Source organism: Tsuneonella sp. CC-YZS046, assembly GCF_035581365.1.
Classification (GTDB): Bacteria; Pseudomonadota; Alphaproteobacteria; order Sphingomonadales; family Sphingomonadaceae; genus JAWKXU01.
This window is the reverse complement of sequence record NZ_CP141590.1, coordinates 1-56225: the sequence shown is the minus strand read 5'-3', so window position 1 is coordinate 56225 and position 56225 is coordinate 1. Positions and strand designations below refer to the sequence as shown.

The following is a 56225-nucleotide window of genomic DNA, read 5'->3' as shown; positions in this document are numbered from 1 at the left end:
GTTACTCTCCATGCACCAGCCGCCAAGGTTCGGCGTGGCAATACAACCCGGCTCGTACTCGGTTATGATGCCAACATAGAGAGCGCATCGAACGGAAAGCTCCGCACGCTGCTTCGCGAGGCACAAGCTGCACGGGGAGTCCTGCTTTCCAATCCTTCCAGAACCATCAATCAGATCGCAACCGAGCGGAAGCTCTGCCGGCATCGCTTCGCCAAGCTGGTTCGCCTGTCCTGGCTGGCACCGGATATCATCACCGCCATTATCAAGGGCAGCCATCCGCCTTCACTCACCCCGCGCCAGCTTCTCGATGCCAATCTTCCGATCAACTGGTCCGATCAGAAGGCATTGCTCGGATTCGACTGATCGTTAGGCCACCACGGACCGACTCCGGGGTATGCGGATATTTCGTTATGCTGGACCATGTTCAAGTAGACGGGGCACCTCCGATGGCATTAGTCTCGGATTCCCATGGGCAAATATGCAGTCAACCAAACACGCCGTTTGAGACGCTGAGGCAAAAACCTCGTTCCATCCCACTAGCAGAGACCCAAGCGTCTGCACTCCCCAAAACGGGGCCCACAAAAGCCGCAGAACTGCGCCAGTTTTACGCAGTCCCAAAAAAGCATGAATTAAATCAATAATATAAAGGGAGACTGGTGCCGCTTACGTGACTCGAACACGTGACCCCATCATTACGAATGATGTGCTCTACCAACTGAGCTAAAGCGGCACTCGGGCGGCTCTCTAGTCACCTTCGGCGCGCGCCGCAATCGCTTTTGGACAGGAAATCGGGTTTGCCACCACCGGCCGCTCGCACCGCGCGGTCAGGCTGGCCGCTCCGCATGGAGCACCAGCAGGAAAGCGCCGATCTCACGCCAGATCGCCATGCCCGGAACCCTGGCGCAGGCTTCGGGCGACGGGCGCGGCTCGTCCATCCGCACGATCCGGAAACCCGCCTGCGCCACGGCGTTGCAATAGGCGCCGATTGTGCGGGGATAGCGCAGGACCAGCATTTCCGTTTCCTCGCCGCCGCCATGCCGCCAGCGCAGCCCGGGCAAAGGCTCACGATAAGGCGTGTCGTCGAAATAGCCCGCCACGCGCAAGGCGCTGACCTGTCCCTCACGATCTTTCAGCAGCTTCATGCCGCGCGTGAAAAAGCAGGGGTGCAGCACGCTGAAGGCCAGGAAGCCGCCGGGGCGGACCAGCCGGTAGGCCTCGCGCATGGCCTCCTCGATGCCCGGTCCGTCCATCAGCGCCATGGTGGAGACCACGCCGTCGAAGCTGGCCGCCGGCAAGCCGGTATCCTCGCAATAGGAGGCGACGCGATAATCCACGCCGAGCGGCTCCGCCTGCTCCGCATCGCTTGCGATCCGGATCATCTCCGGCGACAGGTCGATGCCGGTCATCCTCGCGCCCATGCGGGCGAAGCGCCGGGTGTTGCTCCCCTCCCCGCAACCGAAGTCGACCAGTTCCCTGCCCGCCAGCGGCGGAAGGATCGCCTGCAAGGCCGGGAAGGTGAAGAAGTCGCGATAAAGATCGTGCCCGCCGCGCACGAAGACCGACCACGGCCTGGCATTTTCATCCCATTGCGAGGCGACGCGTTCGGCATTCCTGTCAGGCATGACCCTGCATAGATCGTTATGCCGGGCTTGAGAACCATGGGCGGCCGCGATCCATCGCATTCCGGCAGAGGAACGCCGACCAGTGCGGACAATCGCCCCAGACAATCGCCCCAGACAATCGCCATTGTCGCGAATCCCTATTGAGGCTAGCGGGGGACCGGCCGGGTCGAGCCGGCCGCATGAGGGGACAGCCGGATGCGCATTCTGATTACCGGGGCGGCAGGCTTCATCGGAGCCGCTCTTGCTAGGCAATTGCTGGCGCGCGGCGATCAGGTGATCGGCATCGACAATCTGAACGATTATTATCAGGTCTCGCTCAAGCAGACGCGGCGCGCCCGGCTCACCGAAGCGGGCGGCAACAGGTTCTCCTTCATCCAGCAGGACTTCGCCGATCCGCAGGGGCTGGAAACGGCCCTGGCCGGGCTGGAGTTCGACCGCATCGTCCATCTTGGGGCGCAGGCGGGGGTGCGCTATTCGATCGAGAATCCGCACAGCTATGTGCAGTCGAACCTCGTCGGCCATCTCAACATGCTCGAACTGGCGCGCCACCGGCAGATCGGGCACATGGTCTATGCCAGCTCCAGCTCGGTCTATGGCGGCAACCGCAAGCTGCCCTTCGCGGTGGACGACCGCGTCGACCATCCGCTCTCGCTCTATGCCGCGACCAAAAAGGCCGACGAGCTGATGAGCGAAACCTATGCCCATCTCTATCGCCTGCCGCTGACGGGCCTGCGCTTCTTCACCGTGTATGGGCCATGGGGGCGCCCGGACATGATGATGTGGATCTTCACCAGGAAGATCCTCGCGGGCGAGCCGATCCCCCTGTTCAACCACGGTGACATGTATCGCGATTTCACCTTCATCGACGACATCGTTTCGGGCGTGATCGCCTGCCTCAACAATCCTCCGCCCGATGACGGCGCGGAAAAGGCCGGGGGCAGCACCAAGCCGCACCGCCTCTATAATATCGGCAACAACCGCTCCGAGCATCTGATGAAGGTGGTGGGCCTGCTGGAAGAGGCGTGCGGCCGCAAGGCGGAGCTTGAACTGCTGCCGATGCAGCCGGGCGACGTGCAGCGCACCTATGCCGATATCGAGGCGATCCGGGGCGAGCTCGGCTATGAACCGGCCACCAATATCGAGGATGGCGTGCCGCGCTTCGTGGAATGGTTCCACCAATATCACGGCAGCTGAACAACCGGCCGAAGCTGGAGCGGAAGCTGAAGGCTGGCGCAGGCCGCGCCGCAGCTATATCCCTCCACAGATAGATGCTTGCCGAGATTCGCCTGTCCGCCGCCCTGAGGCATTGCGCCGCCATCCTGGTTCTCGCTGCGCTCTGCCTTGCCCTGCTGTCCGCGCCGGCCCTGGCCCAGGGCAAGGGGAGAGGGCCGCTGGTCCTCGCCGCCGCAAGCCTCCAGGAATCCCTGGGGGAAGCCGCCGATAGCTGGGCAAGGCGGGGCCACCCCCGGCCGGTCATATCCTTTGCCGCATCCTCCGCCCTCGCCCGGCAGATCGCTTCGGGCGCACCGGCGGATCTCTTCATCTCGGCTGACGAGCCATGGATGGACCATGTCGAGAAGGCCGGCCTGATCGCACCGAAAACCCGCGTGTCCTTCCTCGCCAACCGCCTCGTGCTGGTGGCGCCGGCAGGCAGCAAGGCGCGGCTTGCCATCGGCCCGCGCTTCCCCCTCGCCCGCGCATTGGGTGAGGGCCGGCTCGCCATGGCCGACCCCGATTCCGTCCCCGCCGGCAAGTATGGCAAGGCCTCGCTCGAAAAGCTGGGGGTGTGGAAGGCCGTCTCCCCCAAGATCGCCCGTGCGGAGAATGTCCGTGCCGCTCTGGCGCTGGTGGAGCGCGGCGAGGCGCCGTTCGGTATCGTTTATGCCACCGATGCGAAGGCATCCGCCAAGGTTCGCGTGATCGGGCAGTTTCCGGCCAGCAGCCATCCGCCCATCACCTATCCGCTTGCCCGCCTGAAGAGTTCCACCAACCCGGAGGCCGAGGCTTTCCGCCGTTTCCTGGTATCGCCTGCGGGAAAAGCGATATTCGTCCGCCATGGCTTTGCGGCAAGATAGGAAGGCCATCCCATGCTGAGCGCGGAGGAATGGGACATCGTCGCGCTCTCGCTCAAGGTCAGCACAACGGCGGTGCTGTGCACTATGCCGATCGCGTTCCTGCTTGCCTGGCTGCTTGCCCGGGGGCGCTTTCCCGGCCGCATCCTGCTGGACGCGCTGGTCTATCTGCCGCTGGTCCTGCCGCCGGTCGTCACCGGATGGCTGCTGCTGCTGGCCTTCGGCAACAACGGCCCGGCCGGCCGGTGGATGGCGGAATGGCTCGGGATCACCTTCATGTTCCGCTGGACCGGCGCGGCATTGGCCGCGGCGGTGATGGCCCTGCCTCTCATGGTGCGCGCCATCCGGCTTTCGATCGAGGCAGTCGACCGCCGGCTGGAAGCGGCCGCGCGAACGCTGGGCGCGTCTCCGGCGCGGGTCTTCGCCACCATCACCCTGCCGCTCAGCCTGCCCGGCATTCTGGCCGGCGCGGTCCTCGGCTTTGCCCGATCCATCGGGGAATTCGGAGCGACGATCACGTTCGTCTCCAACATTCCGGGCGAAACGCGCACCTTGCCGATCGCGATCTATTCAGCCCTGCAGACTCCGGGGGGCGAAAACATCGTCACCCGCCTCGCCCTGATCTCGGTCGCGCTTTCGCTGGGCGCCCTGATCCTTTCCGAATATCTGGCGCGCAGGGCCGGCAGCGGAACGCAGGGCATCCATGGGATTTGAAGTCGATGTCGAACGCCGCCTGGGCGACACGCTGATAAAGCAGCATTTCGTCGCGGACCGGGGCCTGACGGCGCTGTTCGGCCCATCGGGCGCGGGCAAGACCTCGATCCTCAACATGATCGCCGGGCTGCTCAGGCCGGATCGGGGTCGCATCGCCGTCGATGGGCAGGTGTTGTTCGACAGCGAGGCGAGGATCGACATTCCGCCGGAAAAGCGCAGGCTGGGTTACGTGTTCCAGGACGCGCGGCTGTTCCCGCATCAGCGCGTGCAGGCCAACTTGCTCTATGGTTATCGGCTGATCCCGCCCGCCGAACGCTGGATGACGCTGGATGAAGCGATGGGCTTCCTCGGCATTGCCCATTTGCTGGATCGTTGGCCGCGCACCCTGTCCGGGGGCGAAGCCCAGCGCGTCGCGATCGGCCGCGCCTTGCTGAGCGGCGCCAGGTTCCTGCTGATGGACGAACCGCTTTCCTCGCTCGATGGCCCGCGCCGCGAAGAGATCATGCTGGTGATCGAACGGATCAGGGACGAGATGAAGCTGCCCATTCTCTACGTCACGCATGACCGCGACGAAGTGAGCAGGCTAGTCAATGCGACGGTCCTCCTGGGGCGATCAGGCTGACCGGATCGTCCTTCGCCCGGCGCAGAGGGAAATATCCATGAAGTGAACGGGTTGCGGTGCTGGCCGCTCCCTCATCTCCGGCTTCTTGAAACCGGCAAAGGGCAAACTAATTCTACTCTGCCTGCCGGATGTCCGGAGGCACTTGCATGGTCAACTTTTGCATGGAGTAGACGATGTCTGACCACCTTCTGAACTATCTGTATCGCGAACATGCGCGCCTTGAGGGCGATCTCGCGAAGGAAGCGCGCAGAGTGCTTCCCGATCAAATCCAGATAGTCAGGCTGAAAAAGCTCAAGCTGGCTGTGAAAGACCAGATCGCACAGGCAGAGAAGGCAAGCAGGCAGGTCGAAAAGGCAGCCTGACTGGGCGGCGGGGCGTTCACCGCCCCGCCAATCTTCAGGGCCGACCATCACCACAGCGACAGAGAAAGGAGGATATCATGTCGCAACCGGTCTCCCGCATTCTTCACCCTTTCGCCGTCGCCAATCACCCCCAGATGGAGCCGGAAGTGAAACGCGCGATCCTCGCGTCCTGGGCTTCCGATCGCGTTGCCGTGAGCGATCATCCCACTCTCCGGCAGCCGCCGGGGTTTGATCGCCCCATACCCGTTGCGGAGGTACTGGCCGCCCTGCGCTCTTTGGATGCCGGCAGCGATCCAAGGGCTTTCGGATGATCGAATGGCTTGATTCGGCCCAGGGCGCTCCCAAATTCAGGATCGACGGAACAGCCGTGCAGGAGGAGCAAGCGGCAAGAGCGATCGACTGACTGACTTGCGATGCGCGGGCTGTTTGATTCCCGTCAATGCATTCCCGCCGAAGCGGGAGCAGATGCAGCATAGTGAGAAAGGAGAAAAGCGATGGCTGAATTTCGTTCTCTTATCCCGTTTGGCCGCACGCTGGCGCGCAGCGGCTATGATCCCTTCTCGGGCTTCCGTCAGGAAATCGACCGGCTGCTCGAGGATTTCGGGCGTGACCTTCCGGCAGCGCTTTCCAGCAACAAGGGTGGTTTCATCATCCCCAAGGTGGATGTGGCCGAAACCGACGAAGGTCTCGAATTGACCGCGGAATTGCCGGGTTTCGATGAGAAGGACGTTTCGCTCGATATCCATGACGGCGTGCTGACCATAAAGGCGGAGCACAAGTCCGAGCGCGAGGAGAAAGACGAGAAAAAGCAATACCATCTCGTCGAGCGTAGCCAGGGCTCGTTCCTCCGCCGCCTTGCGCTGCCTTTCGAGGCTGATGCGGACAAGGCCAGCGCCCATCTCGACAAGGGACTGCTCAAGGTCACGGTTCCGCGCCAAGCCTCTGCCGAGAAGAAGCCGAAGCCGATCCCCATCGGCAGCAACAAATAACGCTCCTCTGCCGCATGCCGATTGCCAGCGGGAATCGCCGAACGGGACGATCCAGAGCTGTGGTCGGCGTGCGGCGGGATTTTGACTAATATATGGCCTTGGTCGCGTGAAAAAGCGGCGTTGAGATCATCACGCCCACCTTGCCGTAGATCGTGAGCGTCTTGAAACGATACTTCGGCGTTCGGACCCGATGGTAGCGATGATGGAATATCATGTGACAATTGCTCTTATGGGCCAGTCATAGCCCGTAATCCCATTCTCGGATCACACACCTAATATGCACGGGCCTCTGCGAAATGCGAAGACTCACATTCGACCAGTCTAGCAAGCAGCGATTGTTTCAGGTTCTCGCGTTCGGCGCGCGAGGCATCCTCTCGGGGATTCGGCATCACATGCTCATCGATGATCCGCCCCCGATATAGGGTCAATATCCGATCCGCCAGCAACAAGGCCTCATCTATATCATGAGTGACCAGGAGCACCGAGGGGCGATGCGCCCGCCACAGATCAATCACCAATCCATGCATCCTGCGCCGCGTGAGCGCATCCAATGCCGAAAACGGCTCGTCCAGCAGCAGCAGGCTCGGCTCCCGCACCAGCGCGCGGGCAAGCGCGACGCGCTGTCCCTCGCCCCCCGACAGCGTTAGCGGCCAAGCGTCGATCCTCTGGTCGAGCGCAACTTCATGCAGCGCGGCCTCGGCCCGTTTCCGCCGATCCGGCCCCCGCAGGCCCAGCGCCACATTCTGCCAGGCGCGCTTCCACGGCAACAATCGCGCATCCTGGAACACCACTGCGCGCGACGGGGGAATCACAGATTGATCCGCCTCTACCGGGTCCAGACCGGCCAATGTCCGTAGCAGTGTGGTCTTCCCGCTTCCCGAGCGGCCGATAAGCGCGACGAACTCGCCTGGCGCGATGTCAAGATCGAGGCAGGACAGTATCTCCATATTCCCGAAACTGCGACGCAGGCCGCGCAACCGCACACCGCCAGGCGAACTCACGCAACCGCCCCCACCATATCCGGCCGCCACTGCAGCGCGCGGACTTCGATGCGGCGAACGATCCAGTCAGATGCCAAGCCAAGCAGGGCATAGACGAGAATGCACACCACGATGATGTCGGTCCGCATGAAATCCCGTGCATTGTTGACCAGATAGCCAAGTCCTTCGGATGCATTCACCTGCTCCGCCACCACCAGGACCAGGATCGAGATCGACAACGCGTAACGCAACCCGATGAGCAGGGATGACATGGCGCCGGGAAGTATGACATTGGCGATGATCTCGATCCTCGACAGCCCGAAGCTGCGGGCTGCATCGATCAGTCGGACATCTATGTTGCGGATGCCGCCATAGAGGTTGAGATATACCGGAAACATGGTGGCAAAGGCGATCAGCGCAATCTTCGCTGCCTCTCCAATACCCAGCCAGAGGATCAGCAACGGCGTCAACGCCAGCGATGGAATGGTGCGCTTGATCTGCATCAGCGGATCGATCAGTTGCTCACCCACGCGCGAAAGGCCGGCCGTGAGCCCGGTGGCGAGCCCGATAGCCGTGCCTATGACAAGCCCCAGCCCCATCCGCTGAAGCGAAACGGCAAGATTGGCGGGGAGTTCGCCTGAAACGATCATGCCCACCATCGTTTCGAACACGTCCGATGGAGCGGCAAGGATGCGCGGCGGGATCAATCCGCCTCGCGAACCTGCTTCCCACAGCAGCAGAATGAGAACTGGAGACAGCCAACGTCCCCCCGGCAGATGCGAGTCCTTCCACTTCCGTCGGTTTCCGCCGGTCATGTTCGCGTGCCGTTCCACAAGGGCGTGCGCGTCTCCACGGACAGGGCGGCCTGCCCCAGGCGGCTGCGGGTGAGATGCGCCTGCGGATTGTGCGCGCGCGCGGATATCACGTCTCGATGAAAACGCTCGAACGGATTGGTCCGGGTAATCCCCTGGTTCCCCGCCAGCTCCAGCGCCACGCTGGTTATCCGGATCGAATTCTCGATCACCACCTGTTTCGTTACCCCCGCATCGCGCGCCAGATCAGCCAGACGGTGAGGTTGCTTGGCATGGCCCGCATCGTAATCCCGCCCGATGGACCGGATGAGCCGCTGCGACGCCGCGAGCGTGATCTCGATATCGCCGATCGCATCCTGGAAGCGGGGCAGTGAGGCGAGTGGCGCTCCAAGGCTGCCCGGCGCGAAACCAGTGGCGAAATCCACGATCGCATTGCGTGCCGCGATCGCCACACCATGATAGACCGCTGACAGCAGAAGAAGATACCAGACACCGTCGAGCGGGCTCATCTTCAGGCCTTGCGCCACCGGCGAACCGCCGAAGAAATGAGATTGCGGCAACACCACGTCGCGGAAGATCACATCGTTGCTGTCGGTAGCCCGCATACCGACCGTATCCCAGGTGGGAACGACCTCAACGCCTTCGGCCCGCGCCGGCACCAGGAAGAAGCCGACGCGCGGCTCCGGTTCCTCGGTTACACCCATCACCCGGATCCAGGATAGGCCGCGAGCACCCGTCACATATTTCTTGTGCCCATTGAGATGCCATTGGCCGTCGACCAGCTTCGCGCTCGTCTGGGGAATCGCGCCATGCGACGCGGAACCGAGAAACGGCTCGACATAGGCTGCGTTGACCAGCGCAACCCCTTCCAGAGACTGGCGCACGAGCAAGGAGGTAAGCTCCTCGGGCCACTGATCCTCTCCAAAAGCAAGCTGGCCGTGCTGGATATAATGCATGGCCAACACCAGCGCTGTCGAAGGATCTCCGCTGGCGATTGTGGAGACAGCTTCCGTCGCCGCTTCCAGACCGCCCCCGGAGCCGCCGCGCGTCCGGGCGATCACGAGCGAAAGCAATCCCGCATCGAACAGGGGCTGCAGATTTTCGATCGGAAGGCTGCGCTCCGCATCATGCAGCGCGGCATTCTGCGCGAAGCGTTGCGCCAGTTCGGCGGCGCGTGCCAGCACCGCCGAAGGCTCTGGCGCCGTAACGGGGGCAGTATCTGCGCGGACAGTTGCCGTCATATGCGAATCTCCTCAGTCTGGGTCTGGGATCGGATGACCGACCGATAGGGGCTGTCGTCATGCTCTCCGCCCGGCTTTGCATTTATGCGGGCGAAATGATGGTCGCTGTCCGCGAAGAAGAGACCTCGGCTGATGCCTGCGGTCAGACGCGCCAGTTCTCCCATGCTCGGCACATCGGACAGGTATTTGCCCGAGCTCAGCGAGGCGGCGATATTGTAGCAATGAATGTCGGCCAGCCATGGGGCCTCCCCGGGCTGCTTCGACAGGAATTCGAAACCTTCGCCAAGATAGGGGTAGCGCGCACCGACCGGATTCTCCTGTCCTGGCTTGGGCCGATACACATCGCCCCAAAGCGCGATGTCAGACTCGATACGTGCCAGTTCGGGCCGCAAGGACAGGTCGATGCGATAGCCGGTTGCCGCGATCAGATGATCCAGCCCGATATCCTCACCATCCACCGTCACGAGCAACCGTCCGCCTTCCACTCTTTCATCGAGCGAACTGGCGTTCAGATGGATATGGAAATTTTCGAAGCGGACCGCGCGTTCGATGGAGTCGAGCGGCGTCGATGTGCCCCCTTCATCGAGCAACTTCTGATGTTCCCAGCGCACCGCATCGGGCAGGCGATCGAAATTGTCGTAAGCGCCCTGATAGTATTTTCCGGCGGGCGGAGTGCCGGGCCGGGGCGGTGTGGGATAGGAAATCCGCGCACGACGGCTGAACAGGTGGACCACTTCCGCTCCCGTTTCCAATGTGACGGCAGCGGCATCGAAGGCTGACGGCCCTGCGCCGATCACGCCGACGGATCTTCCTTTCAGCGCCGCGAAATCGATCGGCTCGACGGTGTGGGACCAAACCGCCTTGGGGAGCGCCTGGATGAATGCGGGGATGTTGGGGCCGCCGCTGCCGGCGAAGCCCGTCGCCAGAACCAGCTTGCGCGCGACAAGAGTCTGCTGTTCGCCACGCACATTGAGGTGCAGCTTCAAACCCGTGCTCACCGGCTCGACGTCCAGCAATTCGGTCTCATGCTGGACCTTGACACCCACCGTCTCACGGAACCAGTCCAGATAGGCCGCCCAATCGAGTCGGGGTATGCGCAGAAGCTGATCGAACGCATCCGGGCCGTTCAGCGTCTCATACCAGGCGCGGAACCCCAGGGCGACATTGCCCTGTTCCGGTCCAGCAATCGTCTTTTGCGTGCGCAGCAGATTCATCCGCGCGATCGTGGTCCACACCCCGACTTCGCCCTCGCGCGCCTTGTCGATAACCTGCACGCGATGGATACCGCGACGACGAAGACCATAGGCAATCGCAACCCCGGTCTGCCCGCCTCCGACTACGACCACGTCCTGATCTGTGTCCGCGCGGAGCGGAACCCAATTGTCCGGGTCGTTGCCCTGCCATCTCAATGCCCTGCGGACATCCTCCGCCAATCGTTTCCTTGCGTCTTCCAAGCTCATATCATTCAATTCCGTCTTTGCCGGCCTGGCCGGCTATTCGATGTTGGTGAAGCCCTGCCGCGCCGCGACAATTTTCGTCTCCGGATGAACCGCGGTGCTGTAGGAATGGATTCTCTGGGTCCATGTCTGCCCGTCAGGCCGCCCGATCGCCTCCCAGTAGGCGAGCATCTCCTCGTCGAAAGCGCGGATGATGTCGGGCGTCAGCCGGTCGGGATCGTAGCGTTCGTCATGACGATAGGTTTCTATCGGCAGGCGTGGCTTCAGGTTCGCCTGCTTTCCGATGGCGCCGATGCAGATGCCGACGATGGGATAGGTCAGCGGCGGCAATCCGAGAATGTCGATGATCGGCTGTGGATCATGACGGATCGCGCCGATGGCGACAGCGCCGAGCCCGAAGGACCGCGCCGCGACGCTCAGGGTAGCCAGCGTGATACCGGCATCAACCGCGCCGACGGTGTAGCCTTCCAAGCTCTCATGCACCTTCTGTTCAGCTCCGGCATAGCGCACGGCAAGGGCGGTCTTGTGGAAATCCACCGCCACCAGAATGAACACCGGGGCAGTCAAAATCTGCGGTTGCGGGCCTGCCGTCACATCGAAGATGCGCCGCCTTGTTTCCAGATCGCGTACCACGACCAGCGTGATCTGCTGGCCGTTGCGATGGCTGGGCGTGCGGTGGCCAGCTTCAACGATAGCGGCGAGTTGCGCCTCGTCGATCGGTTCACCGGTGAAATCCCTGTCGCTTCTGTGTCCTTGTAACAGTCGGATCGTCTCATTCATGTATCAAACCTCGGCGTGGATCAGCGCGCGTGCTGCCGCAAGCGGGGCCGGATCGACCCAGGAAGCGACATCGACGGGCGCGGGTATGAAGCGGTGGCGATGGAGAAAATCGGCAAAGGACTGCAGCGCCGCGACGGCGTCCTCATCGAGCGTGGTGCGAAGCGCCAGGCCCTGATCCCCGCCATAGGCGCGCCAGAGCCAGTATTCGCTGACATTCACCTCCCGCGCCGCGATCTGCCGGACTTCCTCGGGGTGGAGGGCGGCACGATCTTCCGCCTTCAGCAACTCGCCGATCACGGCGGCGGCCACTTCATGCGCATTGTCCAGCAGCGCACGGTCCATCGTCAGCACGATGGGGCTGCCATTGTTCGCACGCACCAGCGGATCGGGATGGGACGCCAGATCGAAGACGACATCCAGTTCCAGGAGATTAGAAATGTACAAGCCGGTCGCGCCGTGGAGGAAGATGGCGTCCACATCACCCCGCACCAGCCCGCGCAACTCGGCGGAACCGCCCGCCAGCTTGCGCGTACCGAAAGTTTCGGTGCCGGGAATCCGGTGCACCTTCTCTCCGGCGAAAGTCGCGCCCACGGGGAAATCGACGATTTCCACATCCGCCAGCGTCAGCCCGGCCAGCTCCAGCACATTTTCAAGGCCGCGCAGCGCCTGCGCGCGCAGAAAATCGATCTGCTGATTGACCCACAGCGGAAGCCCGAAGCGACGGCCCTTGAGATCGCCGGGACTTTGTATCCCGCTGTCGGGCCGGGTCACGATGAGCTGACTTTCGCGAGTGACCTGAAGCCCTAATGCCCGCGTTTCCCTGCCCGAAGCACGGGCCCACAGCGCGGGGCTGGAGCCGCCGTAGCGCAGGGAATTGGGCTGGCTATGGTCGAAATGGGATTCCCTTATCCTGGGATCGTCGGCTTCCTTGATGGAGCGGATCGGAATACCGATGCCGGACAGGCGATCCTCGATCCAGCCATGGCTCATCGCCAGGCCGAAGCTGTTGGGCACAGCGCAGCGCGTATACCATAAAGCGTCCAGGGGAGCGGTCATCGCAATCCTCCTCAAAAACTGTAGCGAACAGTGGCGAGGACGGTGCGCGGCTCATTATAGGCGGCCGAATAGACGCCATATGCCGGGATCGATGTTTTCAGGACCGTGTAGTCCTTGTCGAACAGGTTCCGCACCCGAAGGTTCACGGACCAGGGGCCGTCGACATCGCGATATTCGATCCCCGCATCGACCAGATGCCTCTCGGGCAGCAAGGTCAGGGGATTTTCCGTGTGGTCGGTGAACTGGTTGCCGGTATATTGATAGGAAGCATTGAGGTTCAGTTCCGAACCACCGCCCAGCGGAACCGCATAGTTGGCGAGCACCGCCGCCGTGAAGCGGGGCGCGAAGGGTAGCCGGTTACCCCGGTAATCGCCCGCTGCCGATCCTGAGGGATTCAGGAACTCGTCAAAGCGGGTTTTCAGATAGGACAAGGAAAGATCCAGCGACAGCGCGGGAACGGGCTTGGTGCGGATCTCCAGTTCGGCGCCATAAGTATGCGCCTTCGCAGCGTTGGCCAGCACCGAGCCGATGATGAAGACGCCATTGATCGTCGGGTTGGCGACTACGGCCAAATAGTCCTGAAAATCGTTGTAAAAGGCTGAGACGTTGACTTGCAAACGACCGTCGAGAGCGCGGGTCTTGAGGCCGATTTCATAGGAATCGACGGTTTCCGGCTCCGCGGCCACCGATGCCGTGACAAGCGTGGTCGCGCTGCGATTATAGCCACCGAACTTCGCGCCTCTCGTATAGGTCGCGTAGCTGAAGATATCCGGGGTCCACGCATAGTTGATCGCAAGGCGCGGCGTGAAACCGTCCGACACTTTCTTCAGGCCCGAGACGGAGAATATCTGCGAAGTCTGCTGGAAATCGGCATCGAGCGTATAGGCGCTCGCGGTGTAGCGCTGCTTGGTGCGGTAATAACGTCCGCCCGCCGAAAGGGTCAGCCTGTCGGTGACATTGTAATCGAGCTGACCATAGAAACCGATGTCGTCGGTGTCATAGCGGGTGAGCGCCTGGCGCCGCGCAACCGTGCCGGAGGCGACCAGGGTTTGCGCGCCCTTGTTGTCGTTGAACCAATTCTCGCCGATATAGAGCGCGCCCAGCGTGTAGGAGAGGCGGCCGGCCTCGCCGAGCAGTTGAAGTTCCTGCGAGAAGACCGTCTGGCGAATCCTCTGATCCCATTCATAGCCGATCGTCGGCAGGCCACCGAGATCCATCGGGTCCGGGTCATGCTCATAGCCGCGATAACCCGTGATCGAGCGCAGTGTGATATCTTCGGACAATTTCTGCGACAGGCGAAGCGACAGCCCCCCGCGCAACAGGCGGCTGCTGGTCAGGTCGACGCGATAATATTTGTCGCGTGGCTGGACGCCGGGCAGATTGAGTGGTGTGCCGTTGGTGCCGTTGTCCGAACGGTCGATCAGGCCGTCAGCCGCGAACACCGCTTCAAATCGTTCGGTAGGCGTGAACTTCAGCTTCACCCGCGCCTGTGTGAGATCCGTCCCATAGATACGCTCTCCGGTGTCCGGATTCCTCCCGAAGCCTTCGCGCCAACGCCGCGTGATAGCAAGGCTCGCGGCCAGCAGATCATCTGTGATCGGGGCCGATACATAGGCTCGTCCTTCGAACGCATGTAATTGCCGAGGCCGACAGATACCCAGCCTTCCGGCTTCTGGCCGGGATCACGAGAAACGATCTTGACCGCCCCTGCCGTAGAGTTCTGCCCGTAAAGAGTGCCTTGCGGACCGCGCAGCACTTCGATCCGCTCGATGTCGGGCAGATCCCATTGGCCGGCGGCGACGGATCGGATCAGGGGAACGTCATCGACGTAGATCCCGACCGCCTGGGTGTAGCCCTGGTTGGTGGTGCCCACACCACGGATGATGACAGATGCCTGCTGATTAGCCGCGCCACGGAAGAAGGTGACGCCAGCAACGGCCTTATCGGCGTCCAGCAGATGCACGAATCCTGTCTGGCCAAGCAGCGTGCTGTCCAGCACGCCGATCGAGATCGGCACCTTCTGCACATCCGCCTCGCGCCGCTCGGCGGTGACGATGATTTCCTGCAGCCCGCCGGTGGCGGGGGCGGCCTCCGCATCAAGCGTCTCGGCCCATGCGGGGGCAACAACGGAAAGAGCGGTTCCAGTCAGAAGCGTTGCGGCTGTAAGCCGCAGGCGCGCGGAATGCACTCGAACGAAAAGAGGCATGACGAACTCCGTGGATAGTAAGGTGGATGCCGGTCAGGATTGGCCGGCAGGTGGCGAAAGCGGCAGGAGCGCCTCCACCTGCGGATCGAAGAAACTTGCGATATCGGGGACTGACGGGATTGCGCCCGCACTAGCGAAAGCCTCGGCCACCGCCGTGGCGTTCGCTATTCCCACGTCATTGCCCCAGATGCGGGTATTGCGTGGCCTGGGTCTGTTGCCGGGGATGAAGGAAGCGGGAACGCCGTAGATGCGTGCCTGCTCCTGCGCCCATTCTTCCTCATGGGCGTCGATCCAGTCCCACGTGCCGCGCAGTCGCTTCATATAATCGGCGATTGCCGCCCGCTTGGCGGGATCGGCCAGCGCCTTTTCATGCACGGCCAGCGAGAAGCCGTTGATGCGCGCGAAATGGGGATAGGCGTCGCCTCGGACGAGTATCCGCGCGCCGGCGCTTTCGGCCTGCCAACTGGGCGCGACATAGCCCACCAGCACCGCATCGAGGTCGCCCCGGATAAAGGCGGCGACGGAATCAAGCGCGGATAGCGGGATCGCCTTCACATCCCTGAGTGTCAGTCGCTCCGCACGCAGAATTTCCAGGAGCCAGATGTGCAACGGACCGCCGCGCATGTAGCCTATGCGCTTTCCCTTCAGATCGCCCGGAGAACGGATCGGGGATTTGCCCTGCACATAGAGCTTGAAAACTGTGGGATCGAACGCGTGGAAGCCGCCGTAGCGAATCGGCGATCCGGGGGAGATGAAGGCCGGCGAGATGTTGGAGGAGAGGCCGAAATCATAACCGCCCCCACTCAAGGCCTCCAACGCCACCGACGCCTGCGGCAGCGTCACGTTCTCCAACCGATAAGGCGTGTCGGCCAGGCCCGCCCGCGCCATATAGGTCGAATCGTCCCCCTTGTTGGCGGAGGTCCGCAGGGGCGATCCCGCATCACCCGCAGAACCGCCACAGCCCGCTAACAGACCGCCCCCCACGCCAAGAGCAACGACCCCGGCCACACCGAGCAGATGACGGCGGTCGATCACCCGATCCAGCGGGTCGGGTCGACTATAACCTCTATTGTTATGACCATTGAGCATAATTGCGCCGATTATTGGTTGACAGGAACTCGATAGAGTCCATAATCTCTACTCGATAGATAGAGATGTGCCCAAATCCAGCACAAACTGTCAATCAAAAAATGGATATCGCCCTTGATAGAGTATCTTTATGCGCTAAAGAGGCTCTCTTTAGAGTTCAAAAGGTGAGGTAATGACTCAATCTATCGATGTGGCAGACGATTTTTCGGATGAGGTGGAAACCGGACTGCCGGATGATGAAGCCTTTACCCAGCGGCTACGCTTCGTGATCGATCAGGCTGGCAGCATCGCCGCGCTGGCCAAGCGGATCGACATGTCATCCAGTGGCGTGCAGCGTTATCTGGCGGGTGGGCAACCAACGCGAAGGGTCTTGATCGCCATCGCTCAAACCATGGGCATCAGCCTGCTCTGGCTGATGACGGGGGAAGGTTCTCCGGCACGCAGCGATACGCTGGCTGATCCGCATCAGGGAATCCGCAGCCTTACCCGCCTGCCGATTTACCTGGCGGGGAACTCCAAGCCCATGGACGAGGCGAAAACAACGGCCCCGCGCACCATCTCGGGATTGGGCTTCTGCCGTTTCTGGCTGGGACAACACGGCATGGAACCCGGGGACCTGAAGGGCATCTACATGTCGGGTGACAGCATGGCGCCCACCATTCTCCCCGGCGACACACTCCTCATCAACATCGTGCAACGTCAGGTGATCGACGGCAACATCTATGCCTTTCGGCAGGATGACGCCGTATTAATCAAGCGCGTCCAACTGGAACCTGGCAACCTGCTTCGGCTCATCAGCGACAATTCCCGTTACGCAGATACCCGCTTCGACGCGACTGAATTGGAATGCGTTGGCCGCGTGGTGTGGAGAGGCAGCCTATTCTAACCCGCACGCACGCGAGGCGTGCCATCAAGCAAGAGGAACGATTATCCCTATGACAAGTGCATTCGAACAGGTGCTAGAAACCTATGAAGCAAGGCGCACAAAGGAAGCGGCCTTCATAAAGACACTGCCGCGCGAAGAGTGGCCCAAGCATCGCGATAGCACGTTGCTGGCGATCGGCCCTTCGACCGGTCGCCTCCTTTACGATCTCATCACAGGTCTGGAACTACGTTCAGTTCTCGAAATAGGAACCAGTTACGGCTATTCCACCTTGTGGTTCGCTCATGCATTGCGGCAGACTAATGGGCGGCTCATTACTACCGAACTGGCCGACTACAAACTCGCTCATGCGCGCGAGCAATTGAAAGCTGCTGGGCTCGACGACGTCGTCGACTTCCGCGAGGGCGACGCGCTGGAAATTATCCCCACGCTCGACGGCCCCTTCGATTTGGTCTTCGTGGATCTCTGGAAGGACCTCTATATTCCCAGCGCCGAGCAATTCCTGCCCAAGCTGGCTCCCGGCGCCCTCATAATCGCGGACAACATGCTGAAGCCCGAATGGTCCGTGCCACAGTCACAGGCTTACAGCGCATGGATCCGGTCGCAACCTGGTATCGAAAGCATTCAGATACCATTCGACAGCGGATTGGAAATCTCGCGCTTCAAGTCCGACGAGGCGGCGGGATAGGTCAACGCCATTGAGGCGCCTCGCGAGGCCTTATCGTCCCGGCCGAAATCAAGGATTTGGAGGCCCGAGCCGGAATCGAACCGGCGTATACGGATTTGCAGTCCGCTGCGTCACCACTCCGCCATCGGGCCTCTCGGCATCACTGCGGTGAGTGCGGGCAACTAGCGAAGGCTGCCGGACAAGGCAATCGCTTTTGCCCGGAACAACTGCCCAAAACGGCACCCAGCCGCCGCAGAGAGGACTCAGGGATCGGCAAAGCGCGGCGAGCGACGCTCCATCCGGCTTTCAACCGCCTCACGCTGGTTGCGGCTGCCGATCAGCTTGTCCTGCGCCCGGCTTTCGGCCAGCAATATCTCATCGGTCCCGGCATCGCCGGCGCGATTGGCCAGCTCCTTGGCGGCGCGCACGGCATGGGGACTTTGCCCGGCAATGGCGCGCGCGATCTGGACGGCGCGCTCCACCGGCTCGGGATCGACATGCGTGGCGAAGCCAAGTTCCCCCGCTTCCTCCCCCGAGAATTCGCGGGCGGTGTAAAGCAGGTCCCGCAGCAGATCGTCGCGCACCATCCCGCGCCACAAAGCGAAGCCCGCCATGTCGGGCACCAGCCCCCACTTCATTTCCATCACCGAAAGCCGGGCGTCCGGGGCGACGATCCGGATATCCGCCCCGCTCGCAAGCTGCAGGCCGCCGCCGAAGCAGATGCCGTGGATCGCGGCGATCACCGGGACGGGGAGCTTGCGCCACTGCATCGCCGCCTGCTGATAGGCATTGGCGTTGCCATGAGTTCGCTCGGCCAGCTTCGGCGCATCGGCGGAGGACAATGTCGAGAACAGCGAGAGATCGATCCCCGCGCAGAAGGCCCGCCCCTCGCCGGCAAGCACCACCGCGCGCAAGCCGCGGGTTTCATAGAGCGCCTGCCCCGCTTCGAGCAGAGCCGCGAACATCGCTTCGTCGAGAGCGTTGAGCTTGTCCGTCCGGATCAGGCGGACCTGCGCAACCCCATCGTCCTCGATTGCGAGCGAGACGCGCTCATTGGGGCGAAAATGCGGATGCATGTCCTCTCCTTCCCGAACCTGGCCGCGTGGCCGACAGGACGCGAGCGTCGCACCACCGTGGGCACCTACCCGGATGGCCGGCCCGCGCATGTCCCTGCGCGGGCCGAGCCGTATCAGGCGACCGACGCGTTCACGCCCATGCTGGCCAGATAGCGCCGCACATTGCGCGCGGCCTGGCGAAGCCGTTGTTCGTTCTCGACCAGCGCGATCCGCACATAGCCTTCGCCATCCTCGCCATAGCCGACCCCCGGTGCGACGGCGACTTCGGCATGGGTCAGCAATTGCTTGGAGAATTCGAGGCTGCCCATGTCCTTGAGCGCGGGCGGCAGCGGCGCCCAGGCGAACATCGACGCCTTGGGCGATGGGATGTCCCAGCCTGCCCGGCCGAACGCCTCGACCAGAACGTCGCGGCGCTTCTGATAGAGCTGGCGGTTCTTTTCGACGATGTCCTGCGGGCCGTTCAGCGCGGCGCAGGCGGCAGCCTGGATCGGGGTGAAGGCCCCGTAATCGAGATAGCTCTTCACCCGGCTGAGCGCCGCGATAAGGCGACTGTTGCCGACCGCGAAGCCGACGCGCCAGCCCGCCATCGAGAAGGTCTTGCTCATCGAGGTGAATTCGACCGCCACATCCTTCGCGCCCGGCACCTGCAGGATCGAGGGGGTCGGGTTGCCGTCGTAATACAGCTCGGAATAGGCGAGGTCGGACAGAATCCAGACCTTGTTCTCCTTCGCCCAGGCGACCAGCCGCTCGTAAAAGGCGAGGTCCACCGTCTCCGCCGTCGGGTTCGAGGGATAGTTGACGATCAGGATCGAAGGACGCGGCACGGTGAACGCCATCGCCTTGTCCAGGGAACGCCAGTAGCTCTCGTCCGGCGTGGTCGGCACGGAACGGATGGTGGCGCCCGCGATGATGAAGCCGAAGGTATGGATCGGATAGCTGGGGTTGGGCGCAAGCACCACGTCACCCGGCGCGGTGATCGCGGTGGCGAGGCTGGCCAGCCCTTCCTTCGAGCCCATGGTCATGACCACTTCGGTTTCCGGGTCGACATCCACGCCGAAGCGGCGGCCGTAGTAATTGGCCTGCGCGCGGCGGATGCCGGGAATCCCCTTCGACGCGGAATAGCCATGGGCATCCGGCTTGCGCGCGACTTCGCACAGCTTGTCGATCACATGGTCGGGCGGCGGCAGATCGGGATTGCCCATCCCAAGGTCGATGATGTCCCGGCCCGCCTGGCGTGCCGCCGCTCGCATCGCGTTGACTTCGGCGATGACATAGGGCGGCAGGCGCTTGATGCGGTAGAACTCGTCTTCCATGAAACTGACAATCCAAAAAATGATGAAACAAGGTTCGGGGGCGGAATTGCACCCGTCGCGGACTCTAGGGGATAAAACGCCTCGCGCAAATGGCCCATATGCTATCGTGTAATGCAGCGCTACTATGGCACGTTCCGAGGCGATGCGTCAGCAGGGTGGAATCGAGATAAAGCAATGGCCGGGGACAGCAGCGACCAGCACAACCCTTTCGCGGACTTCATTGCCTTGCAGGATGAAGCCGCCCGCCGGTTTCTCAGCGTGATCGCGCCGGGCGCGGAGCCGAAACTGCCCGAGCCGGCGGATTGGCCGGAATGGGCCGAAGCGGCGCAGCGGCTGCAGGAACTGTGGCTGGAACTGCAGCGTGAAGGCGCGAAGAAGGAAGTATCGACTTTCCCCCTGCCCGATCCGGCGAAATGGGCGGCGATGGCGGAACACTGGTATCAGGCCATGCCGCTGGCCGAGCCGGAAGCGCAGCGGCGCTTCTGGCAGGACAGCTTCACCCTTTGGGAAACGGTGCTGGGCCAATACGGGATCGCCACCGGCATCGGGGAGATGAAGCCCGGCGAGGCCCACCTGCCAAGGAAAGATCGCCGCTTTGCCGACCCGCGCTGGAGCGAACAGCCGTTCTTCGCGCTGATCCACCAGACCTATCTGATGATGGCCGAGCAAGCGATGGGCATGGTCGAGGCGGTCGAAGGGATCGACGAGGACCAGCGCGAGCAATTGCGCTTCGCCACCAAGACCGTCGTCGACGCGATGAGCCCGGCGCATTTCCCGCTGACCAACCCGGTCGTGCTCGACCGGATCGTGGAGACCAAGGGCAAGAGCCTGGTCAAGGGGATGGAGCACCTGCTGGCCGACCTGCGGCGCGGGCAATTGACCCATACCGATCCCGACGCCTTCAGGCTGGGCGAGAACATCGCCGCCACGCCCGGCAAGGTCGTCCATGAAACGCCGCTCTACCAGCTGATCCAATACAGCCCGACCACCGAGAAGGTGCTGAAGGTTCCGCTGGTGATCTTCCCACCCTGGATCAACCGCTATTACATCCTGGATCTCAGCCCGCAGAAGAGCTTCGTGCGCTGGGCGGTCGGCCAGGGGCTGACCGTGTTCATGGTGTCCTGGAAATCGGCCGACAAGGACATGGCCAATGTCAGCTGGGACGATTACATCCGCGCCCAGATCGGAGCGATCGATGCCGTCCGCGAAAGGCTCGGATCGGAATCCGTCCATGCGATCGGCTATTGCGTCGCCGGCACCACGCTTGCCGCCACGCTGGCGATACTGGCCCGGCGCGGCGAGGCGGACAAGGTGAAGAGCGCCACCTTCTTCACCGCGCAGGTCGATTTCGAGAAGGCCGGGGAACTCAAGCTGTTCACCCAGGACGCCCAGCTCAAGGCGATCGCCCAGCTTGGCGAAAGCGGCTATCTCGATGGACGCTACATGGCGGCGACCTTCAACCTGCTGCGCGGCAACGACCTGATCTGGAGCTCGGTCATCAAGCATTACCTGCTGGGCGAGGATTATCCGGCGTTCGACCTGCTGCACTGGAACGGGGACACCACCAACCTGCCCGCCTGCTGGCATCGCAACTATCTGCGCGATCTCTACCATGGCAACCGGCTGGTCATTCCCGACAAGCTGAGCGCGGACGGAACGCCGATCGACCTCACCCGGATAGAGACGCCCGCCTACGTGCAGGCCGGCCGCGAGGATCATATCGCCCCGCCCGAGAGCGTGCATCGCATCACCCATCTTCTGCGCGGCCCGCTGCGTTTCGTGCTGGCCGGCTCGGGCCATATCGCTGGCGTGGTGAACCCGCCCGGCTCGGGCAAGTATCAATACTGGACCAATGACAGCGCCGCGCCCGATCTCCAGTCCTTCATGGCAGGGGCGGCGGAGCATCCGGGAAGCTGGTGGCCGGACTGGATCGATTGGATCAAGGCCCGGGATGACGAGACGGTCGCGGCGAAGGGCAAGCGCAAGCCGGGCGGAAGGGGCGACAAGGTGATCGAGGATGCGCCAGGGCGATATGTCAAAACGCGCTGAGGCTGCCGGCCCACAAAAGCGGGCAGCCCGCCGTTACGGAAATTACGCGCCCCGCTAATTTTTGTGCAGTGCACAAAAAATGCTTGACCCTGCCTTGCCCCCTGACTATTTGTGCAATGCAGCATAGTCTAAAGCAGGTATTTTGCGAGGATAGCTACGATGGCGGACGAAAGCGATATCTCCAAGGCCGAGAAGGCCTACGCCGACGCGGCCGCGAAGATTCCTCAGGCCCCCGCGGCCGAAGCGAAGAAAAAGCCGGCTGGCGGGAAAGCGCGGCCCGCGCCCCTTTCCGCAACGCCAGTCGAGACGGCACCGGCCGCCGCCCCGAAGGAAACCGTTTCGGAAAAGCCCTCGGTCGCGGAACAGCCAAAGGCAGAACCGGCACCAGTGATCGCAAAACCCGTCAGGAAAGCGATCGCCAAGAAAAAGCCGGCGGTGAAGAAGGCGCCTGTAATGAGGGCCGCACCCAAGACAAAACCGGCCCCGGCCAAAACCCCGACCCCGGCAAAAACCAGCGTCGGCAAGCCGGCCGCGGGAACCGGGGCGAAGCCGATACCCTTTATCAGCAAGAAACGAACCGAAACCGCCGCTCCCACGGCTTCAATCATGACTACCGTAAAAATTGCACCCGCTACCGAACCTACGATTACCGAACTGAAGGAAAGAATCATGGCTACCGCTAAGAAGTCCCCCGATCTCTCGACGATCGTTACCGAAATCAAGGACAAGGCCAAAGCCGCCTATGAAAAGGGCAGCAGCCTTGCCGGCGAAGTCGGCGAATTCACCAAGGGCAATCTCGAAGCATTCGTTGAATCCGGCAAGATTCTCGCCACCGGCGCGCAAGAGATCGGCCGCGATTATGTCGATGAATCGAAGTCCGCTTTCGAAACTCTCACGGCCGACCTGAAGAAGATCGCCGCCGTGAAGTCCCCGACCGAATTTTTCCAGCTCCAAGGCGAACTGACCCGCCGCAATTTCGATTCGGCCATCGCGTTCGGCTCGAAGAGCAGCGAAAAATTCGTGAAGCTTTCGAACGAAGCGTTCGCTCCGATTTCCAACCGCGTCAGCGTGGCCGTAGAGAAGATCTCGAAGGCCGCCTGAACCGGAAACAAGGTTCGCCGGCATCCTCTCCCCCGGCGATAAAGACGGGCCGGACAGCATGGACTGTCCGGCCCGTTTTACCTTTTGCGGCCTTTTTCGCCGCCCGCATCTTGCAGCCAGGCCGCGCAATACGATATTCTGGCACGATCATGACCTATCCCGAACCTTCCTGCGAAACGCTTGCGCGGACGCTTTCCGCCGCTGACGACCATGGCGAGGGCAGCGGCGAAGGGCAGGTCGGCATCGCCACCAAGACTCGCGCCAAGCCCAAAAAGCCGAGCCAGTTCAAGGTATTGATGCTGAACGACGACTATACCCCGATGGAATTCGTCGTGATGGTGCTCAAGCGCTTCTTCCATATGGATCTGGAGCAGGCCACCCGCGTCATGCTTCATGTGCACCAGAAGGGCGTGGGCGTTTGCGGGATCTTTCCCTATGAGATCGCGGAAACCAAGGTGAACCAGGTGATGGATTTCGCCCGGCAGAATCAGCATCCGCTGCAATGCACCTTGGAAAAAGCCTGATCGCATGACCGAGATCCGTTTCCAGCCGCTCTTCACGGTGCAGTTCCAGACCTCCCCGCATGTGATCGGCAATGTCCCGCAAGGCTATTTCCGGCGCGCCGGGATCATTTCCTCCGGCAGTTTCATCGGTGAGCGGCTGAGCGGGCGAGTCCTCCCAGGCGGGGGCGACTGGCTGTTCCGCCGCGCCGATGGCGTCATCCATATCGACGTTCGCACGATCCTCGAAACGGATCGGGACGAGGCGATCTACATGACCTATACCGGCCGCCTCAAGGCCGGCCCGGACGTCGACGAACGGCTCGCCCGCGGCGAGACGGTCGAGGCGCACGAGCTCTATTTCCGGACCGCGGTGCAATTCGAAACCGCGTCCAGCCGCCTTTCCTGGCTGAACGACATCGTCGCGTTCGGAGTCGGCCACCGCCGCCCCGAAGGGCCGGTCTACGAGATCTTCGAGCTGCTCTGACCGCCCGGCCGGGCGACCGCCCAGCCAGCCGCACCGCCTCAACAAGGGGCATGACCTCGCCTCGTTCCCACGCTATAGGCCGTGCTTGCCCATCGGATTAGCACGGCCTGACGCTTGAAATTCTTCACAGATATCGACCGGTATATTCTTCGGCTGACGCTGGTCCCGATGCTGTCGGTGTTCGTCATCGCCGCATCCCTGCTGCTGCTGGACAAGATGCTGCGGCTGTTCGATTTCGTGGCTGTCGAAGGCGGCCCGGTCAGCATCGTCTTCAAGATGCTGGCGAACCTGATCCCGGAATATGCCAGCCTCGCCATTCCCCTCGGCCTGATGCTGGGCATCCTGCTCGCATTCCGCCGCCTCGCGACCTCCAGCGAGCTGGATGTCATGCGCGCGGTGGGGCTGGGCTACACGCGCCTGCTGCGCATCCCCTACATGATTACGCTGGTGCTGGCCGCGCTCAACCTGCTGATCGTCGGCTATCTCTCTCCGCTGAGCCGCTACTATTACGAGCAGATGGAATATCAGCTGCGCCAGGGCGCGTTGGGCGCGTCGATCAAGGTCGGCGAATTCACCACGCTGAAGGACCGGATGGCGCTGTATATCGACAAGAGCCGTGACGATGGGCGCGAGCTTTCGGGCATCTTCGCCCGGATCTCGAACGACAAGGGCCAGGTGCTTTCGATCTCCGCCCATGAAGGCCAGTTCATGGCCAGCGCAGAGAGCCGGGATACGGTGATCCTGCGGCTGACCGACGGGGTCATCATTCAGGAAACCCGGAACGAGAACCCCAGGGTGCTGAGCTTCTCCCAGCACGATCTGCCGATCGACCTCCCCAAGATCGAAGCCTTCCGCGCCAGAGGCGGCAAGGAGCGGGAATATGTCCTGCCGGAACTGCTGCGGATCGGCTGGAGCGACGACCTGCCCAAGGATGTGCGCGATCCGATCCGGGCCAGCTTCAACTATCGCCTGGTCGAGGTCGTGATGATGCTGCTGCTGCCCCTGCTCGCGGTTTCCCTCGCCATCCCGCCCAAGCGCTCCACCTCCGCGCTGGGCGTGTTCCTCTCGATCGTGATGGTCGTGGCCTATCACAAGGTGAACCAGTATGGCGAAGACGTGGCCGCCCTCGGGCGGATCGACCCGGTGATCGCCTTGTGGGGACCGTTCATGCTGTTCGCGGCGCTGATCCTGTGGATGTATTACCGGGTGGCCTTCGTTCCCGGTGGCCAGGCGATCGGAGCGCTGGAAGCGGTCTTCGCGAAATTGACTCATCGCCTGAAAACCCTTTCGCGCAAATACCGGCAGACCCACCAGGCGAGGCAGGCTGGCGATGCGGCTTGATTTCTTCCCGTCGCGCACGCTGACGCTCTATCTCGCGCGGCTGTTCGTCACCCGCATCCTGGCCGTCCTGCTGATGCTGGTGCTGGTGCTGCAGACGCTGGACCTGCTCAGCGAGAGCGGCAAGATCCTCGAATATCCGGGCAACGGGGAAGCGCAGCTGTGGCACTACGTCACCTTGCGCGTGCCCCAGCTGGTGGCGCGGTTCCTGCCCTATTCCGTGCTGCTGGCCACCATCATCACCCTCGCCACGCTCAACCAGAACAGCGAAGTGATCGCCATGAAGGCGGCAGGGCTTTCCGCCCATCAGATCCTGGCGCCCCTGCTTGCGTCGGCGCTGGCGGTTTCCATGATCAGCCTCGCCTTCAACGAAATGGTGGGCACCCGTGCAACCGCCACCCTCAATGCCTGGGAAGATGCCGATTATGGCCCGGTCCCGGAGGAAGAGACGGTCCGCAGCAACGTCTATTTCCGCGACGGCGGCAATATCCTGGCGGTCACGACACTGAGCGGCTCCGGCAAGGCGATGCGGATGGACGGCGTAAGCTGGTATCGCCGCGACGGGCGGGGGCTGCTCATCGAGCAGGTCAAGGCGCCCCGGGCGGTTTTCGCCGATCCGGGCTGGCGCCTCGACGATCCCGTGCGCTTCGACGTGCAATCCGCGCGACAGGTGAAGCTCGATTCGCTGACCGTCGCGACGGAGCTGACTCCCGAGCAGATCCGGATGAGCCATGTGAACGCGGATACGGAAGACATCGTCACGCTCCATGGCTCGATCCGCGCGATGGAAGCGGCGGGCCGCCAGACGCGGGAACTGCGCGGCGAGTGGTGGCACAAGCTGGTGGGGCCCCTTTCCGCGACGCTGATGCCGCTGCTGGGCGCCGTCGCCGCCTTCGGGCTGGCGCGCTCCGGCCAGCTGTTCGTGCGCGCGGTGCTGGGGATGGGGCTTGGCTTCGCCTATTTCGTGGTCGACAATGCCGCGCTGGCCATGGGCAATTTCGGGGCTTATCCGCCATTTCTGGCGGCATGGGCGCCGTTCCTGCTGTTCCTGCTGCTGGGGGAAACGGTGCTGATCCGCACCGAGGAATAGCCCGGAAAGCCACAGGCAGCATTCAGCGAAGGCTCATCAACGCTTTCCTACAGCGCCAGCATCGCATATGGGCGCCCCATTGCTGCCTCAAATTTGCGCTTATGGTAGCGCCATGCCCGCCATGATAAGGGCGAGCGCCCGTCAGAGCAGGAAACGTGGAACAGTCGTGTCGCAATCCGCAACCAAACATGCCGACAGCCAGCTGCCGTTCTGGAAACGGAGCCACTATCTCGACCGGATGACCCTGGGCGAGCTGGTGCGCGCTTATTTCCAGCATTACACGATCATGGCCTATCTGGCGCTGACGGCGCTGTGCATCGTTTTCTTCGCCTTCTTTCCGGCGGCTCCGCTGCCCGCGCTCGGCGCCATCGCCGCCGCCGTGCTCATCTATCCGCTGGTCTGGCACCTGCTGCACCAATACATCCTGCACAGCCGCTGGATGTGGAAGCACAAGTGGCTCTGCCCCACCTGGAAGCGAATCCACTACGATCATCACCAGGACCCCAACCACCTGGAGGTCCTGTTCGGCGCCCTGCACACCACCGTGCCGACCATCGCGATCGCCACGATCCCGGTCGGCTGGCTGATCGGCGGCCCGGGCGGCGCGGCCGCCGCCTTCGGCACCGGCCTGCTGACCACCTGCTATTACGAGTTCATGCACTGCATCCAGCATCTGGCGTTCAAGCCGAAATGGAAATGGGTGCAGCACATGAAGCAGCGCCATAACGAACATCATTATTTCGACGAGAAGGGCAATTTCGGGATCACCAACTATTTCTGGGATCGCGTGCTCGGCACCTATTACGAGAAGAAGGACCGGCCCCATCGTTCGGCCACGGTCTTCAATCTCGGCTATGACGAAGAAGTCGCGAAGACCTATCCGTGGGTCAAGAAACTGTCCGGAGGCATCGCCAGCGGGCACCCCCGGCGCCGCGCGATGACAAAGGACGAGACCGGGCAGGTTTCGGCCTGAACTCCCGCGGAGGGGAAAGCAGATGGACGATGTGCAGCTCTCCCCCGTTTCGGGGAAAGCCGATCTCGACGCCTTCATCGATGTCGCCTATCGGCTGAACGCCAGCGACCCCAACTGGGTGCCGCCGCTTCGCGCCGAGGTCGCGGAACTGCTGACGCCCGGCAGGAATCCCTTCCATGAACATGCCACGATGCAGCTGTTCCTGGCCCGGCGCGGCGGGCAGGTCACCGGCCGCATCTCCGCGCATTACGATCATCTCGCGCTCACCCAGCCGCCCGAGCAGGGAATGGGGCCGGGCACCGGCAATTGGGGGCTGTTCGAAGCCGCGGACGAGGCGACTGCCCGGGCCTTGATCTCCGGGGCGGAAGAATGGCTCCGCGGCGAAGGGATGACCCGCGTGCTCGCGCCGATCAGCCTTTCGATCTGGGAGGAGCCGGGCCTTCTGACCCTGGGCCACGACCATCCGCCGATGGTGATGATGGGCCACAACTCGCCCCTCTATCGGAAGTGGATAGAAGGCGCGGGCTACACAGTCGCCAAGAAGCTGCTGACCTACGAGCTGGACGTCAGCAAGCAGTTCCCTCCGCTGGTGCAGCGCATCGTTCAGTCGGGGGAACGCAACGACCGCATCCGCGTGCGGAAGGTGAACCTCAAGCGCTTCCACGAGGAAGCGGCGATCATCCTCGCCATTCTCAACGATGCCTGGGCCGACAACTGGGGCTTCGTGCCGATTACCGAAAGCGAGGTCGCCTATATCGGCAAGAAGCTCAAGCCGCTGGTGCGGGAAGATCTCATACGGATCGCCGAACTCGACGGGGAGCCGGTGGCCTTCATGATGACCCTGCCGGACCTCAATCCGGTCATAAGCGGGCTGAACGGCAAACTGCTGCCGTTTGGCTGGGCCAAGCTGCTGTGGTGGCTCCGTCACCCCACCAATGCGCAAATGCGCGTCCCTCTGATGGGCGTGCTGAAGAAGCTCCAGTCTTCACGGCTGGCAAGCCAGCTCGCTTTCATGATGATAGAATATATCCGGCGGGACGCGGTCGCCAAGTATGGCAGCAAACGCGGCGAGATCGGCTGGATCCTCGACGACAACCAGGGAATGATCGCGATTGCCGACGCCATCGACAGCACCGTCAACCGGGAATATCTGATCTACGAAAAGCCGCTGGCCTGACCCCCGCCGCCAAACCCGAACCCGCCGCCAAAAAAGGCCTCCGCCCGTCTTCCGGGCAGAGGCCTTTCGGGATCGTATCACCAGCCGGTTGGACGGGAGGGGGGTCTCGGCGGTGACATAGCCAAAACCGCCCGCCGACGAAGCGGTTCCCAGCCGGGACAAATTTTTTTGACTCATCCCCTGCCCCCATTCATCCTTGGAATTTCGCGCCGAACATGGTTCCAGGGTGGGAACCAATGTGTTGCGGGAACGTTTCGGGCGGGTAATTCAAGGGAAGGGGTCGCATGTCGCTTGGTGATCAGATAGCCGCCAATCTGCCGTATCTTCGTCGTTACGCTCGCGCGCTGACGGGTTCCCAATCCAGCGGCGACGCTTTCGTGCGGACAACGCTGGAAGCCGCGCTGGCCGATCCGAGCCTCAAGCAATCGCTTCAGGATGGGCGGGTCGCGCTCTATCGGGCCTTCACCAAGGTCTGGTCCAGCGCCTGTCTGGAAACGGAAAGCCTCGGCGGCGATAACGCCGGCCTGCACGAAACTCTTGCGCGCGAGCGCCTGGGCGCCATCACGCCGCTGAACCGCCAGGCCCTGCTGCTGACGACGCTGGAGGATTTCAGTTCTACTGAAGCCGCGCGCATCATGGATCTCGATGAGGAAACCGTCGAGGGCCTGGTGCGCGAGGCAGTGGAGGAGATCGACCGCGAATCGACCACCAACGTCCTCATCATCGAGGATGAGCCGCTGATCTCGATGCAGCTCGAAGACCTCGTGCAATCGCTGGGCCATGAAATCTGCGGCACCGCCGCCACCCGCACCCAGGCCCAGCAAGTCGTGGCGGAACGCCGCCCCGGCCTGGTCCTGGCGGATATTCAGCTGGCCGATGGAAGCTCCGGGCTGGATGCGGTGGACGATATTCTGGCGATCGGCAGCGTGCCGGTGATCTTCATCACGGCCTATCCGGAACGACTGCTCACCGGCGACAGGCCGGAGCCGACCTATCTCATCACCAAGCCTTTCCAGGAATTGACGGTGCGCGCCGCGATCAGCCAGGCCCTGTTCTTCGGGTCGAGCCAGCCGCTCGCCTGATCGAACGGGATTCATATCCCGGGCGTCTCCCCTCCGGATAAGTCCGGAGGGGATTTTCATGAGGCCGGACCGGGCCTCCTGCTCTTTTTCCGGATGAGGAATTCCCGCGGCGTGCGCACCGGGATGATAAGGGTGCAACGCACCCCTCCGGGCTCGAACCGCAGGTCCACGGGATGCCCAAGCTCATGGGCCACGATCTTCTCGATCAGTTCCGTGCCGAAACCGCGCTGCCGCTGAGGCGATACGGGCGGGCCATCCAGTTCCCGCCAATCGACCTGGGCCCGGCCGTCCAGCCGCAGTTCCCAGCTGACCCGGACCTTGCCGCCGGCCGCGCTCAGCGCTCCGTATTTCGCGGCATTGGTCGCCAGCTCGTGAATCGCCAGGCCGAGCGACAAGGCATCGTTGGGCGCCAGCTCCACCAGAGGCCCGGACATTTCCAGCATCTGGCCGCCATCCTGGGCGTAAGGCACGAGTTCCGCCTCGATCACCGAGCGGATCGGCGTGGTTCCCCATTCCGACAGGGTCAGCAGGTCATGCGTGGCGGACAGGGCGCGGATACGCCCGCTGAGGCTGTCGGCGAAACTGTCTATATCCTCGGCCCGGCGCCGGGTCAGCGCAACCAGCGACAGCACATTGGCCAGGGTGTTCTTCACCCGATGGTTGAGTTCGCGCGTCAGCGAGTTGCGGATCGAGTTCTGCTCTTCCAGCCAGGCGGCCGTCGCGCGATCCTCCAGCGCCTGCTGGGTGAGCAGGCGGGCAAGGACCATCAGCAGGGTCGCCACGAGCATCCCGAACAACAGCGTCAGCATGGACAGCGAGGACAGCCTCCGCTCCGCCGATCTCTCCACCACGAGCACCCAGGGATGATCGGCCACCACCATGCGCAGGGTCACGGCCGGCCCGCCCATCCTGCCGGGGGCGATCCGCGCCAGAAGGTTCCCCGGAGCGACCGACTGGTCATAGAGCGACACGCCGACTTCCTCCGGACTCTGCAACCGCACCGCCGCCGCAAGGAAATCCTGCGCATTGAACGGGCTGTAGATGAAACCCTTGAGCTGGCGGTCGGCGCCGCGCCTTTCGAAGACCGGCATGTAGATCAGGAAGCCGGGCGAATTTCCCAGCGGTTCCTGCATGAGAATCACCTTGCCGCTGGCCGTGGGCCGCGCGGCCCGCGCCGCTTCGGCCATGGCGTCGCGGCGGGCCGGTTCGGAATACATGTCGAAGCCGACCGCGCGAAGATTGCGCGCCGTCCGGGGCTGCAGATAGGTTACAGGAACGGCGAAGGGCCGATCGGGCGCGAGTTCCGGACGCAAGCGGACTTCGGGCGCATACACCTTGGCAAGTTCGCGATTATAGGCCGCGATTTCCGTTCGCTCCACGCGAGGAGCCCAACCGATCCCTTCCGCCCCGCGATAATCGGTATCGAGGCGCAATTCCGATACGAAATGGCGGAACAGCGGCTCGCTCACCTGATCCAGGGTCGCGAACAGGGCGGCGCCAGCCCGGAGATAGGAAGAGGTCGAGTTCGCCCGCCGCTCTATCGCCGAGGCCACCGACAGGGCTTCCTGGCGCAACATCGCGGTGGAACGCTGGGATTCGACACGCTCGATCGCAAACACGCTGAGCGCGGTCACGGTCAGGGTGAGCAGGAAGATCGCAACGGGCACAGCCCGGGGAAACCGCACCAGCCAGCGGCGAATATCCCGTACGCTTCCGAGTTCCTTCACCCCAATTCGCCCCATTCCAATGCGACGACAAACAACCCCTCGGCGCGCGTCTTGCATCATTTGCCGGTCACGGCAACCGTGGGTTCCGGCAAGGATGATCGTGATATTCGACCGGGAACGAATGGGGGACTGCTTCGTTCCAGCCGAGGCGTGGTGTGAAGCACCGCACCGAACTGTGTTGCAGCAAAGGGTAGCCGAGGGCAAAGTGCCCGGGGGTTTTCATCAAGGGGGCGGTACCTGAGCGCAGATGGCCAAGAAACCGAACAGGAATACCAAGCGAAACATGCTCGAAGGACAACTCGGCAAGGCAGGTAACACCCGCAAGGGGTCCAATCCGGAATGGGCGCAAGGCCTCCGGCAACTATACGACTCGGTCGTGGACGAGCCCTTGCCCGACAGCTTCATGGACTTGCTGTCCAAGCTCGACGACAACACGCAATGAGCGATGCCGGCAAAGACGCGGCAGCCGAGTTCAAACAGGAATTGAGTGCTGTCATTCCACATCTGCGCGCCTTCGCGCGCGGGCTGTGCGGCCGGCCGGACATGGCCGACGATCTGGTGCAGGAAACCATGCTCAAGGCCTGGGCGGCGCGCGAACGTTTCGAGCCTGGCACCAGCATGAGGGCGTGGACCTTCGTGATCCTGCGCAATGCCTATCTTACCGAAATGCGGCGCAATCGCTTTCGCGGCGAATATGACGAAACCGTAGCCGAACGCATCCTGATCCAGCCGGCCAGCCAGGAAGACCCGGTGCATCTGTCCGACATGCATCGCGCGCTGCTGAGCCTTCCGCCGGAACGGCGCGAAGCGCTGCTGCTGGTTGGCGCGGGCGGATTCAGCTATGAGGAAGCGGCCACCATCTGCGGATGCGCGGTCGGCACGATCAAGAGCCGGGTCGGGCGGGCGCGGGCCACGCTGACGGAATTGCTGGCCGAAGGCTCCATTCCGCGCCGTTCGCATGACGACAGCGTCGCGCACAGCGCGATCATGCATGAACTGGACGAAGTTTCCGGCCGGGCCGCCGAATAGGCCCCCAGCGGCCCATGCCACCCCGGAAGCCGTAACGCCGGAAGCCGTCATGGAAAAGCCCGCTCCCGGGAACCGGAAGCGGGCTTTCCTCTCTGGGCAAAGGGCCGGACGATCAGCCCGGATAGGCCCAGGTGGTGCCGCGCGCGAGATTCTCGGCCGCGAAGTCCCAATTGAGCTTTTCGTCCAGCACCGCCTTCAGATAGCCCGGCCGCGCGTTCTGGTGATCGAGGTAATAGGCATGTTCCCACAGGTCGATGACCAGCAGCGGATTACTCTCTGCGTCCGCCAGCGTGTCGGCGTCATGGGTTTCCTCGATCGACAGCTTGCCGTCCTTCTCCGCCAGCCAGACCCAGCCGGAAGCGAAATGGCCGGCGCCACGATCGGCCAGCTTGCTCTTGAGGTCGTCCAGCGAACCGAAGTCGCTTTCGATCCTGTCCGCGAGATCGCCGCTGGGCCTGGTCGATTCGCCGGCCAGCGAATGCCAGTAGAAGCCATGGTTCCATGATTGCGCGGCATTGTTGAACAGCCCCTGGTTGTTGCCCCGGGCCGCGGCGATGATCACTTCCAGGGGCTTGCCGTCCAGTTCGCCGCCTTCGACGGCCGCATTGGTCTTATCGATATAGGCCTTGTGATGCTTGCCATGGTGGAAAGACAGCGTTTCCGCGGAAATCGCGGGTTGCAAGGCGCTGCTGTCATACGGAAGGTCGATAAGTTTGATGGGCATGAAATCTCCATTCCTGCTGAAATTTCCGTCCTCTCCCAACGGGCGGGCCGCAGTCGAGTTGCATGGTGATTTTCGATCATCCATTATCGATTATGCCCCCGGGAGGGCGTGACATTGGCCGCGAACCAAGCCATGTGCCGTCCCGGCCGTTCATGCAAGGGGATGGAACGAAAATCATGGCGCGCAAATTTTTCGGCACGGATGGTATTCGGGGGCGGGCCAATGACGGAATACTGACGGCCGAGCTGGCGATGAAGGTCGGGCAGGCGGCTGGACGGCATTTTCTGCGGGGCGATCATCGCCATCGCGTGGTGATCGGCAAGGATACGCGCCTCTCCGGCTACATGATGGAAAACGCGCTGGTTGCAGGCTTCACCAGCGTGGGCATGGACGTGATCATGACCGGGCCGCTGCCGACCCCGGCGGTCGCGCTGCTGACGCGGGAAATGCGGGCGGACCTGGGCGTGATGATCTCGGCCAGCCACAATCCCTTCGACGATAACGGGATCAAGCTGTTCGGGCCGGATGGCTTCAAGCTGTCGGATGAAGATGAACTCGCCATAGAAAAGGCGCTGACCGAGCCATGCCCGCTGGCCCATGGCGGCCAGATCGGGCGCGCAAGGCGGATCGACGACGCGCGCGGCCGATACATCCATGCGGTGAAGGCATCGCTGGCGGACGACGTCCGGCTCGACGGCCTCAAGATCGTGGTCGATTGCGCCAATGGCGCGGCCTACACCGTGGCCCCTTCGGCCATCTGGGAACTCGGCGCGGAAGTCGTCGCGATCGGGGTGGAGCCGAATGGCCTCAACATCAATGACGGGGTCGGCTCCACCTCGCTCGAGGCGGTCAAGGTCAGGGTGATCGAGGAAGGCGCCGATATAGGGATTGCACTGGATGGCGATGCGGACCGCCTGATCGTGGTGGACGAGCAGGGCAAGGCCGTGGACGGCGATCAGATCATGGCCCTGATCGGCACCCGTCTCGCCGCGACCGGAAATCTGCGCGGCGGCGGCGTGGTGGCCACCGTGATGTCCAATCTCGGGCTGGAGCGCTTCCTGGAAGGACAGGGCCTCAACCTGATCCGCACCAAGGTCGGCGATCGCTATGTCCTGGAAACCATGCGCAAGCTCGGCTGCAATGTCGGGGGCGAGCAATCCGGCCATATGATCCTGCTCGACCATGCTACCACCGGAGACGGCACGGTCGCGGCCCTGCAGGTGCTGGGGGCGCTGGTCCGCTCCGGCAAGCGGGCAAGCGAATTGCTCCATATGTTCGACCCGGTCCCGCAATTGCTCCGCAATGTGCGCTATGCGGGCGGCGCTCCGCTCGAAAATGCCGTGGTCCGGCAGACCATCGCCAAGGCCGAAGGGGAGCTGAAGGGCAAGGGGCGCCTGGTGATCCGCCCGTCCGGCACCGAGCCGCTGATCCGGGTCATGGCGGAAGGCGATGACGAAGCGCAGGTGGAGCGGGTCGTCGACGAGATCTGCGCCGCCGTCGCCGCCGCGGCGTGAGCGCCCCGCCCCGCATCCTGGCGATCGCCGGTTCCGATTCCTCTGGCGGAGCCGGGATTCAGGCCGACATCAAGACCATCACCATGCTGGGCGGCTATGCCATGACCGCGATCACCGCGGTCACGGCGCAGGACACCACCGGGGTTCATGCGGTGGAGGCGCTGTCTCCGGCCATGGTCGCGGCCCAGATCGATGCCTGCGTGGGCGATATCGGCGTGGACGCAATCAAGATCGGGATGCTCGGCTCGCCCGGCATTGCAGAGATCGTCGCCGACCGTCTCGCGCGGATCGAAGCCCCGGTCGTGTTCGACCCGGTCATGGTCGCCACGAGCGGGTCGATACTGGCCGATGCAGCCACCATCGCTTCCTTCGAGCGCCTGATGGGCCTGGCCACCCTGGTCACGCCCAATTTGCCCGAACTCGCGGCACTGGGCGGCGCCGGGGCGCTGGCGGGAAAGGGCTTCACCTTCCTCGCCAAAGGCGGCGATGCGGAAGGGCCGGTGGTGGAAGACAGGCTCACCCGGCCCGGGGTGGAAGACTGCGTCTGGCGCGGCGACAAGATCGAGACTCGCCACAACCACGGCACCGGCTGCACCCTTTCCAGCGCGATCGCGCTCTTTCTCGCAAGGGGCCAGGATCTGGAAAGCGCGATAACCGACGCGCGCCTGTTCGTTCGCAAAGCCTTGCTCAAGGCGCCCGGATTTGGGCAAGGGCATGGCCCGCTGGGCCACCAGGAAGTCAAGCTATAGGCGAAAACGGGCAATCCAGCTTGTAGAAGCCGGTGATTCGCTCCCAGGCCTCCTCCGCCGTTTCGACGATCCGGAAAAGATCGAGGTCGTTCTCGTCGATCACCCCTTCTTCGGCCATGGCGCCAAAATCCACGACCCGGCTCCAGAACTCCTTGCCGAACAGCAGGATCGGAATGGGCTTCATCTTGCCGGTCTGCACCAGGGTGAGCAGCTCGAAGAACTCGTCGAAGGTTCCGAAGCCGCCCGGGAATACCGCGACCGCGCGGGCGCGCAGCAGGAAATGCATCTTGCGCAGCGCGAAATAGTGGAACTGGAACGACAGGCGCGGCGTGACATATTCATTCGGCGCCTGCTCATGCGGCAGGACGATGTTGAGGCCGATCGATTCGGCCCCCGCTTCATTGGCGCCGAGATTGGCGGCTTCCATGATGGCCGGCCCGCCACCGGACGTCACGACGAATTGCCGCTGCCCATTCTCCACCACGGCGCATGTGCTGGCCATGTAGGCGAGCTTGCGGGCCTCTTCATAATAGCGTGCCTTGGCGACGAGGCGCTCGATCACCGCCCGCCCGCGCGGATCGTTGTCGGCATTGGCCAGCATCGCCTCGGCCCGCGCCTGCGAGGGAATGCGGGCCGAGCCATAGAAGACCAGGGTAGAACCCACGCCGGCTTCCTCCAGCATGGTTTCGGCCTTCAGCAATTCGAGCTGGAAGCGCACCGGCCGCAAATCGTCGCGCAACAGGAAATCCGTGTCGCGGAAGGCAAGGCGATAGGCGGGGTGCTGGGTCTGCGCAGTGACCGTAGGAGCCGCTTCGGTGAACGCCGCTTCCTGCTCCGCCTTGTAGAACTTGTTGGGGGTGAGCGAGCGGTCCGCCTGCTCTGGCTTGCCATGCGGACCCGGGACGCCGGGTTGCCGGGGCGGTTGCTTGCGATCGGCCATGTCTCTCCCCGTTACCTTGGGCCTGGGTTGCGCCCGAATCCCTGCCCGGCGGGCCGGATTCCGGGCCAGAAGCCTGAGGGAAGAAATGGATGCCCCGCGATCATCCATATATCGGCCATTAAACGGCAGAAATACGTGCTTTCACGAAAGCTATGTCAAATCGCTCCCACGTTTACTCCCACAGGAGAGCGAAATTTTCATTCCGATAGACGCACAAGGACCCGAGGTCCAGACAGGATCGAACCGTCCTGCTTCGTTGACCTTTCGTTGGAGTGAGGAACTAGCCTGGAATGCAAAATGCTCCATTCGGCCCCTTGCTCAAAAGAATGGTGTTTGGCGCAAGCGCATTACTCTCCGCAAGCTGGCGCTCCACCTCTACTGTGATAGCCTTTGCGGCCGCCTCGCACCGCTCTTTAGTCGGATAGTCGATAACCGTAAGGTTCGATTGATACCACGTGATAATCAGCTTGTACGGTGTGGTTTGCGCGAACGCTGCCGCGCCCAACGGGGCCACAGACAAAAGCACACCAGCGAAAAGCGCCAGTCTCATGATACCTCTCCCCTGTTATGGAGAGGTTATTCACCAAGGCAGCAGGAGTCGAATCCACGACAATCGGATTTGGAGCTATCCTCCTAGGCGGCGTGGACAAATTTCGGTTCAGGAAAAGCCGCTTCGGCTAAGCGTTTGCATGACCGTTAGGCACAGCTGCTATACCAATGGCGTAGAGTGTCGGCGCGATACCGCGATGTGTATGCAATAGGTCACAGTTATCACGCTTAACAGAACCAAGGCTATAGAGACGCGGGCGTTTGCGTCATCAACGACCAGCGACAGAGGCGAAGTGAGTGCCAATGCGGGTGCTGAATAGGCCGTCACGAGCCACCAACCAAGGTCGCCATCATATTGCCAGCCCGCAAGTTGATTGATCTCTAACGCAGCGACTGCTGACCATGCGTATGCCAAAATGGCAGAGAACGCTCGATACAGACATGCTCTGGATAGTTTCATTTTGAGAAGGCTACACTGAAGCTGGCGGACTGCAACAACGGCAACGCTGAATGCAGTTGACGCGGACCAACGGCATTGATTCAAGGCTGCTTTTTGGAGGCAGGCTTGAGCAGGGGCGATCTCACCAAAGCAGAATGGCGCATTCTAAAGGGCTTGTTGCCCATAGAGCCTGAGAACCGTGGTCGAGGCAGGCCGCCCGAGCAGAACCGAGCGATCATCAACGCCATCCGATTGGCGGCCGGTTGTATTCGGGTGATCAGACATGCCACCTCCGGGACAAAAAGTTCGCCACGCCTACCTCGCCATCGGATTGACCAAGCCTGCATCCCTGGCCCCGCCTAGAACGGGCGCCCCGTACCAGTCAGGAAAGGTGGCGTGGAGATGGCCGTCATGGATAAGGAACGATGCGTTCGGTTCGAGCGCCTGGACCTGCTTGCGGAGCCAGCCGAGCGACTTGCCAGGTGGGGGAAGCATGTCGAGCCCTGCCCCGTCGATATGGGAACTGTTTCGCGCAGGATGATAGCCCTGCGCGCGCAGGCTCTCGTTGTATTCGCGCGAACGATAGCCTGACGTAAAGCGAATGCCGGGGATAGCGCGCTGCAGATTCCCCATCACATCACGCTGCTGAACATCCTCGAAGTCCGCCCACTCGTCTTTTGCGGCTGGGGTAGATGATCGGGATTGTTGCGGAACATCCTGAAATTCGGACCATTCATCAGCCGTCGTGGAATGCTTCCCTCCAAACAGAGCCGTTCGCACATCCTTGCGGACCCGGTCCACGATATCCTTGGCGGACTTGGCTTTCGCTTCATCGTCCATCGCCTTCCAGGCCGAGGACTTCACGAGATCGGTCAGCTCTGCATGAGCCTGGTTCCCCGACACTTCCTGATAGCGATCATATTCTTCCGGTGTCAGTTCCCGCCCTGCAACCTTCCTTCGTAGCGGGCTCGGCGCATACTCCGTCTGCATCAACTCATGATTGACCGGATCCTTGAGGGCCTCCGACACCCAGACCGGGGAAAGGAAATCAGGTCCTACCCCGCCTTCATAGACAATCTCCCGGCCCCAGATATCGCGGCGCGGCAGCAGATCGTCTCGCAGGCCGGGAATGCGAGCTTGAAGCGCATCACCCATGGTCTCAATCTCGCGCTCGGTCGGATCAAGCGAACGCGCAGTACTCGCGACCAGATTAGGCACAAGGAACGAGCCAACCAGTCTTTGCAGCAGATTGTCCGCATAGCGGTCAGGTTCGCCTATAGCCTCCACAAGCTGCGATATACCCGAAAGCCACGTCTTGGAGGCCAGATTGCCCATGATGGAAGCGACCAGCAGTGTGGCCTTGTCCTCTTGCTGCCGTTGGCTCATGCCCTCTGGCAGCAGGGCGATATCCGCCGCCACGCCCAGCGTGGTCGAGAAGGGATCGAGCCGCTTGTAGGAATAATAGGTATTCCCGATCTTGATCGAATAGGGTTTCCAGCCGTCTGCATAAAGCAGCCTGGCTTTCTTCGGATCAGTCGGAGCCGAGCCCGTGATGATCCCGCTCAATGCCCCTTCATGGATTGCGATGCCGAAACCCGTTCCTATCAGAGCGCGTGCAACAGCCAGATCGCGGCGCGCTCCACCCGCCATGAAATCCTTCTTCCATTCCTTGAGCAGCGGCGCGGCAGGCGAGCGTTCAGCCGCAAACTTGAGGAGATTGGTCGGCGTGCGAACGAAGGGCAGGAACAGCTTTGCCGTCAGACCCCAACCTGATGGATCGTTCGTCAGACCGGAAATCTTCGATGCAAACGACCCAAGGGGGCGCTGGAATGTCAGGTAGCGGCCATAATCTAAAGCCCGCTCCAGCATCTCATCTGTTGGATTGGCTACCAGCTCCGCAATGCGCGTCTGCGCTGCCTTGCCTTTAAGCCCCTCCCGGTGAGCAATGCGCACCGCCATGCCGTTGATCTCCATCCGGCGCGCAATGCCCTTGAACAATTCATCCTCAGCGGTCAGGAACCGCGTGGGAAGACGGATCGCTTCCCCGATCTTTCCGGGGATGGCTTTAAATTCGTCACCCTCAACCTTGGCGACAAAATCCGAGGCTTCGCCTGTGCGAAGCGCTTGGGCAAACAGCCGCGCGCCTTCCCTGGCACCTTGAACCAATCCAAACGTGCGAGCACCAAGCTCGCCGCCAGTTATCCGATTGACTTGAGCATTGGTGAAAGCCTGTCGAGCCCTGCCAATACCGGCAGCAGCGATGTGTTCGGGTATCTGCGCCATTGCCGTCAGCGTGTTGGACACCATGTTCACGACATGGGTTTGAGGGCCTGACAGTAGGAAATTGATGTAAAGCTCCGATGCACGGCTATGCCACTTCGGTCGCTTGAGCTTATCCGCCAGCACATTGAACACGCCGGCGGATGTCTCGGCGGCGTCCAGCAGCACATTGGCGACATTCTGGAGATTATCTTTCCCGCCACCCTTCTTAACAAGCGCTGCGAGCACATCGCCATGCACAACGCGACTGTTCGCGGCCATTTTGAATTGTGCGAGCACTCGCCCTGCTTCCGCAGTCATGCCAGCAACCTGTTCTTGGATCGCGACATGACGCATCCACTTTTGCTGAAAGTCGGCCAGCAATTGAGAACCGGGATCTTCCATCCCTCGAATGCGCCTAGCGGCGTTCACCAACTCGTTACCCGACTTCGCAAGGAGCTGGCGCGCAGCCAGCGCCTCTTCCGCATTGAACGCCTGACCGGCCCGGCGGGACAGCAGCTTCTCAGGTGTCATGCCCAGATCGGCAGCAAGCCTCTCCGTCTCTGCCTGCGATACTCGCCCACGGGTGGCAGCGTCGAACCCTACACGGCGTTCGGTCTGGTAAAGGGCGCGGGAAATATCCTGAGGGCTTTCCAGCTTCGACAGGTTGATGTTCCCGGCGAAGTCCGGTCCACCGGCTGGCCATTCCTCATAGGCTTGCACGGGCGGGAACGGCTGGGGCTCATCTGCTGCAATCGATCGATCCTGAAACACGGGGCCTTCCGCAAGGCGCTGTTCGAGGTCGAGACGATCCGCACGGGTCGCGTCGAAGCGATCAATCTGCGCGAGGTCTTCCGGCAGGAACCGGCGATTGCGGCCCTCATAGGTATCCCGCAGCGCATCCAGAAATTCGCCAGTCGTCGGGCGCTCGGCATGATCCGGGAAATATCCCGCTTCCCATGCGCGCATGGCGGCATCGTCCAGCGTCATGCCGGTATCGCTCACCAAGGGACCGAAGCGGGTTTCCTGGCCAACGAAATCCAATCCGCGCCGAGCCGCGTTGTTGAGGCCCATATGGGATAGCTCACCGCCCTGATCGGTAAGACCGCCTTGCTGCCGGAGCCAGCCAACCATATCGGTAGGGCCGACCTTCGGCACTTCGCCGCCATTCCAGCCGCGAACCGTGATCCGGTCCAGTTCGGACCTTTCGTCCACGGGACGCGCAGGAGCGAACCGGCCTGCATCCTTGGCAGCCGCTTCCTCAATGCCATCGACCATGTTGGACGGGATCGGCATCACATCCTGAGGCGTGATGTTCTCTGCAATCGCGCGCATCTGCGCTTCGGAAATCGGATCGCCCAGGCGGGGGGCCTTGACCGGCCCCATATCGAGATAATCTGGACGGCGCAGCGGAGCCGACACGGATGGCATGGGATCGGCTGCCATGCCGATTTCGCCCACAGAAGGCCCAGGAGACTCGTCCAGCACGAAACCAGGTGGCGGCGGGGGAATATCCGCCAGATCGCTTGCAGAGCCCTCAGGAGTCAATCTGGGGGCCTTGCTGGTCAGCCGGTCGATAAGTCTGCCCGCATACGGCGCGGTGACTTCCAGCGCTTTGCCCAGACCGGCCCCGAGAACGCCGCCGACAGGAACGCCAACCGCACCGCCAATTGCGCGCTGTCCGATCTCCCCCTCCGTCCCAAGGAACCCTTCCGCACCGCCATAGGCAGCCCCGACGCGGAAAAGCTGCGGCACTGTCCTGGCACCCGCACCGGCTGGCACAAGCAGACCACCGGCCAATTGCCCGCCCAGCGTGGCATAGGGATGAGCTTGCTCATCGTAACCGAGGATCGCACTATTTTGTTGCTGGTTGTTCGACCAGATATCCGCCCAGCGCCGATCCGAGTTGAACACATTCTCTCGGCCTGGGGTCAGGCCAAACATATCCGGGATCGCCCCGGCTTCATCCAGACCACCGGCAAGAAAGCCCGAACCACCACCGCGAACCGCCGCGCCGGTTGCACCGTCGCCCAGATCAGTCAGGATACGGGGCTGATCTTTATACTGAATACCCTGCGCCGCATTGCCCTTGAGGAAGGATTCACGCGCTGCCTTAGCGCTGTCCATGTCCAGAATACCACCGTTTTCCTTGGCGTAGGTAGCAGCGTCTTCCAGCGAAACATTCGGGTCGTAGATCATCCCGAAAAGCTGCTTCTCGACTTCGGGGCGCAGGCCAGCAAACGGCGTGGGCGTGTCCCAGAATTGCGCCACCGTCTCGCGGCTGGGTTGATAATCGGGATTGGCCCGATGCTGTTCCGGTGACTGGTGAAAGGTGTCATGCACGCCGAGACGGTTCAGCCGCGCCAGCCGTTCGGCCTGCATATAGTCCGCTCTGCGCGCTGGCTCGCCTGCCAGAAAATCGGGAGCCGCAAGAGCATTGCCCGTGCGAAGCATCGCGAATCCCACATCTTGCCCAGCCGTCTCCACCGGCGCGACAGTTCGCCCATATGACCGGCCAACCGGCGCGCCAATGATGGATTGCGGAGAAGCGTAGTCCATAAGGGCATTGCGAGCGCTCTCCCCGATCTGGACCGGCATGTAGTCCCGATTCCAGCCTTGCTGGTTCAGTTCAGGGGCATCGACCCCAAAGAGCCGCAAGGCGTTGCCCGAGGCGAGCTGGGCTGTGTCGCCATCATGAACGTTCGTGATGGTGTCCATAGAGGGTGGCGGCGCATCCTTGCCCTTCGCCCTCTTTCTGGATTTGCGCGGCTTGCCGGTTCTTGGCGCATCGTCAAACTCGGCCCATTGATGCGCGCTGGAGGCTACCGGTTCGGCATCCTCAAATTCGCTCCACTGATCGGCCATCGCTACCGGACCTTAACCCGGCCATCAGGTGTACGGAACCGAGTCCCCTGGGGAAGCGCCCGCGCTTCTTCCGGTGTCTTCACCGCAACGATCTGCGCTCGCCCCCCTGCACCGCTCCCACGCGTATCCTGGCCTCGCCTGGTGTCGGAGCTGCGAATATCCTGTCCTCGCTGAACGGTTGCATTGCGCAGTTCATTGTTGCGTCGCGTCTCGGCAAGACGGCCCTCCCGGGTTGCGATCAGGCTATTCGTGTTGCGATCAGCACGGGCATTGTCCGTATCTATGTTCGCCTGCTGCATGAGGTGATCGAGCCGTTGCTTTATGGGCATGGCCTGCTGCAAGAGGCGCTTCACTCCTTCTTCGCCGGGGTATGTCAGGGGAACGGATTCACCGAGGTCAGCCCCAAGGGCGGCGGCGTAGGGCTCCAACCGAGCAAGCCCGCTCTGCCAGCCCGTATCGTCCCTTGCCCTGGACAGCTCATCGACCGCCATGGAGTAGAACTTGTGTTCCGCTTCCATACGCCCGACAAAATTATCCCTTAGTGTGGATTGGATCTTCAGAGCCTTTTCGGGATAGCGCTGAACCATACGGAGAAAGGCGCGGTCCCGCCCGGTCTGAGGTTGACCGAGGAACGATAGATCGGAAGTGTTGTCCGCTGGAGCGTCGGGCGTCATCGGATCGCCTGAGCGGCCCGTGGACGTGACCTGTAGGCTGCTGGTGTCGAAGGTGCCGCCACCATGGCCGGAGATAAGGCCGTGCATGGGTGGCATCTGGCCGGGTATTGCCCCGCCCTGTGGCTGTGTAGTGGGATCAGGCAGATGGGAGAACGCCTGATTGAAGGACTGTTCCTCCTGCGCGGGCGAAAACGGTGCAACGGTAGGCCGTGGAGCCCTTGAAGATGGACCAGCGCCCGACAATCCAAAGCCGAGCAATGCGTTCGTGCCGCCCCCTTCAACTCCACCCCCGGCGACATATTCGGCCAGGGCGTTGCTGAATGCTCGCTTGTCCTGAAATTCGGATAACTTCATCCCCAATTCAGGGCGAACCGCCATAACCCCGGCCAGGGCTTCGGGATCGTCAGGATTGCGTGCGAATTTGGCAAGGGCCTGTCGTTCTCTGATCCCCTCTCCCAGCTTGGTCCCAAGCTGAAAATAGGCCAGTGAGTTATCCTCCGCGCCGGGCGTGTTCCAGTTTACCGCCATGATGTTTCCTCAGTGGATGACCGGCATGAAAAGCGGGCCGGGGAGCCGTAGATATTGGGCAATATATTCAGCCAGCGCTGTCCAACCCTGCGGACTGTCGAGCAGCGAAAGCATGTTGTCCGGAATGCGCGTGAGGATGTCGAAAACATCTGCTTCGCCAAGTCCCATCAGGGGACCAACGCAGTGGGCCAGTTCGCGAGCACAATGCCAATTGGCCCATAAGGCGAAATCTTCAGGCGGGATCGGAGCGACTTCAGGTCGAAGCGCCCAAGTCAACACTGCGGACAGAAAGTCATCCGTGGCCGGAGTGAGGGAGGCGGCGCTCATTGCAGCCCCACCTTCTCGCGAACCACGGAACGGAGACATTCGCTTATCGAAACGCCCGATCTAGCCGCGCGTTCAAGGATGGCGTTTGCCAGCTGATCACTCGCCCGGAAGGAGATGAGATTGGTTTGATGGGTCTGCCTCACGGCGATCCTCCTGCTAGACAGAGGTATTATAATACCTCTTATTTGTCAAGGAATCAAATGCCTTGGCAGTGGGTCAGTTTGAATTAAGGGCGGTGGCCCCTGCCTGAAGGATTAGCGCGATGGCGGTTGCAAAGGCTCCCCATCGACTCCATCGGGATTGACGCTCAATGGTCGCACAGAAATCGCTGCCATCCTCATTCACAATCTGAAACGGCCCCGCGCTTGGTCCGTGAATTTTCTGGTAATCAGCCTCACTTTGGCCGCATTGACCTTCACATGCGTTGAGGCAAGCCAAAGCAAAGCGGAGAAGCCGAACATCACGATAGCACTCCAAGTCAGCAAGTCTTTCCAAGACACTCCGATTACCCCTTTTTGTATGGCTCGCGTTTTGCGGGCTTCGTGGATTTCCTTGTGCGTCAGTCCGATGTCGGCGACTGTGGGGATGCACTCTTCCGCACGGGAAGAGTGGTCGCGCCCCATTCGAGCGAACCTCCCCCGTTCCTGCGCAGCGTCGTATTCTTCTGCGGCATTATGTAGCAAACGCACCAATACGCAGATGGTTATCCGCACTTGTGGTGGCGGGCGCCATCTTTTGCGGTTCGTCGCCTGTTTCAGGCTTTGAGTTCGGGAGTATAATTCCTAGCGGAGCTTGGTTGCAGACGTCCTATCAATCCTTTCTGCCCATTGGAGGAGATACTCTCTCGTTCAGCGTTGAGAGACATGGAAATGTTCTGTCTACGGCCGAATATGTCGTCCCAGCTAAAAGTCACTTCAACCGCATACCAACTGAAACTCTTATCTCTGAGTGCGTTGATGATTTTTTGCGGGATCAATTCCTGCTCGATCCCACCGCCAAATCGAGTCTTGATGGATGAGAAAAACACAGTCGCCCTTTCGGTCTGACTGGCAGGTATTAGCGTGATCCAAGCTTTCTCGTTGCCAAAAAATTCTTGGACTCCACCCTCAAGACCGTTCCGTGCGACCCACAGTTTCACGCGAGTTCGAATTTGCCGCGCATTAGAATTGCCGATATTTTTGAACTTGAGAGTGAAGTTTGCGAAGTTTTCGCCAACTTGGAACTCACCACCCTCACAGATAAGATGGGCGCGGATCTGATCACGGGAAATCTTATTGGCTTCGTTCGCTTCGTCGGCGGTGCGTTTGGTTTCGCGAAAAGTAGTCCAGACCAACCAAACACCTACAGCGCTCAAGGCCATTCCGATTATCGCGGCAACGGCCATGATATAGGCCCACAGAGCACTTTGCCGCTGGGCTACAAGATCGGCTTGGTTGTATTCGTACTCAGCCTGAGCATCTATGGCTTCGTAAAAGCATCTGATGCGTTCGGCGCGGGGGATGCCCACACAGGTCTCAGCTACCTTGTCGCTAGTATGGCGGGAATATTCCTCGGTCTTGGCGCGGGCCTGCCTTTCATAATTGGTGGATTCTAGCAGTCCGTAACCAATCCATAGCGCGCAGTATGTGATAGCGACAATAAGCCCACCGACTAATCTAGCCATAGGATGTTTGATCCAATTGCTTCCAGACATTGAAACAGGAAACACCGCCATGAATTTGCCCCGGCTGATCTTGTTCCTGATATTCGGCTCGGAGTCCATCACGCCAATGTTGGTAAGCCTCCCGCCTAGGCCTGAAGGCCGTGTTCCGCATGGGCGAAGACAAGACTTATCAGACCTTCTGCCACCCTGCGCTTTGCGGGGACTTCGATGTCGAGCGCGTTGGCCTGCGTGCAGACCTTCTAATCATCAAGAATCTGTCAGATTTTTCACGTTGCCGTCAGGTGCGCCATTGTTTGGATTAGAAATGCCGTAGACTCCCTTTCTTAATGCGGCTGCGGCCCTCGTTGCTCCAATAGACTGTACGCCACATAGGATGGCGAGAGCGCCAGGGACGAGCGCCCACCAATGTGATGTGAACCACCAGGTGATCGCCACCACTACGAGCCACCCCCAGAAGGCATGGGCGTTACGCTGAGCCGCATTATCGAAATCAGCAGCCGTTGCCGTGCGTGCGTCCACCATTAGCAAACTCCTCTTTCAGGATGGCCGCGCCAGACCTTTGGAAACCAGTCTGCGAATAGCCTCCGGGCGTCCAGGAGAATCCTCCTGCACAACCGCCCAGGCATCGATTTCGGCAAGCTGATCCGGTTGGAAGCGGACACCAATAAGCCTCCCTACACCAGTAGGCTTAGGGCCGCGTTTCTTTGTTATCACAGTTTCTTGCTTGACCATTAAAACTCTGATAACACAATAACGAGCCGAGTGGAAGCTACCAACGACCACCCGGCTCTGACCACAACGTCTAGTTAGGAGACGATCATGGCTGACCAAAGCCCTACACCCAGCGTGTCCGGGGTCAATGCTGCGCAGGCGGCGAACGAAACCACCGAGTCAATCCGGGACGGAAACCCAACCTTCGATAAGGCTAATACTTCGGAAGGCATTAGGCGATCAGCGCTCAATCGACACCCGTCTAGCGAATCTCCGCTCGATAATCAGCCGAAAGGATCATGCGAAGTGAATATGATGAGCGCCATCCGTCCTGACACCAAGTCGAACCAGGACTGGCTGAAGGAGAAAAGGGAGCCGATCTCGTTCCATCAGGCAAAGAAGCTTTATGAGGCCGCACTGGAACGAACTCGGATAGCAGGTGAAGCCCATGCCGTCTTGGAGCGAATACTTATCGAGGCCGACCAGCGCGCGCCTGAGAAGAAGATCAGATATAAGCTCTCCGTCCCCGGCGTAGGCATTTTGGATCGCGAGGTTCCGCACACCCTGAAACCGCATGATTGCGAACGCCCATCCGCGGAGATGGCGGGGCATCCCGATTTCCCCGAATATTGCGAGCAAGTCGAAGCGTGGCGGCAAAGCGTGCAAGTGCTACGGACAAGCCTCAATGCCGACGCGATCGAGCTGGAATGGGAAGCCGCTACCAAGGACGACCTGAGCGCATGGAAAACTTTGGCCGCTTCCAAGGTCCGAAATAGGGCAGAGATGATCGAGAAGATTCAACTCTGCAGGGGCGCCGACTTGCTCAATGAAACAGAGCTTGAGGATGAAACCTGCGGCTTGCTCGATAGTATCGTCCGGGATTTAGCCCCACCGAAGGATCCGGACCTTACCCAAGCGCAGCCCATTGAGGACGTGCTCAAAGAGCTTGCACCAATGCGCAATGAATATCCGGTGGCCTTCGTCAAGGCGTGCAGGAATTCCGGCATAGATATTACCGTCACGAGAGATGAGAATGGCGAAGACCATTTGATGCTTGGTTATTCATTGGATAACCAAGAAGATCTTCGCCGGGCTCGCCTTGATGCGCTAACCGCTCAACTACGGCGGGGTAGGCACCGCCGAAAAGACGTGATTGCCTTGTTAAACATGCTCGGCCACTTCGCCGATAATCAGCCTTATAACTCGATTGCAGAGGCAGCGAACGAGTATCTAGCGGCGGGTGGGCGCATCATGGTCCGGCCCGATGGGGGCCTCGAAGAGACTATCCCCTATTCCGCAGAAAAATGGAAAGCGGAAGGGTGGACGGGATACCCGCTTCGTCGCCTAATTCACCGCTATCGCTCCACCCTGAGCAAACGTGGAGCCCGAGAGGCGATGATCTCCTACGTCTTTGAGCATGGCACGCTTCACAAGGGAAGCCGCTGGACTGTTCTGGAAGACAAGGAGCGCTCCGATGCCTAGTACCGCCACAGCGCACACCAGCACTTTACCCGCCCTCTCATTAACGGAAACGGACTTCGCTCTGCAGAAGCTGCGGGTGTTCCGCAGTATTCCTGTACATCATCACGATGTTGTTGCCCTACAAGGCTATGTTGTTGTCTATGAGACGGATGGCCTATGTTGTGAAGAAATTCAGGACGGCGCGCTTTACGTCGTTGAGAATCAGCGACCCGTTGGCGGCATGGGCTGGGAGACCTATGACCGGTTCAATCGCGAGCACGAGCCGTGTGAGCCACGAGTCCGCATCAGCACAAGTCGCAGGGTTGTGCGCGTCATAAGACGGGCGGGTGAACCGAAACGCTGGTGGCATGTGCTGCCAACTGGCTATCACGATGGGCCATACGCCGATTGGGGGGTGGCGCATAGCATGGTCGGCAAAGTGGTGGGTATCTATCAGCCCAACCTCAAGACCAATTGCAGAAGGTAAAAAACCCGCCCCGAAACGGATATCTTGCCCGCCCCGCGCTCCACGGCGTTGGGCGGGGTTCTTTCACTCGTGATTGGGGCTCCACAGTGAAATAACAGGCTTCAGATTTGTCCCCGCCCGATGCACCGCGAGATTTTGACTTTCCCACCTCAGATGACAAGGATATGCAGCGGGAAACGGGGGATACAGCTTGCCTGATTTTGCAGCGCGCAAGACCATTTACGAGCAAATCGAGCAAGCTCGCGACAGTCGTGTCATCGCATATGTGACCGGTGATCGGCCTGGCGTAGAAACTCAGGTTTCGCCGGAGATTGTCGATCTATTCGTCGATCATCTTGATGCGATTTGGCCCACCCAGAAAATCTCTTTGGTGCTATATACCAATGGTGGTGATACCGCCGCTGCTTGGCGATTGATCAACCTCATTCGCACCTTCTGCGATGAATTAGAGGTTATCGTCCCGGTCAAAGCGCTAAGCGCTGGCACCCTGATTTGCCTTGGTGCTGACAAGATCGTGATGACCAAGCAGGCCACGCTCGGTCCAATTGATCCCAGTCTGAATAGTCCACTCGGTCCCACCGTGCCGGGCGGAGCGCCGAACTACCGGGCACCAGTGAGTGTGGAAGCTGTGCAGGGGTATCTCGATGTCGCCACCAACGAATTAAAGATCAGCGACGGTCAGGCATTGGCTGGGATATGGACCAACCTTTCGGAGAAAATTCACCCGCTCGTCCTCGGCCAAATTTTCAGAACACGGCAGCAAATTCGCACTCTGGCACGTAAACTATTGGAATTCCAGAAGACTGATGCGGACGTAGTCGATCGCATCGTCTCTTTTCTGTGCAGTGAATCTGGCAGCCACGACCACACAATTAACCGGCGTGAGGCCAGAGGACTCGGGTTGAAAATCGAAAACCCTGACCAGCCGTTTTACGAGATATTAAAGGCTTTGCAGCAGAACTATGTTGAGGCATTATTGTTGCGCTCCCCGTTCAACCCCGACATGCTGCTTGCGGGACAGCCTCAAGCGAATTATGTGGCGTCGCGTGCGTTGATCGAGAGCAGTGCGTTTGGCAGCCACCAGTTTATATCCGAGGGAACGATCTCTCAAGTTCAAGTGCCAGCCCCTGCGGGTGTCCCTGCCCAGATCGGCTTCCAGGATCAAAGGCGGTTCGAAGGCTGGCGAAAGGAGGCATGAGATGATGCAGCAAACGATTAGTTTGAGCACGACTGACGCTAGTTTCGTCCGCTATAGCACTGCCGCTGCTGACAATCCCTACTTCCAGACCACGGCTACTCCGGATTCGCTCGCCGCGCTTATCCGAGGCGGTATGATCATTCGTAATGCTGATACGCCGATTTCATTTCCCTTCGAGGTAGAAGAGGTGACGGGCGTTTACCGTCGCGCGGGCTAAATCTTAGGCGCTAAACTCGCTTAATCGGTTCCAGACTAAACTATTGCACTCCTAGACATTGGTGAGGGTATTCCGCGCCGCCATCAGGATGGCTCGCAACTCCCGGCGTTCCTGTATGGCCTGCGCGGTATAAAGCCCGTGCTTCGGCCAGATACTCGCCAGTGTGCATCACCCAGGAATTGTCGCTAGCAATTCTAATTTCGCGCATAACTACCGCGATTTGCGCTAGCCGCACCCCTCCCATATGTTAGCGGAGTGCAAGGAGGCGAATATGCATCACAAACGAGGGCGAACCCGCAATCGACGGGCTGGCTGCAAGCTCTGCAAGCCCTGGAAGGTGAATGGTGTCCGCACCGAAAGCGGAAGCGGCGAGAAATTCAGCGATCACAGGCGGCGAGTTGTGGCGGTTGAGATGCAGGTAGCCGTGTCATGATGGGCAATCGCGGAACAGTGAACGGCGACGAGTGTGACGCCTTCTCGCGCAAGTCTCGTCGCCTCCTGCATTGGAAGCGCGGCCAGTTGCAGAAGCTCAAGCGCGCGTTCAGTAAGCGAATGCGGAAGCAATCTATTGCTACTGAACGCCTCTAGGGGCAGGCAACTCACTAAAGCCCATTAGCACGCTGGTCTATTCCGAACGTAAGCGGCCAGCGTCAGCCACCAGGATCGGCGATGCTGAACGAAATTGCACGCTCAACATATCTCGATATTCTTGCAGAAATCAAATTGCGGCAAAATGTTGTGCTCCGGGCCTTAAATGGTGAGGTAGCGTTACCCGCCAAGATAATTGAGGAGATATGCACCCTTCAATTTCGCATGATTGCCGAGCTATTGGCAATCGGATGCTTAATCCTTCACGAAGATCTGGTGGCAACGAAAGCAGGCACCCTAACAACATCTACGAAAGCTGGCCAAATTTTTCGTAAGCTTGCACTTCTACATGATGACTTTTTCCCTCAGCCTCTCAAGCTAGAACGTGATTGCGAGAGCAAATTCGTCTGGCGCAATCTAGAAGGGCCTTTCATGACCCGGCAGATGCTTATCAATGCTTATGAGAAGAAAATTGCGCCAGCGCTGCACAGGGGTGACAGCAGGAGAATTTTCAAAGCAGATCGACCGGTCGATTTTGCAAGGATCGCGGGTTGGCACGAAGGCATCTACAGACTGCTGGACAGACACACTGTCATTTCTCCAGACCGACAGCATATCTGCCATTTCAGTATGGGTACTGACGATGAACCACCAGCCTGCACGTTATTCGAGAAGCTTCAAGAAGAGCAGTGGCCTCCACTAGACTTACTTGCAGTCCAGGATTGATCCGACACCTTCAGGAAAGCTCGCAATTTCTCCTGCCCTTGAATTGCTCGGCGTCCGAAAACTCAAAGCAGCCCCAAATCCTCGGGTGTCGTCTCGATGCGCTGCGTTGCCCACCTCAATAATCTCTCCAGTTCATGCATTTTCCGATTGATGACGCGGCGCGCAGATCGATCCTCACAAGCCTGCTTTTCCTCATGCAGTGATGCAAGTCTGTCCTGCAAGGTATGTACAAAATCATTCGGGGATCTAGGCATTGCACATCTCCAGAAGCCGACGCGCCTGCCGCCGTATTGCAAGCGCTTCCAGCGTTTCGCCTCCGTGTTTCCAGTTGCCGTTACGCGCGCCGCGTGGCGCACCAGGGCTCTTTCCCCCGTGCAGCCTACACACTGCGCGGCCCCGAACGGCGGGGGAGCCGCACAACTTTCTCTGTCGGTTTCGAGCTTTGCAGCGTGGCGCATTCCGCAGGTTCAAAGGCTCCGGCTCCTTGGGGTTGTTCGCTATTTTCTCCTCCCCCCCGGTGGTAATGGACATGCTGATGTAGTTCCTTCTTCACGCTGATGGCTTGTTTCACAGTGCGGCGCTGCCCCCTCAGGGAAAGGAGCGCGTCCATCTGGATCGCATAGGTCCGTGCAAGTTTGCCCGCGAGCGCAGCATCCTTCTCCATGATCATTCCGCCATTGTTCAGAGCTTGGGCAGAAAGGCGCATCTGCATCCAATGTATGGCGACCATCTGTGCAGCCAGGGCAGCTTCAGCCTCATTGCGGGGTTTGAGGCTGCCGATCAGCGCAACGGCTGCGTTCAGTTGAATCTCATCCGGCTTCCACCGCCCGGCTCCCGGATCATATGCAGACGAGCACAGCGCCTTAAGCTGATCGATGAAATGAACCATCGCCGATTGCGAGCGCGTTCCGAACGCGTCGGCAAGCTGCAACTCCCAAAGATACTGATCGCTGTGTGGAGAGGTGGGCACATACCCATCGCCGTCATGCGCGGGTTCCATCATTATGCCCGGCGTTACCGAGCGCTTCAGAGCCCTGGCGAGTGCTTTGGGCTTTTCGCTTTGCAAAACAGGGCTCGGGTCCGGCTGGGCTCGTCTGCCGGCGAGGCGCGGCGGCTCTGCCGTATCCATCTGCTTCGGATCAATGTCTCTTTCAGAACGGTGACGTGCCATCGGGCCTCTCCAAATGATACCAATGAACGATAGGCTGAGAGAAGGGCTTTCCAGTTGAATCCAGCCAGCCCTTGCCGAGCCAGAAGCCCTGAACCAGACGCGTGTCATCTCCGAAATCGACATAGCCGAATACACGGTCGGCTGGCACTTCTTCGACCAAATGCGGCACCAGGTAGAGCTTGCCGAGTAGCGGGGTATGCATGATGTGGGTTTTCACGATTGCATCTCCCAGAGCAGCACAAGGCCCGATGATAGCAGCATTGCCGCTGCCCCCTTGTTGAACTGGCCGGGATGTCCAGCATGCGTCCAGAATGCCCGGCAGTCGGTTATCTCCAGATCGCGCGCGCCGCGCAGCCGATCCACGATCCCGCCCCATGCGGGCTTGGAGGGAAGCACCCCGAACAGATCATGGGCTGACCATCCATCCCGGACGGCACGAGATGCGAAGTTCTCGTAGATCCAATGGGCATCCGAAACTGTCCGCGCCCACCATCCAGCAGACACACCGGCAGGTGGAACCGCCATATCCAGGCCAGAAAGCCGGTCGTGCCAATCACGCAGAACACCAACGGGATTGCTCGTTTTTAGGTGTTCCGGGTGTTCTCGGTGTTCCTCTTTATTTTTCAAATTGTTATTGCTGGAGTGAGGTGTTCCGCAAGGTGTTCCCGGTGTTCCGTCGAGGTGCTCCAGAACACCGGGAACACCTTCAAGAACACCGGGTGTTCCATGAAAACTGGCGGATTTCTGCGGCTGCACACCCGGAACACCTAGAACACCCAAATTCGGAATAGCATCAAGCCAATCAAGCATCGTCGCCTCCGAAAATCGACTGACTGACGACATAGAAGCGGGCCTTGCCCATGCCCGGCGCAGTCTCGCTGCGGGATGCTTTGCCGTTGCTATCCGGGATCAAATGGCCTCGCTCAATCAGAAGCGCGGCAACCGACTTGGGATTGAGGCCCCGGCAAACTTCATTGCGCCAGGTCGCAGCCGGGATCAGGTATTCCATCGTGCCCAAGCCGGTTTCACGCTTGAAGCCAGCGCGGTTGTGGATGACCGTGCTGTCCCCGCCGTCCATCGGCTGGAACCGGGAATTACCGTGCGTGCTGATAAACTCGGCAACCTGCTCAATCGCCGTTTTGTCCTCTGCCGCGCCAGCGCCGCCACGGGCTTCAAGCCACCCAGCGAAGATATTGGCCGCAGCAGAAACCGCTTCCAAGCGCTCCCACGGCAGTATGCCGAGTTCGGTCGCGATCTCTCCGGCCATAGCGATCAGGCCAAGCCGACGACAGGCACGAGCAACTTGCCCGGTCGCACCGACTGGCTGATACTTTGCCGCGAACCAGTCAATGCCGATCCTGATACGTGCAGCCGTATCGTCGAGATTGCCGAGCAAGCGCTGAACGAACTCAGGCCCCGCGATCCCGTAATGCTGCGCTGCCTGATCTTTGATCGCGCGGGCCAATGCATCGCCATTCGGAAGATCATGCAGCGTGTCGAACAGGCCCAAGCCCTTTCCTGCATCCGCTTCGATGTCGAAAATGCGGACTTCCTGCCCCGTTGGTGAGCGCCGCCCCCGGCCATCGGATCGAGCGTGCTCGGCAAGGCTGATTTCCCCTGACGACAGGAAGAAGGTTAGCCAGCGCTTTGCCGCACGAGCTTCCCCCGATTGCGAGGCGCGGGATTTCCCGGTTCCATTGGCGAGAAGATAGGCGACGCTACCCGCTTCGCGCGGGTCAAGCTGGGCCAGCTCATCCAGGATCAGCAGGCAGTCATTTGCCTGTTCGGCCACGCCTTCAAGCCCGTTAGCCGTGGCGCGCCACTGGCGAACGAATGTCGGTGAACCCCATACGCTTGCCGCTGCGAGCAACGAAGTGGATTTGCCGATGGATGATGGCCCGCGCAAGTGCAGCCCGCCCCCTTCCGATCCGGTAGCAGCCAGCAAGGGGCCGACGAACGCCGCACACAGCGCAATGACGAGGCGAGTGTTGCCAACCGCCAGCCGCGCCATGTCCTGCCACCCCTCAAGGGTGCCTTGGCGGCGAAACTCATGGTCGAGTGCCGCCGTGCCCTGGTAAACGACCAGATCCCCCGAGCCATCTTCAATGGTGCGATCAGGCAAGGCATAGCTGCCATCCTGCCAGCCCACCCGCGAAACCGCCCGTGCGCGACGGTCGATCCTGACCATCGACAAGAATGTTTGCAGTGCATTGCGATCCTTGGAGACAGGCGAGACATAAAGTCCCCCGTCAAGGAGCATGTGGCGCACTTCGCGACCATCCCCAGCGAGAAGGGCTCGGCCAATCGACAGGCGGTGCGGTTCGCCGTCATCGTCCTGCCATTCGATCAACACCCCCCAAGCCTGACTGTGCCGGTCCCGTGTCTGGGCGATTACATCGAATGCACCTGCGATATGGCGGGGGCCATCGTCAGAATCGAGGAGCAGGCCCTTTGCCGTCATCTTGAATCCTGCTGGAAACCGGGGCTCCGGCATGGCCCTGCCAAGGCTTTCAGCAATTGCCTCGTCGCCCATGTCAGCGCCGACATCCGCGTAATCGCGGGCTGTTGCTGCTTCTTTCATTATGCTGCCCTCCGAGGCGGAAGCGCGACGCGCCCACCGACCGCACGTGCAGCGGCCTGGGCGGCATCGACGCCGATATTTCTTTGGATGGTGGGATGGCTGAGGAGATGCGCATCATCATCGGCCGCAATCACGATTTCGGCATCAGGGAACCTGTCCCGCATGGCCTTGGCCACCGTCACCAGATTAGCGGCGGTGAACGCAACGACGACAGGCAGGGCGGTTGCCCGCTTGATGACCGCAGCGGTGCCATACCCCTCTGCAATGACGAAGCGGTCCATGGGCTCACCCAGAACCATCAGCAGGCCGGTTGCACGTCCGCCCTTGGTGTAGAGCTTCCCGCCATCCGGGCCGATGCTCTGAATGTTCCACAGCCGCCCATCGGCGTCGAACATGGGAACCAGCAGGCGCGGACCGAACTGGCGCAGGCCTTCACCGACGATTCCTTTCGACACCAGGTAAGGGTGTTCAGGATTGACCGGCCTGGAGCGTTCCCAATCCGCGGCACAAGCTTCCGAGACATTGCGCCATTGCGCTTCCTGCTCTTCCTTCCGCTTTGCCGCTGCCTCACGGCGCGCCTTCTCGATTTCGGCGCGCTCCTTCCGGGTCAAGGAACGGTCGTTCGACAGCCGCCATGTCTGGACGATGCCGAGCTTGTAATTGCCGAACGATCCGGCTGGGTGCTCATCGAGATAGAGCTTGGCCCAGCCGGTCTTACGCCCTTTCTTGCTGTCGCAATCGCAACGGAAGTAAATGCGATCAGGCCCCAGCCGGTCAGCGATGGGCTCCACCGGCACAACGCCAGCCGCTTCCATGGCGTCCAGGAACGCCGCAACAGGATCAGAAGTCACAGGCGTTCTCCCGATAGAAGCGCGTCACCCGATCTGACAGGGCATCCAGCCAATCCTGTTGCTTCTCGGTCGGCTTGCGCTGCTGCGCGGCCATCTGTTGAAGAAACCTGGATTCGTGCTCTTTCCAGCGGATCGTGGAAGACAGGCAACGCCGTGCATCCATCTGGTGCGCGCGTGGCGCATCGGCTGGTGACGGATTGATTACCTGCGGGCGAATGATGACGGGCGGGGATTTCAGCATCTCCGTGACATCGCCCCAACCCAATTGCCTGGTTTCGAGGAACTGGCTGGCTTTCCATGCGGCTGCGGCCCGCTCGCCATCGTGATTGCTGGAAAGCAGGCCGAGGATTTTTCCGAAGCGCTCAATATCGCGCGGATCAAGGGCGCTCATTTCGCACCCCCAGTCCTGCGAACCAGACCCGTTACCTGCGCGGTTTCTCGGTCAGAATACCGACGGCCACCACGATATTGAGCGGACCACAGATCGCGGGCACGAAGCAAGGCGTTGC

59 protein-coding genes and 2 tRNA genes (1 of these 61 running past the window's edge) are annotated in these 56225 nt (G+C 61.2%); 28 read left to right on the top strand and 33 right to left on the bottom strand.

From position 1 onward, the window contains the following. Window positions 1-363, top strand: the end of a protein-coding gene (locus U8326_RS00295) for a recombinase family protein (protein WP_324741657.1). 1299 nt of this gene lie to the left of the window's left edge; 363 of the gene's 1662 nt are visible here — the last part of the coding sequence; its start codon lies beyond the left edge, outside the window; its stop codon occupies window positions 361-363. Window positions 364-654: 291 nt separating this feature from the next. Here the strand turns inward: U8326_RS00295 and U8326_RS00290 are convergent. Together U8326_RS00290 and U8326_RS00285 are read right to left on the bottom strand one after the other, a co-directional pair. Continuing rightward, window positions 655-730 (bottom strand) — tRNA-Thr (locus U8326_RS00290). 94 nt (window positions 731-824) lie between these two features. Then, the gene (locus U8326_RS00285) at window positions 825-1622 is read right to left on the bottom strand and encodes a class I SAM-dependent methyltransferase (RefSeq protein ID WP_324741656.1); all 798 of its coding nucleotides are present in this window, start codon (window positions 1620-1622) and stop codon (window positions 825-827) included. A 195-nt stretch (window positions 1623-1817) separates the two neighbouring features. On the opposite strand from U8326_RS00285, the gene U8326_RS00280 reads away from it, so the two are divergent. The 7 genes from U8326_RS00280 (at window position 1818) to U8326_RS00250 (ending at window position 6381) form a co-directional block, all read left to right on the top strand. Next, window positions 1818-2816, top strand: a complete 999-nt coding sequence (locus tag U8326_RS00280) for an SDR family NAD(P)-dependent oxidoreductase (protein WP_324741655.1) — start codon at window positions 1818-1820, stop codon at window positions 2814-2816. A 74-nt stretch (window positions 2817-2890) separates the two neighbouring features. Then, window positions 2891-3697, top strand: coding sequence for a molybdate ABC transporter substrate-binding protein (gene modA, locus U8326_RS00275; RefSeq protein ID WP_324741654.1), 807 nt, complete (start codon window positions 2891-2893; stop codon window positions 3695-3697). Between the two features lie 12 nt (window positions 3698-3709). Beyond that, complete coding sequence (gene modB, locus U8326_RS00270; RefSeq protein WP_324741652.1) at window positions 3710-4408, top strand: molybdate ABC transporter permease subunit; 699 nt, start codon at window positions 3710-3712, stop codon at window positions 4406-4408. Next, window positions 4398-5030: a molybdenum ABC transporter ATP-binding protein gene (locus U8326_RS00265; protein ID WP_324741651.1), complete on the top strand. Its 633-nt coding sequence runs from the start codon at window positions 4398-4400 to the stop codon at window positions 5028-5030. The genes modB and U8326_RS00265 overlap by 11 nt, the downstream gene beginning before the upstream one ends. Before the next feature lie 173 nt (window positions 5031-5203). Further along, window positions 5204-5392 (top strand): YdcH family protein, encoded by a 189-nt coding sequence (locus U8326_RS00260; protein WP_324741650.1) that lies wholly within the window; start codon window positions 5204-5206, stop codon window positions 5390-5392. Between the two features lie 77 nt (window positions 5393-5469). After that, window positions 5470-5703, top strand: coding sequence for a hypothetical protein (locus U8326_RS00255; protein WP_324741649.1), 234 nt, complete (start codon window positions 5470-5472; stop codon window positions 5701-5703). Between the two features lie 183 nt (window positions 5704-5886). After that, complete coding sequence (locus tag U8326_RS00250) at window positions 5887-6381, top strand: Hsp20/alpha crystallin family protein (protein WP_324741648.1); 495 nt, start codon at window positions 5887-5889, stop codon at window positions 6379-6381. Window positions 6382-6466: 85 nt separating this feature from the next. Here the strand turns inward: U8326_RS00250 and U8326_RS00245 are convergent, their stop codons facing one another. Genes U8326_RS00245 through U8326_RS00200 form a run of 10 tightly spaced genes read right to left on the bottom strand, consistent with a single transcriptional unit; the run spans window position 6467 to window position 15948 of the window. Further along, on the bottom strand, window positions 6467-6595 hold the full coding sequence (locus U8326_RS00245; protein WP_324741647.1) for a hypothetical protein: 129 nt from the start codon (window positions 6593-6595) through the stop codon (window positions 6467-6469). A 58-nt stretch (window positions 6596-6653) separates the two neighbouring features. Further along, complete coding sequence (locus tag U8326_RS00240) at window positions 6654-7328, bottom strand: ABC transporter ATP-binding protein (RefSeq protein ID WP_324741646.1); 675 nt, start codon at window positions 7326-7328, stop codon at window positions 6654-6656. Between the two features lie 50 nt (window positions 7329-7378). Next, entirely contained in the window at window positions 7379-8176 is a 798-nt protein-coding gene (locus tag U8326_RS00235; RefSeq protein WP_324741645.1) for an ABC transporter permease, read from the bottom strand. Then, on the bottom strand, window positions 8173-9414 hold the full coding sequence (locus U8326_RS00230) for an acyl-CoA dehydrogenase family protein (protein ID WP_324741644.1): 1242 nt from the start codon (window positions 9412-9414) through the stop codon (window positions 8173-8175). The genes U8326_RS00235 and U8326_RS00230 overlap by 4 nt, the downstream gene beginning before the upstream one ends. Beyond that, entirely contained in the window at window positions 9411-10874 is a 1464-nt protein-coding gene (locus U8326_RS00225) for an FAD-dependent oxidoreductase (protein ID WP_324741643.1), read from the bottom strand. The genes U8326_RS00230 and U8326_RS00225 overlap by 4 nt, the downstream gene beginning before the upstream one ends. Before the next feature lie 33 nt (window positions 10875-10907). Beyond that, a complete protein-coding gene (locus U8326_RS00220; RefSeq protein WP_324741642.1) occupies window positions 10908-11651 on the bottom strand; it encodes a nitroreductase family protein in 744 nt (247 codons plus the stop codon). 3 nt (window positions 11652-11654) lie between these two features. Beyond that, entirely contained in the window at window positions 11655-12707 is a 1053-nt protein-coding gene (locus U8326_RS00215; protein WP_324741641.1) for an ABC transporter substrate-binding protein, read from the bottom strand. A gap of 11 nt (window positions 12708-12718) precedes the next feature. Then, the gene (locus tag U8326_RS00210; RefSeq protein WP_324741640.1) at window positions 12719-14188 is read right to left on the bottom strand and encodes a TonB-dependent receptor; all 1470 of its coding nucleotides are present in this window, start codon (window positions 14186-14188) and stop codon (window positions 12719-12721) included. Next, complete coding sequence (locus tag U8326_RS00205) at window positions 14185-14913, bottom strand: TonB-dependent receptor (protein WP_324741638.1); 729 nt, start codon at window positions 14911-14913, stop codon at window positions 14185-14187. Before U8326_RS00205 ends, U8326_RS00210 begins: the two co-directional genes overlap by 4 nt. Window positions 14914-14946: 33 nt before the next feature. Beyond that, entirely contained in the window at window positions 14947-15948 is a 1002-nt protein-coding gene (locus tag U8326_RS00200) for an ABC transporter substrate-binding protein (protein ID WP_324741637.1), read from the bottom strand. Between the two features lie 226 nt (window positions 15949-16174). Here U8326_RS00200 and U8326_RS00195 point away from each other — a divergent pair, with 226 nt between their 5' ends. Together U8326_RS00195 and U8326_RS00190 are read left to right on the top strand one after the other, a co-directional pair. Next, window positions 16175-16888, top strand: a complete 714-nt coding sequence (locus U8326_RS00195; protein WP_324741636.1) for a S24 family peptidase — start codon at window positions 16175-16177, stop codon at window positions 16886-16888. A gap of 49 nt (window positions 16889-16937) precedes the next feature. Continuing rightward, entirely contained in the window at window positions 16938-17573 is a 636-nt protein-coding gene (locus tag U8326_RS00190; RefSeq protein WP_324741635.1) for an O-methyltransferase, read from the top strand. A gap of 57 nt (window positions 17574-17630) precedes the next feature. On the opposite strand, the gene U8326_RS00185 is transcribed toward U8326_RS00190, so the two are convergent. From U8326_RS00185 to U8326_RS00175, 3 genes are all read right to left on the bottom strand, one after another. After that, window positions 17631-17704 (bottom strand) — tRNA-Cys (locus tag U8326_RS00185). A gap of 111 nt (window positions 17705-17815) precedes the next feature. Beyond that, window positions 17816-18628 (bottom strand): crotonase/enoyl-CoA hydratase family protein, encoded by an 813-nt coding sequence (locus U8326_RS00180; protein ID WP_324741634.1) that lies wholly within the window; start codon window positions 18626-18628, stop codon window positions 17816-17818. 113 nt (window positions 18629-18741) lie between these two features. Next, on the bottom strand, window positions 18742-19941 hold the full coding sequence (locus U8326_RS00175) for an LL-diaminopimelate aminotransferase (protein ID WP_324741633.1): 1200 nt from the start codon (window positions 19939-19941) through the stop codon (window positions 18742-18744). A 174-nt stretch (window positions 19942-20115) separates the two neighbouring features. Here U8326_RS00175 and U8326_RS00170 point away from each other — a divergent pair, with 174 nt between their 5' ends. The 9 genes from U8326_RS00170 to U8326_RS00130 all read left to right on the top strand — a co-directional run bounded on the left by U8326_RS00170 (window position 20116) and on the right by U8326_RS00130 (window position 29738). Continuing rightward, the gene (locus U8326_RS00170; RefSeq protein ID WP_324741632.1) at window positions 20116-21990 is read left to right on the top strand and encodes a class I poly(R)-hydroxyalkanoic acid synthase; all 1875 of its coding nucleotides are present in this window, start codon (window positions 20116-20118) and stop codon (window positions 21988-21990) included. A gap of 159 nt (window positions 21991-22149) precedes the next feature. Further along, window positions 22150-23091: a TIGR01841 family phasin gene (gene phaP, locus U8326_RS00165; RefSeq protein ID WP_324741631.1), complete on the top strand. Its 942-nt coding sequence runs from the start codon at window positions 22150-22152 to the stop codon at window positions 23089-23091. A 149-nt stretch (window positions 23092-23240) separates the two neighbouring features. Beyond that, window positions 23241-23615 (top strand): ATP-dependent Clp protease adapter ClpS, encoded by a 375-nt coding sequence (gene clpS / locus U8326_RS00160; protein ID WP_324741630.1) that lies wholly within the window; start codon window positions 23241-23243, stop codon window positions 23613-23615. 4 nt (window positions 23616-23619) lie between these two features. Then, window positions 23620-24078, top strand: coding sequence for a DUF3237 domain-containing protein (locus tag U8326_RS00155; RefSeq protein WP_324741629.1), 459 nt, complete (start codon window positions 23620-23622; stop codon window positions 24076-24078). A gap of 114 nt (window positions 24079-24192) precedes the next feature. After that, window positions 24193-25419 (top strand): LPS export ABC transporter permease LptF, encoded by a 1227-nt coding sequence (gene lptF, locus U8326_RS00150; protein ID WP_324741627.1) that lies wholly within the window; start codon window positions 24193-24195, stop codon window positions 25417-25419. After that, the gene (gene lptG, locus U8326_RS00145) at window positions 25409-26506 is read left to right on the top strand and encodes an LPS export ABC transporter permease LptG (RefSeq protein ID WP_324741626.1); all 1098 of its coding nucleotides are present in this window, start codon (window positions 25409-25411) and stop codon (window positions 26504-26506) included. The genes lptF and lptG overlap by 11 nt, the downstream gene beginning before the upstream one ends. Before the next feature lie 166 nt (window positions 26507-26672). Further along, a complete protein-coding gene (locus U8326_RS00140; RefSeq protein WP_324741625.1) occupies window positions 26673-27479 on the top strand; it encodes a sterol desaturase family protein in 807 nt (268 codons plus the stop codon). A 22-nt stretch (window positions 27480-27501) separates the two neighbouring features. Beyond that, window positions 27502-28656 (top strand): N-acetyltransferase, encoded by a 1155-nt coding sequence (locus U8326_RS00135; protein WP_324741623.1) that lies wholly within the window; start codon window positions 27502-27504, stop codon window positions 28654-28656. Between the two features lie 284 nt (window positions 28657-28940). Next, window positions 28941-29738: a response regulator gene (locus U8326_RS00130; protein WP_324741622.1), complete on the top strand. Its 798-nt coding sequence runs from the start codon at window positions 28941-28943 to the stop codon at window positions 29736-29738. Between the two features lie 56 nt (window positions 29739-29794). On the opposite strand, the gene U8326_RS00125 is transcribed toward U8326_RS00130, so the two are convergent. Then, window positions 29795-31465 (bottom strand): CHASE domain-containing protein, encoded by a 1671-nt coding sequence (locus U8326_RS00125; RefSeq protein WP_324741621.1) that lies wholly within the window; start codon window positions 31463-31465, stop codon window positions 29795-29797. Between the two features lie 283 nt (window positions 31466-31748). On the opposite strand from U8326_RS00125, the gene U8326_RS00120 reads away from it, so the two are divergent. Both U8326_RS00120 and U8326_RS00115 read left to right on the top strand, forming a co-directional pair. Next, window positions 31749-31907: a NepR family anti-sigma factor gene (locus U8326_RS00120; protein WP_324741619.1), complete on the top strand. Its 159-nt coding sequence runs from the start codon at window positions 31749-31751 to the stop codon at window positions 31905-31907. Continuing rightward, entirely contained in the window at window positions 31904-32494 is a 591-nt protein-coding gene (locus U8326_RS00115) for a sigma-70 family RNA polymerase sigma factor (RefSeq protein WP_324741618.1), read from the top strand. The genes U8326_RS00120 and U8326_RS00115 overlap by 4 nt, the downstream gene beginning before the upstream one ends. 112 nt (window positions 32495-32606) lie before the next feature. Here U8326_RS00115 and U8326_RS00110 read toward each other — a convergent pair whose 3' ends face one another. Next, a complete protein-coding gene (locus U8326_RS00110) occupies window positions 32607-33218 on the bottom strand; it encodes a superoxide dismutase (RefSeq protein ID WP_324741617.1) in 612 nt (203 codons plus the stop codon). Window positions 33219-33394: 176 nt separating this feature from the next. Here U8326_RS00110 and glmM point away from each other — a divergent pair, with 176 nt between their 5' ends. Continuing rightward, a complete protein-coding gene (glmM, locus tag U8326_RS00105; protein WP_324741616.1) occupies window positions 33395-34732 on the top strand; it encodes a phosphoglucosamine mutase in 1338 nt (445 codons plus the stop codon). Then, window positions 34729-35481 (top strand): bifunctional hydroxymethylpyrimidine kinase/phosphomethylpyrimidine kinase, encoded by a 753-nt coding sequence (gene thiD, locus U8326_RS00100; protein ID WP_324741614.1) that lies wholly within the window; start codon window positions 34729-34731, stop codon window positions 35479-35481. Before glmM ends, thiD begins: the two co-directional genes overlap by 4 nt. On the opposite strand, the gene U8326_RS00095 is transcribed toward thiD, so the two are convergent. From U8326_RS00095 to U8326_RS00060, 9 genes are all read right to left on the bottom strand, one after another. Further along, window positions 35471-36421: an LOG family protein gene (locus tag U8326_RS00095; protein WP_324741612.1), complete on the bottom strand. Its 951-nt coding sequence runs from the start codon at window positions 36419-36421 to the stop codon at window positions 35471-35473. The two genes, thiD and U8326_RS00095, sit on opposite strands and share 11 nt — an antisense overlap. A gap of 280 nt (window positions 36422-36701) precedes the next feature. Next, window positions 36702-36971, bottom strand: a complete 270-nt coding sequence (locus U8326_RS00090) for a hypothetical protein (RefSeq protein WP_324741611.1) — start codon at window positions 36969-36971, stop codon at window positions 36702-36704. 753 nt (window positions 36972-37724) lie between these two features. Then, window positions 37725-42533, bottom strand: a complete 4809-nt coding sequence (locus U8326_RS00085) for a thermonuclease family protein (protein WP_324741609.1) — start codon at window positions 42531-42533, stop codon at window positions 37725-37727. 2 nt (window positions 42534-42535) lie between these two features. After that, complete coding sequence (locus tag U8326_RS00080; protein ID WP_324741608.1) at window positions 42536-43735, bottom strand: hypothetical protein; 1200 nt, start codon at window positions 43733-43735, stop codon at window positions 42536-42538. Window positions 43736-43744: 9 nt separating this feature from the next. Continuing rightward, the gene (locus U8326_RS00075; protein ID WP_324741607.1) at window positions 43745-44062 is read right to left on the bottom strand and encodes a hypothetical protein; all 318 of its coding nucleotides are present in this window, start codon (window positions 44060-44062) and stop codon (window positions 43745-43747) included. Further along, window positions 44059-44205: a ribbon-helix-helix protein, CopG family gene (locus tag U8326_RS16390; RefSeq protein WP_416385498.1), complete on the bottom strand. Its 147-nt coding sequence runs from the start codon at window positions 44203-44205 to the stop codon at window positions 44059-44061. The genes U8326_RS00075 and U8326_RS16390 overlap by 4 nt, the downstream gene beginning before the upstream one ends. Before the next feature lie 198 nt (window positions 44206-44403). Continuing rightward, window positions 44404-44685, bottom strand: coding sequence for a hypothetical protein (locus U8326_RS00070; RefSeq protein ID WP_324741606.1), 282 nt, complete (start codon window positions 44683-44685; stop codon window positions 44404-44406). A gap of 131 nt (window positions 44686-44816) precedes the next feature. Further along, window positions 44817-45959, bottom strand: coding sequence for a DUF6471 domain-containing protein (locus U8326_RS00065; protein ID WP_324743651.1), 1143 nt, complete (start codon window positions 45957-45959; stop codon window positions 44817-44819). A 12-nt stretch (window positions 45960-45971) separates the two neighbouring features. Next, a complete protein-coding gene (locus tag U8326_RS00060; protein WP_324741605.1) occupies window positions 45972-46247 on the bottom strand; it encodes a hypothetical protein in 276 nt (91 codons plus the stop codon). Between the two features lie 297 nt (window positions 46248-46544). On the opposite strand from U8326_RS00060, the gene U8326_RS00055 reads away from it, so the two are divergent. From U8326_RS00055 to U8326_RS00035, 5 genes are all read left to right on the top strand, one after another. Beyond that, a complete protein-coding gene (locus tag U8326_RS00055) occupies window positions 46545-47918 on the top strand; it encodes a hypothetical protein (protein ID WP_324741604.1) in 1374 nt (457 codons plus the stop codon). Further along, window positions 47911-48384, top strand: a complete 474-nt coding sequence (locus tag U8326_RS00050; protein ID WP_324741603.1) for a hypothetical protein — start codon at window positions 47911-47913, stop codon at window positions 48382-48384. Before U8326_RS00055 ends, U8326_RS00050 begins: the two co-directional genes overlap by 8 nt. Window positions 48385-48574: 190 nt before the next feature. Beyond that, window positions 48575-49582 (top strand): SDH family Clp fold serine proteinase, encoded by a 1008-nt coding sequence (locus U8326_RS00045; RefSeq protein WP_324741602.1) that lies wholly within the window; start codon window positions 48575-48577, stop codon window positions 49580-49582. A gap of 1 nt (window position 49583) precedes the next feature. Continuing rightward, on the top strand, window positions 49584-49799 hold the full coding sequence (locus U8326_RS00040) for a hypothetical protein (protein WP_324741601.1): 216 nt from the start codon (window positions 49584-49586) through the stop codon (window positions 49797-49799). Between the two features lie 669 nt (window positions 49800-50468). Then, the gene (locus U8326_RS00035; protein ID WP_324741600.1) at window positions 50469-51113 is read left to right on the top strand and encodes a hypothetical protein; all 645 of its coding nucleotides are present in this window, start codon (window positions 50469-50471) and stop codon (window positions 51111-51113) included. 246 nt (window positions 51114-51359) lie between these two features. Here the strand turns inward: U8326_RS00035 and U8326_RS16385 are convergent, their stop codons facing one another. The 7 genes from U8326_RS16385 to U8326_RS00005 are packed head-to-tail and all read right to left on the bottom strand — an operon-like array spanning window position 51360 to window position 56107. Further along, window positions 51360-51533 (bottom strand): hypothetical protein, encoded by a 174-nt coding sequence (locus U8326_RS16385; RefSeq protein ID WP_416385497.1) that lies wholly within the window; start codon window positions 51531-51533, stop codon window positions 51360-51362. After that, window positions 51493-52284 (bottom strand): hypothetical protein, encoded by a 792-nt coding sequence (locus U8326_RS00030; RefSeq protein ID WP_324741598.1) that lies wholly within the window; start codon window positions 52282-52284, stop codon window positions 51493-51495. Before U8326_RS00030 ends, U8326_RS16385 begins: the two co-directional genes overlap by 41 nt. Then, window positions 52265-52501 carry a hypothetical protein gene (locus U8326_RS00025; protein ID WP_324741597.1) on the bottom strand — a complete coding sequence of 79 codons (237 nt, stop codon included), beginning with the start codon at window positions 52499-52501 and terminating at the stop codon, window positions 52265-52267. The genes U8326_RS00030 and U8326_RS00025 overlap by 20 nt, the downstream gene beginning before the upstream one ends. After that, on the bottom strand, window positions 52498-53094 hold the full coding sequence (locus U8326_RS00020; RefSeq protein ID WP_324741595.1) for a hypothetical protein: 597 nt from the start codon (window positions 53092-53094) through the stop codon (window positions 52498-52500). The genes U8326_RS00025 and U8326_RS00020 overlap by 4 nt, the downstream gene beginning before the upstream one ends. Next, window positions 53087-54865, bottom strand: a complete 1779-nt coding sequence (locus tag U8326_RS00015) for a DUF927 domain-containing protein (protein WP_324741593.1) — start codon at window positions 54863-54865, stop codon at window positions 53087-53089. Before U8326_RS00015 ends, U8326_RS00020 begins: the two co-directional genes overlap by 8 nt. Further along, window positions 54865-55716, bottom strand: coding sequence for a toprim domain-containing protein (locus U8326_RS00010; RefSeq protein ID WP_324741592.1), 852 nt, complete (start codon window positions 55714-55716; stop codon window positions 54865-54867). The genes U8326_RS00015 and U8326_RS00010 overlap by 1 nt, the downstream gene beginning before the upstream one ends. After that, window positions 55706-56107: a hypothetical protein gene (locus U8326_RS00005; protein WP_324740126.1), complete on the bottom strand. Its 402-nt coding sequence runs from the start codon at window positions 56105-56107 to the stop codon at window positions 55706-55708. Before U8326_RS00005 ends, U8326_RS00010 begins: the two co-directional genes overlap by 11 nt. Window positions 56108-56225: the final 118 nt, after the last annotated feature.

Bases quoted from the DNA above. Each gene is read 5' to 3' on its own strand.
- modB (WP_324741652.1), top strand. From the start codon at position 3,710: ATGCTGAGCGCGGAGGAATGGGACATCGTCGCGCTCTCGCTCAAGGTC.
- U8326_RS00170 (WP_324741632.1), top strand. From the start codon at position 20,116: ATGGCCGGGGACAGCAGCGACCAGCACAACCCTTTCGCGGACTTCATT.
- U8326_RS00120 (WP_324741619.1), top strand. From the start codon at position 31,749: ATGCTCGAAGGACAACTCGGCAAGGCAGGTAACACCCGCAAGGGGTCC.
- U8326_RS00040 (WP_324741601.1), top strand. From the start codon at position 49,584: ATGATGCAGCAAACGATTAGTTTGAGCACGACTGACGCTAGTTTCGTC.
- U8326_RS00175 (WP_324741633.1), bottom strand. From the start codon at position 19,941: ATGGAAGACGAGTTCTACCGCATCAAGCGCCTGCCGCCCTATGTCATC.
- U8326_RS00015 (WP_324741593.1), bottom strand. From the start codon at position 54,865: ATGAAAGAAGCAGCAACAGCCCGCGATTACGCGGATGTCGGCGCTGAC.
- U8326_RS00195 (WP_324741636.1), top strand. From the start codon at position 16,175: ATGACTCAATCTATCGATGTGGCAGACGATTTTTCGGATGAGGTGGAA.
- modA (WP_324741654.1), top strand. From the start codon at position 2,891: ATGCTTGCCGAGATTCGCCTGTCCGCCGCCCTGAGGCATTGCGCCGCC.
- U8326_RS00110 (WP_324741617.1), bottom strand. From the start codon at position 33,218: ATGCCCATCAAACTTATCGACCTTCCGTATGACAGCAGCGCCTTGCAA.
- U8326_RS00085 (WP_324741609.1), bottom strand. From the start codon at position 42,533: ATGGCCGATCAGTGGAGCGAATTTGAGGATGCCGAACCGGTAGCCTCC.
- U8326_RS00230 (WP_324741644.1), bottom strand. From the start codon at position 9,414: ATGACGGCAACTGTCCGCGCAGATACTGCCCCCGTTACGGCGCCAGAG.
- U8326_RS00055 (WP_324741604.1), top strand. From the start codon at position 46,545: ATGGCTGACCAAAGCCCTACACCCAGCGTGTCCGGGGTCAATGCTGCG.
- U8326_RS00220 (WP_324741642.1), bottom strand. From the start codon at position 11,651: ATGAATGAGACGATCCGACTGTTACAAGGACACAGAAGCGACAGGGAT.
- U8326_RS00135 (WP_324741623.1), top strand. From the start codon at position 27,502: ATGGACGATGTGCAGCTCTCCCCCGTTTCGGGGAAAGCCGATCTCGAC.
- U8326_RS00090 (WP_324741611.1), bottom strand. From the start codon at position 36,971: ATGAGACTGGCGCTTTTCGCTGGTGTGCTTTTGTCTGTGGCCCCGTTG.
- U8326_RS00075 (WP_324741607.1), bottom strand. From the start codon at position 44,062: ATGAGCGCCGCCTCCCTCACTCCGGCCACGGATGACTTTCTGTCCGCA.
- U8326_RS00035 (WP_324741600.1), top strand. From the start codon at position 50,469: ATGCTGAACGAAATTGCACGCTCAACATATCTCGATATTCTTGCAGAA.
- U8326_RS00205 (WP_324741638.1), bottom strand. From the start codon at position 14,913: ATGCCTCTTTTCGTTCGAGTGCATTCCGCGCGCCTGCGGCTTACAGCC.
- clpS (WP_324741630.1), top strand. From the start codon at position 23,241: ATGACCTATCCCGAACCTTCCTGCGAAACGCTTGCGCGGACGCTTTCC.
- glmM (WP_324741616.1), top strand. From the start codon at position 33,395: ATGGCGCGCAAATTTTTCGGCACGGATGGTATTCGGGGGCGGGCCAAT.
- U8326_RS00250 (WP_324741648.1), top strand. From the start codon at position 5,887: ATGGCTGAATTTCGTTCTCTTATCCCGTTTGGCCGCACGCTGGCGCGC.
- U8326_RS00020 (WP_324741595.1), bottom strand. From the start codon at position 53,094: ATGCTTGATTGGCTTGATGCTATTCCGAATTTGGGTGTTCTAGGTGTT.
- U8326_RS00240 (WP_324741646.1), bottom strand. From the start codon at position 7,328: ATGGAGATACTGTCCTGCCTCGATCTTGACATCGCGCCAGGCGAGTTC.
- U8326_RS00180 (WP_324741634.1), bottom strand. From the start codon at position 18,628: ATGCATCCGCATTTTCGCCCCAATGAGCGCGTCTCGCTCGCAATCGAG.
- U8326_RS00285 (WP_324741656.1), bottom strand. From the start codon at position 1,622: ATGCCTGACAGGAATGCCGAACGCGTCGCCTCGCAATGGGATGAAAAT.
- U8326_RS00050 (WP_324741603.1), top strand. From the start codon at position 47,911: ATGCCTAGTACCGCCACAGCGCACACCAGCACTTTACCCGCCCTCTCA.
- U8326_RS00005 (WP_324740126.1), bottom strand. From the start codon at position 56,107: ATGAGCGCCCTTGATCCGCGCGATATTGAGCGCTTCGGAAAAATCCTC.
- U8326_RS00130 (WP_324741622.1), top strand. From the start codon at position 28,941: ATGTCGCTTGGTGATCAGATAGCCGCCAATCTGCCGTATCTTCGTCGT.
- U8326_RS00235 (WP_324741645.1), bottom strand. From the start codon at position 8,176: ATGACCGGCGGAAACCGACGGAAGTGGAAGGACTCGCATCTGCCGGGG.
- U8326_RS00190 (WP_324741635.1), top strand. From the start codon at position 16,938: ATGACAAGTGCATTCGAACAGGTGCTAGAAACCTATGAAGCAAGGCGC.
- phaP (WP_324741631.1), top strand. From the start codon at position 22,150: ATGGCGGACGAAAGCGATATCTCCAAGGCCGAGAAGGCCTACGCCGAC.
- U8326_RS00215 (WP_324741641.1), bottom strand. From the start codon at position 12,707: ATGACCGCTCCCCTGGACGCTTTATGGTATACGCGCTGCGCTGTGCCC.
- U8326_RS00265 (WP_324741651.1), top strand. From the start codon at position 4,398: ATGGGATTTGAAGTCGATGTCGAACGCCGCCTGGGCGACACGCTGATA.
- U8326_RS00030 (WP_324741598.1), bottom strand. From the start codon at position 52,284: ATGGCACGTCACCGTTCTGAAAGAGACATTGATCCGAAGCAGATGGAT.
- U8326_RS00245 (WP_324741647.1), bottom strand. From the start codon at position 6,595: ATGATATTCCATCATCGCTACCATCGGGTCCGAACGCCGAAGTATCGT.
- lptG (WP_324741626.1), top strand. From the start codon at position 25,409: ATGCGGCTTGATTTCTTCCCGTCGCGCACGCTGACGCTCTATCTCGCG.
- U8326_RS00255 (WP_324741649.1), top strand. From the start codon at position 5,470: ATGTCGCAACCGGTCTCCCGCATTCTTCACCCTTTCGCCGTCGCCAAT.
- U8326_RS00155 (WP_324741629.1), top strand. From the start codon at position 23,620: ATGACCGAGATCCGTTTCCAGCCGCTCTTCACGGTGCAGTTCCAGACC.
- U8326_RS00280 (WP_324741655.1), top strand. From the start codon at position 1,818: ATGCGCATTCTGATTACCGGGGCGGCAGGCTTCATCGGAGCCGCTCTT.
- U8326_RS00115 (WP_324741618.1), top strand. From the start codon at position 31,904: ATGAGCGATGCCGGCAAAGACGCGGCAGCCGAGTTCAAACAGGAATTG.
- U8326_RS00225 (WP_324741643.1), bottom strand. From the start codon at position 10,874: ATGAGCTTGGAAGACGCAAGGAAACGATTGGCGGAGGATGTCCGCAGG.
- U8326_RS00095 (WP_324741612.1), bottom strand. From the start codon at position 36,421: ATGGCCGATCGCAAGCAACCGCCCCGGCAACCCGGCGTCCCGGGTCCG.
- U8326_RS00070 (WP_324741606.1), bottom strand. From the start codon at position 44,685: ATGGGGCGCGACCACTCTTCCCGTGCGGAAGAGTGCATCCCCACAGTC.
- U8326_RS00060 (WP_324741605.1), bottom strand. From the start codon at position 46,247: ATGGTGGACGCACGCACGGCAACGGCTGCTGATTTCGATAATGCGGCT.
- U8326_RS00260 (WP_324741650.1), top strand. From the start codon at position 5,204: ATGTCTGACCACCTTCTGAACTATCTGTATCGCGAACATGCGCGCCTT.
- U8326_RS00080 (WP_324741608.1), bottom strand. From the start codon at position 43,735: ATGGCGGTAAACTGGAACACGCCCGGCGCGGAGGATAACTCACTGGCC.